The sequence below is a fragment of the Dysgonomonas sp. 520 genome (genome assembly GCF_010501095.1).
GTDB lineage: Bacteria > Bacteroidota > Bacteroidia > Bacteroidales > Dysgonomonadaceae > QVMP01.
The window spans coordinates 181899-224520 of sequence record NZ_QVMP01000011.1 but is presented as its reverse complement, the minus strand read 5'-3'; the positions used below and the strand labels follow the sequence as shown (position 1 = coordinate 224520).

General features: G+C 40.8%; 29 protein-coding genes and 2 pseudogenes (1 of these 31 running past the window's edge). 10 read left to right on the top strand and 21 right to left on the bottom strand.

Annotated features, from left to right (window positions below; all coding sequences use genetic code 11):
* The 4 genes and pseudogenes from D0T56_RS08730 to D0T56_RS08715 all read right to left on the bottom strand — a co-directional run.
* On the bottom strand, positions 1-4016 hold a 4016-nt coding region (locus tag D0T56_RS08730), incomplete at its 3' end, for a hypothetical protein (protein ID WP_163319753.1).
* A gap of 261 nt (positions 4017-4277) precedes the next feature.
* Positions 4278-4424: pseudogene (locus D0T56_RS08725) on the bottom strand (HU family DNA-binding protein); the annotation flags it as partial.
* 46 nt (positions 4425-4470) lie between these two features.
* Positions 4471-7050: an alpha-L-arabinofuranosidase C-terminal domain-containing protein gene (locus tag D0T56_RS08720; RefSeq protein WP_163319751.1), complete on the bottom strand. Its 2580-nt coding sequence runs from the start codon at positions 7048-7050 to the stop codon at positions 4471-4473.
* Between the two features lie 94 nt (positions 7051-7144).
* A complete protein-coding gene (locus D0T56_RS08715; protein ID WP_163319750.1) occupies positions 7145-7561 on the bottom strand; it encodes an alpha-L-arabinofuranosidase C-terminal domain-containing protein in 417 nt (138 codons plus the stop codon).
* Between D0T56_RS08715 and D0T56_RS16890 the strand changes: the two are divergent.
* The 6 genes and pseudogenes from D0T56_RS16890 to D0T56_RS08685 all read left to right on the top strand — a co-directional run.
* Positions 7483-8187: pseudogene (locus D0T56_RS16890) on the top strand (beta-galactosidase); the annotation flags it as partial. The gene D0T56_RS08715 and the pseudogene D0T56_RS16890 overlap by 79 nt on opposite strands.
* Positions 8173-9078, top strand: a complete 906-nt coding sequence (locus D0T56_RS16885; protein WP_370458794.1) for a beta-galactosidase trimerization domain-containing protein — start codon at positions 8173-8175, stop codon at positions 9076-9078. The pseudogene D0T56_RS16890 and the gene D0T56_RS16885, both read left to right, overlap by 15 nt.
* A gap of 175 nt (positions 9079-9253) precedes the next feature.
* Positions 9254-9808, top strand: a complete 555-nt coding sequence (locus tag D0T56_RS08700) for a DUF4468 domain-containing protein (RefSeq protein ID WP_163319747.1) — start codon at positions 9254-9256, stop codon at positions 9806-9808.
* A 323-nt stretch (positions 9809-10131) separates the two neighbouring features.
* A complete protein-coding gene (locus D0T56_RS08695) occupies positions 10132-11322 on the top strand; it encodes a glycoside hydrolase family 88 protein (RefSeq protein ID WP_163319763.1) in 1191 nt (396 codons plus the stop codon).
* A gap of 67 nt (positions 11323-11389) precedes the next feature.
* Positions 11390-12244 carry an AraC family transcriptional regulator gene (locus D0T56_RS08690; RefSeq protein WP_163319746.1) on the top strand — a complete coding sequence of 285 codons (855 nt, stop codon included), beginning with the start codon at positions 11390-11392 and terminating at the stop codon, positions 12242-12244.
* A gap of 77 nt (positions 12245-12321) precedes the next feature.
* The gene (locus tag D0T56_RS08685; RefSeq protein WP_163319745.1) at positions 12322-13521 is read left to right on the top strand and encodes a multidrug effflux MFS transporter; all 1200 of its coding nucleotides are present in this window, start codon (positions 12322-12324) and stop codon (positions 13519-13521) included.
* A gap of 74 nt (positions 13522-13595) precedes the next feature.
* On the opposite strand, the gene D0T56_RS08680 is transcribed toward D0T56_RS08685, so the two are convergent.
* A complete protein-coding gene (locus tag D0T56_RS08680; protein ID WP_163319744.1) occupies positions 13596-14345 on the bottom strand; it encodes a porin family protein in 750 nt (249 codons plus the stop codon).
* Positions 14346-14389: 44 nt separating this feature from the next.
* A complete protein-coding gene (locus tag D0T56_RS08675) occupies positions 14390-15475 on the bottom strand; it encodes a PCMD domain-containing protein (protein WP_163319743.1) in 1086 nt (361 codons plus the stop codon).
* Positions 15476-15688: 213 nt separating this feature from the next.
* Between D0T56_RS08675 and D0T56_RS08670 the strand changes: the two genes are divergently transcribed.
* A complete protein-coding gene (locus tag D0T56_RS08670) occupies positions 15689-17176 on the top strand; it encodes an acetyl-CoA hydrolase/transferase family protein (protein ID WP_163319742.1) in 1488 nt (495 codons plus the stop codon).
* Positions 17177-17351: 175 nt separating this feature from the next.
* Here D0T56_RS08670 and D0T56_RS08665 read toward each other — a convergent pair whose 3' ends face one another.
* Positions 17352-18167 carry an AraC family transcriptional regulator gene (locus D0T56_RS08665; protein ID WP_163319741.1) on the bottom strand — a complete coding sequence of 272 codons (816 nt, stop codon included), beginning with the start codon at positions 18165-18167 and terminating at the stop codon, positions 17352-17354.
* 307 nt (positions 18168-18474) lie between these two features.
* Between D0T56_RS08665 and D0T56_RS08660 the strand changes: the two genes are divergently transcribed.
* Positions 18475-19365: a hypothetical protein gene (locus tag D0T56_RS08660; RefSeq protein ID WP_163319740.1), complete on the top strand. Its 891-nt coding sequence runs from the start codon at positions 18475-18477 to the stop codon at positions 19363-19365.
* A 265-nt stretch (positions 19366-19630) separates the two neighbouring features.
* On the opposite strand, the gene D0T56_RS08655 is transcribed toward D0T56_RS08660, so the two are convergent.
* From D0T56_RS08655 to D0T56_RS08635, 5 genes are all read right to left on the bottom strand, one after another.
* Positions 19631-20800, bottom strand: coding sequence for an AIR synthase related protein (locus tag D0T56_RS08655; RefSeq protein ID WP_163319739.1), 1170 nt, complete (start codon positions 20798-20800; stop codon positions 19631-19633).
* 285 nt (positions 20801-21085) lie between these two features.
* Positions 21086-21640: a 2-oxoacid:acceptor oxidoreductase family protein gene (locus D0T56_RS08650; protein WP_163319738.1), complete on the bottom strand. Its 555-nt coding sequence runs from the start codon at positions 21638-21640 to the stop codon at positions 21086-21088.
* 129 nt (positions 21641-21769) lie between these two features.
* The gene (locus D0T56_RS08645) at positions 21770-22531 is read right to left on the bottom strand and encodes a thiamine pyrophosphate-dependent enzyme (protein WP_163319737.1); all 762 of its coding nucleotides are present in this window, start codon (positions 22529-22531) and stop codon (positions 21770-21772) included.
* A 43-nt stretch (positions 22532-22574) separates the two neighbouring features.
* A complete protein-coding gene (locus tag D0T56_RS08640) occupies positions 22575-23657 on the bottom strand; it encodes a 3-methyl-2-oxobutanoate dehydrogenase subunit VorB (RefSeq protein WP_163319736.1) in 1083 nt (360 codons plus the stop codon).
* Between the two features lie 5 nt (positions 23658-23662).
* Positions 23663-23902, bottom strand: a complete 240-nt coding sequence (locus D0T56_RS08635) for a ferredoxin family protein (protein ID WP_163319735.1) — start codon at positions 23900-23902, stop codon at positions 23663-23665.
* 316 nt (positions 23903-24218) lie between these two features.
* Between D0T56_RS08635 and D0T56_RS08630 the strand changes: the two genes are divergently transcribed.
* Together D0T56_RS08630 and D0T56_RS08625 are read left to right on the top strand one after the other, a co-directional pair.
* On the top strand, positions 24219-26639 hold the full coding sequence (locus D0T56_RS08630) for a TonB-dependent receptor (RefSeq protein WP_163319734.1): 2421 nt from the start codon (positions 24219-24221) through the stop codon (positions 26637-26639).
* Positions 26640-26796: 157 nt separating this feature from the next.
* On the top strand, positions 26797-28020 hold the full coding sequence (locus D0T56_RS08625; RefSeq protein WP_163319733.1) for an outer membrane beta-barrel protein: 1224 nt from the start codon (positions 26797-26799) through the stop codon (positions 28018-28020).
* Here D0T56_RS08625 and D0T56_RS08620 read toward each other — a convergent pair.
* The 9 genes from D0T56_RS08620 to D0T56_RS08580 all read right to left on the bottom strand — a co-directional run.
* Positions 28017-29921, bottom strand: coding sequence for an ATP-dependent DNA helicase RecQ (locus D0T56_RS08620; RefSeq protein ID WP_163319732.1), 1905 nt, complete (start codon positions 29919-29921; stop codon positions 28017-28019). The two genes, D0T56_RS08625 and D0T56_RS08620, sit on opposite strands and share 4 nt — an antisense overlap.
* Before the next feature lie 29 nt (positions 29922-29950).
* Entirely contained in the window at positions 29951-30706 is a 756-nt protein-coding gene (locus tag D0T56_RS08615; RefSeq protein WP_163319731.1) for an MBL fold metallo-hydrolase, read from the bottom strand.
* 8 nt (positions 30707-30714) lie between these two features.
* Positions 30715-32445, bottom strand: a complete 1731-nt coding sequence (gene recJ / locus D0T56_RS08610; protein WP_163319730.1) for a single-stranded-DNA-specific exonuclease RecJ — start codon at positions 32443-32445, stop codon at positions 30715-30717.
* A 573-nt stretch (positions 32446-33018) separates the two neighbouring features.
* Complete coding sequence (locus tag D0T56_RS08605; protein ID WP_163319729.1) at positions 33019-35310, bottom strand: DUF5703 domain-containing protein; 2292 nt, start codon at positions 35308-35310, stop codon at positions 33019-33021.
* Positions 35303-36721, bottom strand: coding sequence for a sialate O-acetylesterase (locus tag D0T56_RS08600; protein ID WP_163319728.1), 1419 nt, complete (start codon positions 36719-36721; stop codon positions 35303-35305). Before D0T56_RS08600 ends, D0T56_RS08605 begins: the two co-directional genes overlap by 8 nt.
* A gap of 21 nt (positions 36722-36742) precedes the next feature.
* Positions 36743-37507 (bottom strand): SDR family NAD(P)-dependent oxidoreductase, encoded by a 765-nt coding sequence (locus D0T56_RS08595; protein WP_163319727.1) that lies wholly within the window; start codon positions 37505-37507, stop codon positions 36743-36745.
* A 96-nt stretch (positions 37508-37603) separates the two neighbouring features.
* The gene (locus D0T56_RS08590) at positions 37604-38677 is read right to left on the bottom strand and encodes a mandelate racemase/muconate lactonizing enzyme family protein (protein ID WP_163319726.1); all 1074 of its coding nucleotides are present in this window, start codon (positions 38675-38677) and stop codon (positions 37604-37606) included.
* 78 nt (positions 38678-38755) lie between these two features.
* A complete protein-coding gene (locus tag D0T56_RS08585) occupies positions 38756-42037 on the bottom strand; it encodes a glycosyl hydrolase (RefSeq protein WP_163319725.1) in 3282 nt (1093 codons plus the stop codon).
* 88 nt (positions 42038-42125) lie between these two features.
* Positions 42126-42622, bottom strand: the final stretch of a protein-coding gene (locus D0T56_RS08580; RefSeq protein WP_163319724.1) for a glycoside hydrolase family 2 TIM barrel-domain containing protein. 2374 nt of this gene lie beyond the right edge of the window; only the last 497 of its 2871 coding nucleotides appear in the window; the start codon falls outside the window, past its right edge; it ends in the stop codon at positions 42126-42128.

Sequence of the window (42622 nt, the reverse complement as noted above, 5' to 3'; positions counted from 1 at the left end):
CCGATGGTTTCGTATTCGAACATCAACACATCCGAAGCCAGCTTATTAACCGCCGGAATGCCTTTTTGTATGTTGTCTATCTTTTGCTTGAAGGTAGAATATTTACTTGTCGAGAACTCATAAGCCAACAACACCTTGCCTATGTCGGTACGTGTTTGGGCGGAAGCCTGTTTTCCCTCTACACTGATGCTGCCGTCTTCCTTGTCATCCAACAACGATTGGTTTGAGGTAGCCTGTGTTTGAGCGCTTCCTGTTTTATTCAGCGACAGAATGTTAAGTTCATAATTTGTACTGTTTTGAGTAGCCGGCATGGTATATTCGATCCGTTTTTTTGCCTGATTGTAATTGATTGCTACCAGGTGTTCATTTCCTGAATTATCAACCAGTTGCAGCTTGTTTTCATACTCACTGGGGAAGAGGTAATTTTGTCCGTATTGTAATTGAATATATCCTTTGTCGGATTCACCTTTCAGGTAATATTTTTGATCGACAACAGGATATGAATAAACAATATTTCCCAAAGGTATATCTTGGGGGGCATCTGTTGTCCTGAAACTGATGGTTTTGCTTTCCACAGCTTCTTTTCCGGCTGTATAAACCGGAGTCCATTTGTTATTCTTATATTCTTCGAATACCACGTTTACCGTAGCCGTCAGGTCGGATAGGGGAGGTAACACTTCATGCGAATAGAAGGAGGCTACATCTTTTTCCGTATTCCATTTTATTTCTCCCACAATATTTTGACTACCGTCATGAATGAAGAAATCCTTTACTTTTATCTTGTACGTCTTCTCCCCGTCATCGTCCTGTACATCAAAAGGTTTTTCCACAGCCATATTAAATGTAGCCTGAGGTGCCGTGAACACGTTTACGTCATCCGATTTGTCTATGGGCGACAGGTCGTTTATCATCGCCATATCCAAAGGGCTTCCTCCCGGAATCACCAGTTCGCAGTCATCGCCTATCAGTATCTTGAAACGACAGTTGACTTTTATCAGGCCAAGTACTTTGGTATTGATGCCGATGTATGCCTTAAACGAACTGGGATTAGGTAGCTTAGCCTGCATCAGGGCAGCCACATCTGCCGTCAGTATGGGTACTTTAGCTTTGATAAACCACAGTTTAACTTTTACCCCCAATTCGCCCTGCATATAGGCATAGGCTTGCCCGTTGGCATACCAGCCGTCCATACCGATGGCTCCGCTACGCCCTTTGCATTGGGCATCGCCGTAGTCCTTCAACATAAAGTCGAAACCCAATCCTGCGGCATACCTCGCATAGAGGATAAGGAAAGTAAGATCACCTGTGTTAACACTCATGCTCGACCCAAAGGCGAAACCTTTACCGCCCTCTATCAGGTTCAGGTCTTTCATGTAGTCGATGTTCCCGTTTTTGTTGACAACACTTGCAACTTCCTTCGGCGGAGCCGGTGATGCGGGAATCTGAGTGCCGACCATCAGGTAAGATCCTGTTTCAATGTTGAGAAGTTTTCCGATACCCATTTTCAGGCCGATACGGTCTTCCGGTGTACCCATGTGTACATACCAATCCCGGGGATCGACATGGATTACAGCCCATCCTGCACGGTTGTTAGGACCTGCGCCTTTGAGAAAACCGCCTATTGCATTTACATACAGGTCGAAAGTAGCGTGAAATGCAGATTCTGAAAAATTATATTCAAGTCCCAATGCCGCCGTAAAATTGGCTTTGCCTATCCTGTCTCCATCCACATAGAGCTTGCCTGCATCATTGGGGTTATATTGTTTGGTCTTTTTCAAGGCTTCGAGGGTTCCTCCCGGAAGTTTGGCTACTGCTTTTTGTTCCAAGTCGATGATTTTCTGGTATTTTTCTCCGATTACACTTTCGATTTTATCCAGTCCGGGGATAGCCGACAAGAACTGCGTGTAGCCATAGAACCCGGCGTAGTCAAGTCCTCCCTTATCATTGAAAGCCAGTTCGAAACATGCTTCACCCTGTGCCACCTCGTCTTTGACAAAGTTGAATACTGTGGCTGCCTTGATTCCCAACGATGATTTTTCGTCCGGAACATAGGTCATGGAAGTTGCTGTCATTACCTGCCCTTTTGTCCCACGGTCTGCCCCTTGAGGTTTCATCTTATAGGCTATACCGCCTCCGAATCCCGTCAGGTTGATTCCGGGACCGATGGGGATTCCCACACCGGGAATTTTTGCAATTCCATCTACAAACCAGTATCGGAAATCCGTCTTCCCGAACATGCCGCGCATTTCTGCTTTCAATCCTTTCAATGGGCCTACACCTTTGCTGAACTCTGCCGAAATATCCCCTGCAAATCCATCCCCATAGACAGGATCATCGGTCATGATGTTCAACCCTCCTTTCAGGGTCAGCATTTCTGCAATAGTGGCTTCCAGATTGATACGGTTGACCTCTGTTTTTTCATATTTCCATCGGTGCAGCTTGCCTTCATCCATAGAACCTATAATTTCAACTTTGGTTCCGCCTTTAAAAGTGCCATCCATCAGGGTAATGTCTAGGTCTATGCCTAGAGCTGCTCGATTGCCTCTTGAGGTCAAGGCGATTTCCTTAATGGATACAGGGAAGTTCATCAGTTTGGCATCTCCCTTATAACCAAAGTATTCTGCACTGAAATAGGGTGCTTCTGTTTTCAGGTGGAGGCTTCTGAACTCAATGCCTTGAAAAGCCATCAACTGTTTTCCCGAACCGAGCGAATCTGTTGCGTTTTTACCTTGGTTGACTGCGATTTCAATTCCCATACGTCCGTGAAGCATGGCTTCGGGGCGGAATTTGCCGTCTGCCACCTTAAACTCGACATAAGAATTTGGGTCTAGTTCGGCTTTTCCCTGAAACAGGTCGAAAGAAACCTTGTCTACCGGACTGACACGCATAACGTACTTGTCGTCGGCGGATATGTATCCGTCGTATGCCAGTTGAGATACTTCGGATACAGGAAGTCCCAGTATTCCGCTGAACCGGGCTTCTTCCAATGTATTTGCCATCAGCCTCAAACTGAAATAATCGACCGAAAACGCCCAACCGCTGGCATTACCCTCGTTAAAAGACAACAAGTTTTCAGTACCAAAGTTTCCGGTTATACCGTTATCGTCTATTAACATATTTTGGGCAAAGAAACTTACACGCTTGTCTTCCCCTTTATTGAACTGAGGAGGAAGCGTAACCGACAGTTCCCTTACATAAACGCCTTTCCACCAGGCCTCATTTCCGGGGATCAGGTATTGCTCATACCCCTGAGGAAACACCAACGACTGGTCGTTCCTCGTATCACTGAAATCAAATACTGCATCCTGAATGTTCCACACAAAACCGCTTAAACCGTTTATTTCGAAGGACGGAAAGGTGATATTTGCCACAATGTCGCTCCAGTCGGACACTTGCGTACGGAATGCTCCTTTTACCTTTTCGCCTGACTTAACATTTCCATTTGCATCAATTGGAAGGCATAACTTCCTGGATAATTCTACTTCTGCCGAAACGCCCAACTCTTTAAATCCCTTACAGTCTATCGAAACGTATGTTAATCCATCGGTTTGACCTGTTTTTCCGTCATAATTACCCTTTAACCTCAGTATAACATTTTTTCCGCTAAAGGGTATTTCTATGTCACTCATAAGTGTTAATTGGGCGTCGCCGATAATGTCCCCGTCGTGAGACAGTTTGATGTTTTCTGCTCCGAACAGCAGTGCTTCTTCCCGATTGGGAACTTCCAGGCGAAGAAAGATACCCAGTGAAGTGTATTCGGGAAAAAACTCGGCGCTATGCACCGCCAGAGTAACACCCATGTTGTTGATCGTCTGACGAATACCCGAAGGAAGGATGTTCATGTCCACCCGGTTCAGATTGTCCGTATAGCTGTTTTGAGCATCCAATCGGGCAAAGCAAGCCTGTGCTTTTTTCTTGTTGGCTTCAATGTTTTCCTGAGAAAATATTAAAGAAGTATGAATTAGCAAAATAAATGCAAGCAGATTCCGCAAAAGATGCTTATGGGATTTTTGCATAGTATTTTAAATTATGAAATAAGTTTTGTATAAGTCTGTTATATTTGCAAATATAATGTTAATTTTAACAGTTGTGCTGTTATTTCATCGTAATTATTTAACACACTGAAATGTATGTTCTGTTATGTGTTGAATACTAAATATTTACGAGAGAAATAAAAAATGAGAAATGGATGTTTCGCAAATTCAAACTAGTATAAATCCCCAAAAAGCCCAATTCACTGGAATTGAGCTTCTGGTGTCCTACAAAATGCAATTGCATTATTTATCCAATCGAAAATCTTTCGAAGCCTTAAACGCCGGAGCCCGATGAGCCGGAACAATAACCTGTGTATTGGTATTGATATTACGAGCTTTCTTCTCCGCTTTATGCTTCACTACGAAATTCCCGAACCCCCGCAAATGAACATCCTCGTCATTTTAAGTTTATAAAACATTGATGAGTATATATTGATTATTCGGAAACAGCTAATTTTCGCAATCGTAAAACTGTAAGAGAATAAGCTGGAAGATGTATTTCTTTCAAGTTCTGTAAATCTATTACTGACTCAACAGGAAGTACATTTTTATCTTCCGGATTGCCCGATAGTACCGTTTTATATATTTCTTTTGTGGTCATTTTCAGGCTATCGGTATTTATAGCCGTTTTCACCTCAATCGGAAGTAGGTTTACGACTTTTATGATTACATCACCGGTTTCACTGTCACTCACAACCGAGCAGGCAACCCGCTTTGTTACAGCATCTCCTCTATTAGATAACAGCAAAGAAGTGGGTAAATATTCATCGCCGGAGTTTTGTCCGAATAGCCTCTGCACGTAATAGCCTACTGTTGGCTTGACCTCAGTATTATTAAAATAGATAAGATCAGGGTTCCATTGCGTATGACCTTCTTTTGCCAGCAAAGGGGCGTAAGATGTGAGACTCACCACGTCTCCATTTCTTTCTATATTTGTTAGGTGCAGAGCTTCGGAAAGGGCAGTCTCTATATTATTGTGCCTTCCCGGTACGTGTGCAGCATATTCGCCCAGATATACCTTTGGTTTATTGCGGTCGTAACGGTCATAATAGTCCTGATTGTGAATATACCATCCCGGAGAATTGTAATAATGCTCGTCAATGAGCGGTAGACCTATTTCTGTGGCTATGCGCCAGCCTTCCACATAGTCACTTCCTTCGTAGAAAGGTCCTGCAGTTCCAACAATTTTTATTTCGGGATATTTTTCCCTTATCGCATTACATATCATTACATACCTTTCTTCAAATACATCACCTATCAGGTCTTCGTTTCCGATGCCTATATATTTTAGGTCGAAAGGCTTTGGATGCCCCGCCTCTGCACGCATTTTTGCCCATTTGTTTTTCGAGGGATCACCGTTTGCCCACTCAATCAGATCAAGAATTTCTTGAACGTAATCTTGCATTTCATCCATAGGAATGCCGCCTTGCTGACCATGTCCACCAATACCGGAATTCTGACAGGGAACTCCTGCCGGAAGAATTGGTAGCGGTTCTGCTCCTATATCTTCGCAAAACTGAAAATATTCATAATAACCCAGTCCCATAGTTTGGTGATAACCCCAGATATTCCGTTGAGGTTTGCGTGTTTCTAACGAACCGATAGTGTTTTTCCATCGGTACATGTTATCAATTCCGTCGCCGTGAGCCACACATCCGCCGGGAAATCTTACAAATCGGGGCTTAATGTCGGCAAGGGTTTGCGCGAGGTCTTTTCTAAGTCCGTTTTTACGGTTCTTAAACGTTTCTCTTGGGAAAAGCGATATCATATCCAAACCTATCGTTCCTTCAGTTTGGGAAATGATCTCCAAACGGGCGTCTTTTACCGTTTCTTTCGAAACCAATTCTATTGAATATTTCTTCCATTCGGATGAAGTACCTTTAATTGTACCGGCTGCATATACCTCTCCATTTTTTCCCGATAGGCGTATTGATAAGGTTTTATTTTTTTTATCTATGTTTCTGGAAAAAACGGAAAAATCATATTTCTCACCTTTTTTCAAAGGAATCCCATCAAAGCCTTCATTAATCAGGCTGGCACCTGTTTTCTGAATATTAAGTACTGCGTAGTGTTTATTGTTTTCATGAACCGGATTTTCAGACTCTATTCTAAAAATTGCATTTTCTCCATTTAAATTCCACGATTTAGTATTGTTCCACAACTTGTCTTTTCCATCTTTATCGCCAGGTGTATATTCAAAGTCACGATTTTGGACCAGTTCGGCATATATACCTCCATCAGCAGCATAATTTATATCTTCGAAAAAGATACCGATAAGCATATCACTTATTGGTTTTGATTTCGAAGGGTTAATTGAAATAGTAGCTTCGAGGGGTTTCAGGTTCGCAAATCGTGTTGCATCTTCCGACATCATCTCATTGTTCAACCTTTTTTTGTACTCGGATAGTTGCCAAGTCTTAATCAAATGATCAATCTCTGCCCATGCTACTTTATGGAGTGTTCCTTTTAGCCTGTTTCCGTTAAGTGTTATTTCGGAGCGTTGGGTGACTCTCTCTGACTGAGCAATTGATTTGGCAGGAGTAAAATGTTTGAAATTTTTTGTTGTTGTGGCATAAAATCCCTTTCCGTTATCTTTGGTATTTTCCCACGAAATGGTGTATGTTTCTCCTGCTTTTATTATTTCCAGCCCTTTGATATTTCCATCTCCTATATAGGGATAAGACTGAGGTTTCCAGTCTGAAAGATTGTTTGATGTGGTGTATGCAAATGCATTTACATCATTATTTAATGTCCATAGGCAATGCCATTTTCCATCATTATCTCTCGTCAGGATGGGGGCATACATACGTTTTTGGCTTTCCCATCGTCCGAAGTCACTCTTTACGAACGGATATCCTTTTCCTATTTCAAGCCAGTTTTCTTTATCAAGGCTCCATGCAAAACGCAATCCGTTTTCTCCATATGCAAATATATAAGCAAAATCGGGCTCATTTGCATACATTTTCATTGAAGCGATTAAGACCAAAAATACAGATAAGATTAATCTTCGTCTCATATTTCATTCTGATTATTAGCTGTTCTTATTACTATATAACGAAGAGAATATCATCTGTATTCTCTTCGTTTTATGTAAGATAGATTATCCTTTTTTATTTTATTTCTAAAACAACAATTGATGCTGCCGGTAATTTCACATTCAATTTTCCCTTTGTAATTTTAGCACCTTTAAAATCGACCGGCTTCACTACATTCGGCTTCTCAAATGTATTGTGATCTGTAATTTTTTTAGAAGTCAGTATACGACCGCTCACCTGATTAATTTTTGTGTCCGATAAATCAATTTCCAGATTTCTCTCTTTTTCCAAATCTATATTTGCCATTGTCAGGCTAATAATATCATTTTTCTTTGAAGCGGAAATGTTTACCATATCAATTTGCCGTCCACGAATCTCTTTTTTATCGGCCTCGATGCTCAAAGGTAAATGAATTGCATCCTGATGTACTTTGTACATTTCAAAAACATGATAAGTCGGCTTTCGATTATAGTGAAAATGCTCAAAAATCATTCAGGAAATGGTTGGAAAAGAAATATAAAACCATTGATGCCTTAAACACAAGTTGGGGAAATGCTTTTTGGAGTCAGGCGTATAACGATTTTGAACAAATCCGTATCCCTAATCAAAAAGAATTGGTGCAACAAGCCAATCCGCATGCCATGTTGGACTTTAAACGCTTTACTGCCGACGAAGCAGCCGATTTTGTGCTGTGGCAACAGGATTTACTGAAAAAGTACATTCCTTCGAATTAATGGGTAACAACCAATTTGATGGTCGATTATTCGTCAGTTGACCCGTTGCGTTTCAAGAAAATGGATTTGGTAACTTATACCAAATATTTAGTTGCGGGTTTTGATATGGGCTATGGCGAACAAGGATTCCGTATGGGATCTTCTAATGGTATCGGTTTTGCTAACGATTGGTTCAGAAACATAAATGGAACAACAGGAGTGATGGAACTGCAACCGGGACAGGTAAACTGGGGATTGTATAACCCTCAAACCATGCCCGGAGTTGTTCGGATGTGGATTTATCATGTTTTTGCAGGCGATAACAAATTTGTTTGTAACTATCGTTTCCGTCAGCCGTTGTCGGGTGGTGAGCAATATCACTACGGAATTATGAAAACTGATGGTACAAGCGTTAGTACGTCGGGAGAAGAGTACATTCAGGCTGTGAAAGAAATAAAAGAATTGAGGAAATTGTACGATCCGAAAGCAAGTATACCCAAGGACTATGCTGCTCGAAAAACAGGTATTTTGTATAACCCCGACAACCGTTGGGAGATGGAATATCAACCTCAAACCAATCAATGGAGGTTTATGGGACATATTTATAAGTATTACCGTATACTTCAATCTTTTGTTGCGCCAGTCGATATAATTGACGAAACGCACGATTTCTCGGCTTATCCTGTTCTGATTGCTCCGGCTTATCAGTTATTAGATAAAGATTTGATTGCTCGTTGGAAAAAATATGTAGAAAACGGAGGTCACTTGGTTTTGACTTGCCGCACAGGGCAGAAAGACAGGGAAGCTCATCTATGGAAAGAAAAATTCGCAGAGCCTGTTTATGAATTGATAGGAGCGAAAGAATTATTTTTCGATGTTTTGCCCGAAACACGTATTGCCCATGTACGGATGCTTGGCTTTACTTATGACTGGAATAATTGGGCAGACGTAGTAGACCCGCTACCAAACACCGAAGTTTGGGGAGTTTATGATGACCAGTTCTACAAAGGGAAATCTGCCGTTACAAGAACTAAGCACGGAAAAGGGACTGTCACTTTTGTAGGTGCTGATACTGATAATAGTGCATTGGAAAAAGCAGCTATGACGGAGGTCTATAAACGAGCCGGAATTTCTGTCGAGAACTTGCCCAACGGAATTGTTAAAGTTTGGCGACATGGTTTTTGGATCGTCTTAAATTATTCTTCCGATAATTATGAAGCAGATATTCCTGCCGATGCTAAAATTATAATAGGGGAGAAGGTGCTGAAACCTGCTGGTGTAGTGGTATGGAGATAACATACAAGGTTTTAATGATTCCAATTTGGCATCAAAAACTTCAATTTGCTACATATTGACCTACTCAAAGACAAAATTTGACCCATACCGGTCTTTCTATCCTTGGTAAATTTGTGTTTTCGTTAATACAATATACCTTCCGGAACAGTTGAAAGTATTTTTAATTGAAAAAAATATGAAAAAAGTATTTGTATTATTGATCTCGTTTATGGTTCCTATACTTTCTTGTTATTGCCAAGAAGAAGGGAAATACCCTTTTGTAGTGGAAGATAACGGAACTGTTTATTTTACAGATACTATTCAGACTAGTTTGACAGGAGTAGAAATGCAGACTGTAATATCTGAATGGTTATCGAAAACTTATTTGCCCAAAAGAGGTATAATAAACTCTAACGACAGCACATTGGGTATTATTTCTTGTCGGGCAATAGATTATCTCGAAATAGAAAAGAGAAAATTAAGCCTTTTTGCTGTTTATATGCGCTATTCTTTAGTTTTTCAGTTGAAGGATAATCAGTGTGTGGTGCTGGTTCGCAATATAAGTTATTTAGACAAAGAAAATTTTGAAAAGGGGAATAATTCAAGTAACTATTATATATTCGGAGAGTCTGTGTTGATTGAAAAAAGTTACAAAGAGGCTTTCGTTAAAAATGCGTCAGAAAAAATAACTCGAAGTACGATGAGCAATGTTGAAAACTTGTTCGATGCAGTGCGGGATATTTTAGAATAGTCTAGGTATGAGCTTGTTTTTATCATAACTTAAGATAAGAACTATCTATAACGGATACATCAAATAAATTACTAACTCTATCATTTCAACTTTCTGAGGAGATGGCCTTTGCAGGAGGTCATCTCTTCGCTTAGGGGTTATATGTAGAACAAAAAACGGCAAGAAAATTTGAAAAGACAATTTATCCAAAAATTAAGTGTTCATCATGAACGAAAAAGAAAACACATCCCGTTCGTGGATTGATGTAGTTTGATTTAAAATAGAAAAATAAAAATATAAAAGAATATGAAAAAAAAATATTGGGAATTGCCCTCACTCTGTTAATGATTTCTTGTGCGGATAAGAATGCAAGTTTTGATGTAGATAAAAACCTCAAATACAGCCACGAGCAGATAAAAAAAACAATCAGCGAGATTGATTCGTCACAAATGCTTCCCCGTAATATTCTCAGCGATCAGAAGCATTGGAACATGGTTCCTGTGGAAATCAGTGAGTGGACAGCCGGTTTTTGGCCGGGTATACTTTGGTATGATTATGAGAACACGAAGGATGCTCATGTCTTGGATTATGCTACACATTATACCGACTTGCTACATCCTTTAACCAAATTGCCGGCTTACGATCATGACCTGGGATTTCAGATATTTTGTAGTTATGGTAACGCCTATCGTTTGACAGGAAATGAACAGTATAAGCAAATCATACTCAATGCAGCCGACACTTTGGCTACACTTTTCAATGATAAGGTGGGCACAATTCTTTCGTGGCCAAGGGAAGTAGAACCTCGCAACTGGCCTCACAATACCATCATGGATAATATGATGAATCTGGAAATGCTGTATTGGGCAGCTAAAAAAGGAGGTAATAAATCACTCGCAGACATTGCAACAAAACATGCCGAAACAACAATGAATCATCACTTCCGTGAAGATGGCGGAAATTATCATGTAGCAGTATACGATACCATAACAGGCGATTTCATCAAAGGTGTCACCCATCAGGGATATGCCGATTCTACTCTGTGGGCAAGGGGACAGGCATGGGCTATATATGGCTACACGGTAGTATATAGAGAACCCGGAGACAAAAAATTCCTGCGTTTTGCGGAGAAAGTTGCTGACCTTTATCTGTCAAGATTACCTGAAAAAGAGTATGTTCCTTTTTGGGATTTTGATGCGCCCAATATTCCGAATGAGCCGCATGATGCTTCGGCAGCAGCTATTGTAGCATCGGCACTATTAGAGTTGTCTCAATTGGAGGATAACACACAAAAAGCAGAAGAATACAAGCTAGCGTCCATTAATATGCTTACAGAACTGTCGTCTGACAAATACCAGAGCAGGGATAAGAATCCGGCCTTATTGCTTCATTCGGTAGGGCATTGGCCTAACAAGTCGGAAGTGGATGCTTCCATCAATTATGCCGATTATTACTATATCGAAGCCCTCACCCGGTGCAAGAAATTGCTGCAAGGACTTAAGGTGACGGAGAACTATAAAGATATTGAAAACTAATAATTAGCTCCTCTGTCCTGAAATGGAGTTGCCCGAAGAATGGAGCTATATCGCTTAATTGATTTTTATGTTCTACCTTTGTGTCGGGATGGATGATTTGATAGGAAATAAGAATCTGATAAGTTTAGAAAAAGGACGTTATCTCGACGTTGTTTCGTTGGAAAATGCGGATGATAATTATTGGGGTAATTATCAACGTTACGATTTCTATCAGGTGATGTGGCTGAAAGAAGCAAATAAAGATACTTCGTATTTGCTCGACTTCGAAGAGTATTGCCTGAAGGGAAACCAGGTTCTTATTATCTTTCCGGGGCAGATAGACCGAATGGATGTTGCCGGAAAGAAAGGCTATATTTATGCCATAGAAAACAACCTCTTTTTCGAGATCAACTTACGTCTTCAATCGGCTTTTCTTAACGGATATTATGGAAATGTCTTTCTTACGGTGGACGACAACACCTCGCAGATATTGGAAAACCTGACACAAATGATCGAAACCGAAATTGTCGGAGATAATCGTTTACCTCTTTTGCGAAGCTACATGGAGGCGTTTTTGTTTTATCTGGTTTCTCTCTTCGAGCAAACCGACTTGTACAAAAAGAGCGAGGATACGAAAGTAGGCGAACTGATGCGGTTGATTGATATATACTTCATTGATCATCGGGAAATGGACTTTTATGCCGACAAGATGAACCTTACCAGCAAAAAGATGAATATGATTTGTATAAAGGGAACGGGGAAAACCGTAAAGCAGCATATTCAGGAACGGGTTTTGCTGGAGGCAAAGAAAGAAATCAGATTAGGGAGAAAAAGCCTGAAAGAAATTGCCTTTGATCTGGGATTTAATGAAGCCGCCTATTTTAGCAGATTCTTTAAAAAACATACTTCATATTCGCCTCGTGAGTTTCGTTGTCTGAGGTGACTTTGTCCATGAAAAAGGCGTTTTTGTATAACTTTTGTCCTGAGATATAACCTACCTTTGCCCGAAAATTGAAAAAAATGAAAGGATTTACGTTTTCGCAATGGATGGTTATTATCATCTTATCGTTATTGACGGCGCTTGAGCCGCTAAGTATCGACCTCTACTTGCCCGGATTTATTTTGATATCAGAAACATTTTCAACAACCAATGCGGCAGTTCAGGTTTCACTATCTACATTTTTGGCAGGATTTGCCGTAGGACAATTGTTTTGGGGCCCGGTGTCGGACAGGTTTGGGCGAAAAATACCAACACTGGTTTCTTTAGCTATTTTTATTGTTGCCACTGTGGCTTGTCTATTTGTGACGAGTATAGAGCAGCTATGGGTAGCCCGTTTTATTCAGGCTCTTGGCGGCTGTGGAGGGGTGGTTATCTCCCGTGCGATAGTTACCGATTATTTCGACAAGACAAAAACACTAAAGATTTTCACAATATTGGCGTTGATTATGGGAATAGCACCTATTATGGCTCCTCTGATAGGGAATGTCGTATTGGGTTTTTCATCGTGGAGAGGTTTGTTTGGTACAATGCTGACGATGGGGGTGGTTATGATGTTCCTGACATTATTCTTCCTTCCCGAAACGCATAAATCGGTTCCGGCGAAGATAAAAAAGAATGTTTTTGCAACTTATTGGAGCATATTGAAAGTGCGCCAGTTTACCTTCTATGCCCTGATTGCAGGTTTGGCAAACGGAGCCTTGATGCTTTATGTTGGCAATGCTCCTTTTGTGATTATGGAACATGGCGGATTGTCGGGAGACGTATTCAGTATAGTTTTTGCTACTAATGCGGCGGGATTGATGATTAGTTCGTGGCTCACGGGTTATCTGCAACGTTATTTCTCAACCCGTAGAATAACACGCTATGCCATTATTTTTATGTTCGTTGCAAGTGTGATCTTGTTTCTTGTGATAAAGATGGATGCCGGTATCTATACTATTCTGGCTGTTTTGTTTTTCTATATCTTCCCGATCGGAGCCTTGTTTCCAACAACTACGGAATTGGCAATGACTCCGTTTGCAGATAACAGCGGATCGGCTTCCGCCTTGTTTGGCTCGATACAGTTGCTTGTCGCTTGCCTTTGCACGGTATGCGCCGGAGCTATTAGCGACGGGTCTATCCTTTCGGTAGGTTTATCGTTCCTGCTGTGCGGATTGCTAATGTTTAGCTTTGTCTTGAAAAGAAAAGAAGCGACGCAGCCGATTAGCTCAAATTTTTGAGGAGTCTTTCTGTTATAGCCTCACCTTTGCTTCGCCAATTCTCAATTAGATGAAACAAAGGTGAGTATTTATTCTTACAACTTATAGGCAAAGCCAAGCGTAAAATATAGGTTGTACATTTCAAAATCCATAGCTTTGAAATCTTTTTTGAACAAGGGAGTCAATCCCCAGTTTAAATTGGCAAATGCGTTGAATTTTTGATTGATTCTTCTTTCGGCTCCTAATAAAACCCCGAAGTCGAAAGATCTGATGTCGCTGCCAAAGTCGAAGGTCGCTTTACTGTCGCCTTCCAATGGGGTTATCATTCCGGTTGGGTCCGGAGCTCTTAAATAACCATCCCAAACTTTGCCCTTGAATGATGTGCTGAAAGCATAGGATGCGTATCCACCTCCACGCACATACCAATTGTCGGAAAGTTGATATCTGGCAAAAACAGGAACCGTTACGTAAGATAATTTAGCTCGTGTTTCGTTTTTACCCGAAAAATATCCGTTCAATATTTCGCCATCTTCTTCCAATCTTACCTCTATGTGCATATACTTAACCTTGTCTTTTGCACCCATGCCTTTATAATCGAGGGAGATGCCCGACCCGAAACTCCATTTCGGATCTACACTGTATAGTATACTATAACCAAACTGCGGAGTGAACTGAGGCCACCAACCTTCGATGGTTCTTACTTCACGGGGAATTGGAATCGGAAATGATGCTCCAACATTGAATCCGACTGTGATTCTATGTTCCAATTTCTCTTTGTCGAACCCGAATGAGGGTATACTGATTGAAAGAATTAATAGTATTATAATTTTTTTATATATTTTCATATTTCAAGATTTAGGATTTTTTTAGATAATATTTTATCCTTTTTTCAAAATGGTGCGAATTTCGTTATAATTTCCAGTTCGTCAACAATTAAAGTACTACCAACTGCTCCACGATAGTAGTCGCCTTCTCTACTGGATGCACATACAATTGCCAACTTATAGTCGAATTTGTTGTAGTCCGGTTCACGGTTGTAGACAAAAGGTAAAGAGAAATAAGTATAATTTTCTTTGGCACTTCTGTCGGTTAGTTCGGCTATTGCCACTGTTTTGGATGATGACAAGATATTTGTACCATCCAAAAACTCATCGGCTCCGTTTCCTTTGGTCACCTCATACAATACGGCATAGATAGAAAATTCGTCAATTTTTCCGGGAACAATCTGGTCGTCTTCGTTATAGAAAACATCGCCCGGTTTGTATTTATAGTATCCCCTGAACTCAACCGGCCTTCCCTTATCCTGAGTGTGAAATTGCCCAAACTTAGCCGATTTTACGAAATCGGCCATATTCAGGGAAAATTTACCTCTGAACAAAGAACCTGAGAATATAGGAATTAAATTCTTCCAATATACACCTCCTCTTTGGGTTTTCAGTTCGGCAGCATACTTTCCTTTATAAGCGTCGGTGGTGGGGTGGGTGGGATATTCGTCAACTGCCCCCACTTTGGCTATCGCAATACCTGAGTTTGCACTACTCCAGAAGTCGTCGGTCGGGGTTGGATATTTGAATATTTTGTTGCCACTGCCAATTTCATTTATATACCAATCCTCGAAACTATATTTGAGCACTACATTTGTGATTGACACCTTGTATGTTCTTTGCCATTGTTTGTTTTCCGAAGTTACGGTGTATTCAACCGCCTTAGAAAAATCTTGCGCAACACCCGATTCGGGCTGAATGGTAGCTCCTTCAAACACGGTGATGACAGGTGTCAGATTGGTTATATCAAGATCAGAATCGCTTATTTCAAGTTTTATAGTTCCTGTTTCCTGATTGAGATAGGGTTCTGCTTCTATTTCCATAAATTTGAAACTGGTGATGTCAGCTTCAAGGTTAAGCCCTTCTTCTTTTATACAAGATGATAGTGCGATAAAAGATAGAAAAAAGAGTAGAATTGAATTGGTTTTCATATTACTTGATTTTTATTTTTCTGTTGAAAAACATATTGCATCGACAATAAATTCTTACCTTTGTATCCGTTTTGAGAGACGGGATATCTTTTTTTGTTAAATTTTTTCACAAAGTAAAAAACAATTTGCAAAAGTACATTATAAGTTCGTTGAAAAGAATAATTAAGAATATAAAAAACAATAAAATTTAACTATCTAATTTATCTACAAAAAATGGCATTAAAATTTATGAGTGCAGATGAGGCTGCAAGCCTCATTAAAAATGGATATAACATAGGATTTAGCGGATTCACTCATGCCGGATGTCCTAAAGTTGTACCCGGAGCCATAGCCAGATTAGCTATTGCCGAACATGAGAAGGGAAATCCATTTAAAATTAACATTTTCACAGGTGCTTCAACAGGAGATAAACTTGACGGAGAACTGACAAGAGCCGACGCTATTGATTTTCGTGCTCCTTATCAGACCAACAAAAGTATGCGTGAGGCAATAAATAAAGAGCAGATCAGATTTTGCGATTTGCATCTTTCAACAATGGCACAAGACATCCGTTACGGATTCTACGGAAACATTGATGTAGCCATTATTGAAGCGTGCGATGTTACGGAAGATGGTGAAATTGTTCCTACATGTGCCGTAGGTATATCTCCAACGGTTTCTCGTTTAGCAAAAGTTGTTATTGTAGAGTTAAACAGATGGAACCCTAAAGAACTTAGAGGAATACATGATATTCCGGAACCATTAGATCCTCCATGTCGTAAAGATATACCAGTATATGAGGTTAAAGACCGTGTAGGGCGTGATTGCATTAAAGTAGATCCCGCTAAAATAGTTGTGGTTGAAACCAACGAACCGAACGAGGGAGGAAAATTCTCTCCGGTGGATGATGTTACGGCAAAAATTGGTAATAACGTTGCTAATTTCTTCATTAAAGAAATGGCAGAAGGCCGTATGCCGAAAACATTTTTGCCTGTTCAGTCGGGTGTAGGTAACATTGCTAATGCAGTGTTGGCGGCGATGGGAGACAGCAAGGAAATTCCCGATTTTGAAGTTTACACGGAAGTTATACAAGATGCCGTTATCGGTTTGATGGAGTCGGGTCGTGTAAAATTTGCAAGCGGGTGTTCATTAACTGTCAGCAACGAGTGCATCGAGCATATCTACAAGAACTTGTCTTTCTTTAAAGATAAAATAGTTTTGCGTCCGTCCGAATATTCCAATAATCCGGAAGTGGTGCGCCGTTTGGGAATCATTGCCATAAATACGGCGATAGAAGCCGATATATTCGGAAATATCAATTCGACACACATAATGGGAAGCAAAATGATGAATGGTATTGGCGGATCGGGCGATTTTACCCGTAGTGCCTATGTTTCTATCTTTGTTACGCCTTCAACGGCTAAAGACGGGAATATCAGTTCATTCGTACCTATGGTTTCTCACGAAGACCATAGCGAACACTCGGTTAAGATTATCGTGTCTGAGTATGGCGTTGCAGACCTAAGAGGTAAAGCTCCGAGGGAAAGAGCTAGAACGATTATTGAAAATTGTGCTCATCCAGATTACCGTCCTTTATTGATGGAATATCTCGATTCGTGCGAACCGGGGCATACACCTTTAAATTTGTATAGTGCATTTTCTTTCCATCAGGCATTTAAAGAAACCGGAAGCATGAAGAATGCGAAGATTGTGAAGAAGTAATTATTTCGATAAATATAAGAAGAAAGGTATTCGAAGTTTTTCGGATACCTTTTTTGCTTTCATATTAGAAATGTCTGGAAGAAGCATGTTGTATAAAATATTTTTTATACCTTTGTACACTGATAATGAGGAAGTGAAGGCCTCTGTCACTTGTAGAGTGACGGAGGTTCTTTTTTTATAGATATTGTTTAGTACTGTTTTTTCTTCTGATTTCGGACGGAGAACACCCCAGATTTTTGTGGCAAAATTCATTGAAATGAGACAAAGTGGCAAAGTTGTAATTTGTGCTTATCTCTTTCAAACTTTTATTCGTTTGACAAATATCCTGATACACCTGTTTTGCCCTCTGATCTCTCATCCAACTGTATGCCGATGTATTGAATACCCGCCTGAATCGTTTGTTAAATCCTGAATAGCTATAATTCATTCTTTCAGCCAGTTGACGTATTGATCGTACGTGCGAACTAAGCCTGCATACTTCTTCCGTAAAAAGTGAATCGTTGACAGAAAACATCTTGAAGAAATTTTGCAACTGCTCTTTTGAGTAGAAGTTTTTGAGGATATATCCAAATTCTTTTATTTTCAGTCCTTGCAGATAATCATCGTAGATACTCTTATCCTGATATTTTTTTATCGTGTCTATGTAGTTGTAAATTATCTGTTTAACAGGGAGTGTGATTGTGTTGCCCTCTTCCTGCTTCGTTGCTTCCACCGCAGTTATAGAAGATAGTATACTGCAAAGGTCCGATTCGTTTTTGAAGCGAATAAGAACTACTTCGGATTTTTCTTCAACTTTTATTTCTGCCTGTTCCAGAAATGGGTAAAACACCATGTTTGAAGATGTTACCTTCACCTTATCGTGAGTTGAAGAATTGGAATATATTTTTCCTTCCGTTACCAGAATTATTTTATTTTCTCCGGATTCCAAGGTCAATGCTTGACCTCTCTCAAGTTGTATAAAGTCTATTGAACTATCATTTTCATGTTTCATCTTTTTTTGTTGTTTAAGTATTGTATATTAGTTTGTTTAACGAATGTTTTACTAAAAAATCTCCACGCGTTGATTTCATTTTACACAAAAATCAAATTATCAGTATGTTGCGACTTACTTTCTATCCATTTTTTTTAAATGTTTTACAAGTGTTAAACTAAAAGTCTGTTTTGTAATTTTTTACTATTTGTAATTTGTTGATAATAAGTTTTATATGTGTGTTTATGCCTTGTTTCCGTCACTCTACAAGTGACAGATATTAATAACATAAGATTAAACAGATAAAAAATCACTTAATTAATGAATTATGGAAGTATTAAATCACAAACTTAAGAGCCTCTTTTTGGCTGCTATGCTATTTTCGGGAAGTGTGTATGCACAGGTAACAATCGGGTCGGATATAACTCCGCCAAAGGCGGCAATATTAAACTTGCAAAGCCAGACAGATAATCTTCCGGCAGAGGGAGGTGTAAACGCTAATGGCGGTGTTGTATTGCCTCGGGTGAAATTGTCGGAGATAAATAGTTTAAAACCATTTATCACAAGTGGTGGCACGGCTGCGGAAAAGGCTGCGCATAAAGGAATGAATGTGTATAACATTGGTGGCAATGGCATTGCTGCGGGGCAATATGTGTGGGATGGTGTAAGATGGTTGCAACTGCTTACCGGTATTCCTCCAACGCCTATAACTACATTTGGGCATTTGTATGCGAAAGAAACAATCATAAACTCTACATGGGGTGGAGCTTATAAGGATGGTCTAATTAAATGGTCTTCGAAAATGGATGCAAGTGATAGTGCTGATATTGCAATAAATGAAGATGGTAGCTATGTGTTCAATGTACGATTATTTGCCAAATTTTGTGATCCGGAGACTGGCGGAATATATGGGTTTAAAAATGAGATGAAATATTGGGGATATATTTCTCTTTACGTGAATGATGTTATGAAAGATGTTTCAATTGTTTATTGTTTAAATTCCCCCGCATCTAATTCTCCTGGTTGGGATAGTGGCTCTTCTCTGTCCATACCGTTAGCCGCTGAATGTAAAACAGGTGATAAAGTTGAACTTTATTGGAACAATCATCTTATTACAAAGGATGTAGAAAATCCAACAAAGTTGTTTGGGGTTGGTTTTGTTTCAAATCCGGGACAGAATATATCTGATATTGCTAACATGGTTTATTGGAAGCTATAATCTTTATGTCGATTATATGGGCACTGTTCATGAATTTGTGAAATGGACAGTGTCTAAAAAAGGAGGTGTGTCCCAAAAGTAAATTTCAATGTCTTCTTGTCATCCTGAACAAAGTGAAGGATCTGTTTTTAGAAAGTACAGATTCTTCGTTGCACTCAGAAACAACGTTCGAGGAGCGAAGGCGACTCAATGACAAAAATCAGTAACACTTTGATAGTGTAATCTTACTTTTGGCACACGCCCCTTCGTTTTTTCGTTTATGGTTTTATTCGTATTCGAATCTGCCAAATTCACTTTCAATGATTAATTCTTTCTTATCGGATGCTTCTACATGACCGATAATCTGAGCATCGATATTGAATTTTCTGGAAATGTCAATCACTTTTTGGGCATGCTCCTTAGGAAGATAGATTTCCATACGATGACCCATATTGAATACTTTGTACATCTCTTTCCAGTCGGTTCCCGATTGTTCTTGTATCAGTTTGAAAAGCGGAGGTAGTGGAAACATATTGTCTTTCACAATCTTTACTTTATCCACAAAGTGCAAAACTTTGGTTTGCGCTCCCCCCGAACAGTGTACCATGCCGTGTACCTCAGGACGCAGGGTATCCAATATTTCTTTAATTACCGGAGCATACGTTCTGGTAGGCGAAAGCACCAGTTTGCCTGCATCAATATCAAGACCTTCTATTTTGTCGGTAAGGTGCATTTTTCCCGAATAAATCAAATCTACGGGAATAGAGCTGTCGTAGCTTTCCGGATATTTTGTTGCCAAATAGTTTGCAAAAACATCGTGACGGGCAGATGTAAGTCCGTTACTACCCATGCCGCCGTTGTATTGACTTTCGTAGGTTGCCTGACCACTAGACGATAGTCCTACTATTACGTCTCCGGCTTGGATATTGTCGTTAGAGATCACGTCCGAGCGTTTCATGCGGCACACAACCGTACTGTCTACGATAATGGTGCGGATCAGGTCGCCAACATCGGCAGTTTCTCCACCTGTGGGATAAACGCTAATGCCGAGGCTTGTCAGTTCTTCGCAAAGCTCATTTGTTCCGTTGATGATTGCCGATATAACTTCTCCCGGGATCAGGTTTTTATTTCTCCCGATAGTGGATGATAAAAGGATGTTGTCGGTAGCTCCCACACATAGAAGGTCGTCAATATTCATTATCAGAGCATCTTGTGCAATACCTTTCCAAACGGAAATGTCGCCCGTTTCTTTCCAATACATGTAAGCTAACGACGATTTTGTTCCGGCTCCGTCCGCATGCATGATGTTGCAGTATTCGGGATCGTTGCCCAAGACATCGGGAATGATTTTGCAAAATGCTTTTGGAAAAATTCCCTTATCTATGTTTTTGATTGCATTATGAACGTCTTCTTTCGACGCCGATACACCTCGTTGATTATACCTTTGATCACTCATTGTTATTATTACTATATGTTAGCAATGTTTATTATACTGCAAAAGTAAGCATTTTTTTCGACTAATAATTCTAGTGGTTAGCTTGACTTATTTTTATATAAATATTTTTAGGCTTTGTCATGTTGAACGAAGTGAAACATCTGGAAAAACAGATCCTTCGTTTCACTCAGGATGACAAATATCTGCTCTTACAATTAAAACAAACCAAAGCCCTCAATAGATTTAAATATTAAGGGCTTTTACTTTATTTTATAAGTAGTTACGAGTTGCCTCGACAGCCGGTAGCTATGCAGGAACTTGCTCTTCCTTTATAATTTCCATTCCTTTCAAAATGGCTTGTTCGTTCATCGGCAAAAGTTTATGATGCCTTTCGGGAAGAGATTTCTTCAAACCTAGCATCACATGCTCCAAGTCAACCATCGGGCTAACTTTCAGCAAACCACCCAAAACGATCATATTGAACGCTTTTTGGTTTTGCATTTCAGTGGCTGCATCAACTGCGGCAACGGAATATACGTGAATATCTTTGCGTTGGGGCGGACGATGTATACCATTAGGGTCGTAGATAAGTATTCCTCCGGGTTTTACGGTCGGCTCAAATTTTTCCAGCGATGGTTGGTTAAGGATGATTGCGATATCAAACTCGTTCACAACCGGAGAACTGATCTCGTTGTCGCTCAGTATGACTGTGACATTGGCCGTACCTCCTCGTTGCTCAGGCCCATACGATGGAAACCAAGATACTTCTTTGTTTTCCATCAGTCCCGAATATGCAAGGATTTTACCCATCGACAAAACTCCTTGTCCTCCAAATCCTGCTATTATTATTTCTTGTATCATCTTAAATAATTGATAGTATTTAACGATATATTTTATTTATGTCCTTCGGACAGTTACGAGTAAATAAGCCGCATACACATCACGGAACTTGTCTACTTGCAACTCGTAACATTTAAAGGTCTGTGACTCTTAAATGTTTTTTAAATCACCGATAGGGTAGGCTTCAAACATGTTTTCCACCATCCAGTCGTTTGCTTGGGCAGGTGTCATTTTCCAGCCGGAACTGCATGTAGACACTATTTCTACAATAGAGGTTCCTTTGTTTTCCATAGAATTTTCGAAAGCCTTACGGATCATTTTTTTCGCTTTTTTCACGGCTGCGGCTGTATGCACGCTCTGACGTGTAGCCAGACAAACACCTTGAAGTTGAGCCAATAGATCAGTTATCTTTAAAGGATAACCGTTCTCGTAAACATCCCTGCCGTTAGGGGTTGTCGATGTTTTCATGTTCAACAATGTAGTAGGAGCCATCTGCCCTCCGGTCATACCATATATGGCATTATTGATAAATATAATGACTATATTTTCGCCACGATTGGCGGCATGAATTGTTTCCGCTGTTCCTATGGCAGCCAAGTCTCCGTCTCCCTGATAGGTGAATACCATTCTGTCAGGATTCAGCCTTTTCACGGCAGTTGCCAAAGCCGGCGCACGTCCGTGAGCAGCTTCTTGCCAGTCTATGTCCAGATAGTTGTATGCGAATACGGCACATCCAACGGGTGCTATTCCAATCGTTTTTTCACGCAGACCCATTTCGTCGATCACTTCAGCCACTAATTTATGAACCACCCCATGAGAACAACCGGGACAGTAGTGCATGTCGGCATCGTTCATCAGTTCGGGTTTGGCATATACCAAGTTGGCAGGATCTATAATATTATTTGTACTCATTTTTGTTTTCTAATTATAGTTTTTGATTCAATCAAGACCCGAATTAGAGGTCAAATTTTGATTTTAATGCTACCAATACTTCGCTCGGAGTAGGTACGATACCGCCTAAGCGGCCGAAATGTTCGACTTTTGTTTTACCTTCCACAGCAAGGCGAACATCTTCAATCATTTGTCCGGCATTCATTTCCACGGTGAGCATGCCCGCAACCTTGCTTGCATATTTACTGATAACTTCGGTAGGGAAAGGCCAAAGCGTGATGGGGCGTATAAGGCCTACTTTTATGCCGGCCTCACGAGCCAGTTCCATTGTTTTCTGGCAGATACGAGCCATAGAGCCAAATGCAACCAGTATATACTCGGCATCTTCGCAGTTTTTTTCTTCGAACAAAACAAATTCTTCTTCAATTTGCTTGTATTTTGCCTGGAACTTTTCGTTGTTGATTTCCATTTTATATGGATCGAGCTCCAAAGACGTGATAACGTTGGGTTTCTTGTTTGCAGGTTTACCCAGAGTTGCCCAAGGGCATTGCTCACGAATTTCGTCGTCGGTTCTTCTGCGTTTAAATTCGGGCAGAGTTACTTTTTCCATCATTTGCCCGATAACCCCATCAGTCAAGATTACGGCGGGATTATTGTATTTGAACGACATATCGAAGCCTAAAGCAACAAAGTCCACCATTTCCTGAACGGAAGCCGGTGCTAGTGTTATCAGTTTATAGTCTCCATGTCCGCCACCTTTCACAGTTTGAAAATAGTCGGCTTGCGATGGTTGTATTGTTCCCAGACCGGGACCTCCACGCATTACGTTTACGAGCAAACAAGGGAGTTCTGCTCCGGCAAGATAGGATATGCCTTCTTGCATCAAACTCATACCGGGACTGGATGATGATGTCATAACAGCCTTACCGCAGCCTGCACCACCATATACCATATTAATGGATGCCGTTTCACTTTCGGCCTGAAGCACTACCATACCTGTAGTTTTCCATGGTGTTTCGGCCATAAGGGTTTCCATAATTTCCGATTGTGGTGTAATCGGGTATCCGAAGTATCCATCTGCCCCATAGCGTATTGCGGCGTGAGCGATGGCTTCGTTTCCTTTCATCAAGAATATTTCTTCTGACATAATGATTATTGTGCTTTTGTTACTTTTTGCTTATAAACAGTTATACATGCGTCGGGGCACACATAGCCGCAATTGGCGCAGCCAATACATTCTTCGGGGTTTTTCATGTATGCGTAATGATAGCCCTTGTTGTTGACTTCTTTGGGTTGAAGTTCCAATACATCGCAGGGGCAAGCAACTACGCAAAGGTCGCAGCCTTTGCATCGTTCGATGTTAACCACAATGGTTCCTTTTACTTTTGCCATTCTTAATGTGATAGTTATTTTAGAGTTTAAATTAGTTTTGAGTTATAAGTCATAAGTTTCAATTTTTTTTTGTAGACCGTCTAACTGCTAATTGTTGACTGATTTTAAATTGTCACTACAAATTTATTTTTTTTATTTCAGAAAAGTGAAATTTTTCTCTATAAAGTTGTTAATACATGACAATTGTCTACTTTATTGCCCGATGAACAGGGCTTGAGATATGTATTTTCACTCGAAATGCAAAATATATCTGTATATTTGCCGTTATCTATTTTGAGTTGTCCGTTTTTTTCGGAAAAGTTTCAAAAATTTATTTATGCCAAAGAGATTTTATACAATCATATTTTTCTCGCTTCTTTGTTTGAGCAACGCCATTGCTCAGGTTGTAACTATATCGGGTACAATTACAGACTTCGACGGGAAGCCTATGGATGGAGTGGTGGTTGGCGTTCAGAATTCGTCCAATTCTACGTTTTCAAATTCGAAAGGACAATACGGCTTGCGCATAACTCCGTCCGATTCTATAAGGCTTGTTTTCAATTATATGGGATATTTGCCCTACGAAACAGTGCTGAATGGCGTAAAGGCTGACAGAAAACTGGACGTGATGATGCGGGAGCGGTCTTCCGATACGCAATTGGGTGAGGTTGTGGTAAAAGGAATTAGAAGCCAGACAGATATGGTCGATAAAATTGATGTCTCTACCTTAAAGGCTATAACCAGTCCGTCGGGAGGGGTTGAGTCTATCATAGCAACAGGGGCAGGCGTCAGCACCACAAACGAAATGAGTAGCCAATACTCCGTAAGGGGGGGGAGTTACGATGAAAATATTGTATATGTAAATGGTATCGAAATATATCGTCCTTTGCTTATCAGGGCAGGACAGCAGGAAGGGTTGAGTTTTCTTAACCCTGATATGGTGGGGTCTATCGGATTTTCGACGGGAGGATATGATGCCCATTACGGGGATAAAATGTCGTCGGTACTGGATATTACTTACCGGAAACCTGTTGGTTTTGAGGCTTCTGCCACGGCAAGTATGATGGGGGCGAGTGCCTATGTGGGAACGGGAATCAAGCGCTTTACCCAAATAACGGGAATCAGGTATAAGACAACAAAGATGCTTCTGGGAACACAGGATACGGATGCGGAATACGAACCGTCATTTCTTGACCTGCAAACATATATGACCTATGCTTTAAGTGGAAATTGGGAGGTGAGTTTCCTCGGAAACTATTCACGGAATCAGTATAAGTTTACGCCAAAAACGAGGGAAACCACATACGGAACGCTGGAGAACACGAAAAACTTTAAAGTTTGGTTTGATGGATGGGAAGATGATATATTTCTCACTTACTTCGGGGCAGCTTCGATAAAAGGTAAAATATCGGACAAATTGGAAGTCGGATTAACGGCATCTGCTTTTTCTTCCGACGAAAGGGAGCGTTACGATATTAATGGAGAATACCAATTGACAGATGACAATCTGAATGCCGGCGGAGGTCAGGGCGAAACCGGTACCCTTGTTGGTGTGGGTACTTATTTTGAGCATGCCCGCAACAATCTGAAAGTGAATGTGATGAATATCGGTCATACGGGTTCGCTCGATCTGACAAACCATAAAGTTAAATGGGGGTTCACCTTTCAGAAAGAAGATATAGACGATTTGATAAAAGAATTTGAATTGCGTGACTCGGCAGGCTATTCATTGCCTTATGATGGGAAAATTGTGAATGTTTTTTCGGGATTGATGTCAGATAATAAAACCAGTACTACCCGCACATCGGGTTATTTGATGGATACTTATCGGTTTAATGCCTTGAACGGGCGTGTCACCTTAACCGCAGGCGTAAGGGGAAGTTATTGGTCTTTCAATAAAGAATTTATATTTAGTCCCAGAGCATCAATTGCTTATGTGCCTTTGGAAGATAGTAGGTACACACTGCGTTTTGCGACAGGGGTGTATTATCAGGCGCCTTTCTATAAAGAATTTCAAAAAGTGGTGGAGGATGAAGACGGAAATTCCGTGATTGAACTCAACAAAGATATAAAATCGCAAAAGTCGGTTCATTTTGTTTTGGGTGGCGACTATAACTTCAAGGCGGCAGAACGTCCATTTAAATTTACGACGGAATTGTATTACAAGAAGTTATCGGATCTGATACCTTATACGGTCGACAATGTGAAAATCCGTTATGCAGGAAGAAATATGGCATCGGGTTATGCGATGGGCGTCGATATGAAACTGTTTGGTGAGTTTGTGAAAGGGACAGACAATTGGGTCAGTTTGTCGTTTATGAAGACCAACCAGAAGATTAACGGTACGAATGTACCCTTGCCAACCGATCAGCTTTACAATTTGTCCTTGTTCTTTCAAGACTACTTCATGGGTCACGACCGCTTGAAAGCGAATATACAAGGTCATTTATCTCAGGGATTGCCAACGCGTGCTCCACAGAAGAGTTACGACAGTGGATTTTTCAGAACTCCTGCCTATCGTCGTCTCGATATTGGTTTTTCGTGGCAACTTTTGGGCGAAAATTTCGATGTCCGTCACCGGAGTGCTTTTGCCGGAGCTTTCAAAAATGTGTGGATCGGACTTGATGTATTCAACCTTTTCGATATAAAAAATACCAATTCATATTATTGGGTTACAGATATTTTCAACCAGCAATACTCCGTGCCTAACTACTTGACGGGACGACAACTCAATTTCAGAATAATAGCCGATTTTTAGAGGATGAGGTGTCCATATTTTGGAATTTTTTATAACAAAAAGAGGAGAGGGTTAGGGGGGCTCTACTCGGAAGAAACTGTAACAAATTTGGAGAAGGTTTTGAAAAAGTAATTTTTTTAACTTTCTTTGCACATCCTCATATTTTAAATCTAACTTTATGAAAAAACTGCTATTCACTCTTTTTTGTGTTCTGTCTATCAGTAGTATATATTCACAAAACTATAGACAAGGCTATTATATCACCAACGAGAACGATACTGTTCGAGGTTTGATAGATTTCAGGTATGATGCGGCTAACGCTAAAGAATGTAGATTCAAAAAAACAGAAAATTCTGACATACAAACATTTTCACCGAAAGAAATTGCAGCATACAGATTTGTTGACGGATTTTTCTATGTGGCAAAAGACATAGATACCGAGAGCGGATCTAAAAAAGTATTTTTGCAATTTTTGGTACAAGGAACAATGAATTTATATTACTATGTAGATGATAAAAATTATTCCTTCTATTATTTCGAAAACGAAAAAGGTGAAGTTGTTTCAATAACAAAAGGTGATGATAAAATAAGGAACAGGCTTGTTGCCGAAGATAATAAATATAAAGGTATTCTAAAATATACATTTCGTGATTATCAATCTATTACAAAAAATATTGATAAGCTAAAGTTTGAGCAGAAAGAGATGGTTGGTATTGTAAAGAAATATCATAACGAAACCTGTTCCACCGGTGAAGACTGTATTGTTTTTTTAGAGAATAAGCCCAATAATAGTGGATTAAAGGTACAATTTTCGGTGTATGCAGGACTGTCATTTGCCAACTATAAGTTCCATTATCAGGATGGTTTGGGTGTTCATAAATCATCTTTAGACGACTATTCGCCCATGATTGGACTTCAAGCTGAGTTGTCTATGCCCAGGCTGATAAGACCGTTAAGTCTTCAGGTTGACTTCTCGGCTTTAGATTTCAGAAATAAGAAAAAAGTAAAGAATAGAAACAATCCGGATGTGCCAACGTCTTTAGACTACAAAGCTGTTGTTCTTACCGGAAGGCTCGGTCCAAAATACACCTTCTTTTACGACAAGCGATTCCGTCCTTCTGTTGGGGTCGGTATATTTTACTCTGGCCTCGTAAATAGTTCGTGCACAAGATCAACACAATATCTAAATAGTCCTGATCAACCCGTAATAGAAACTGAATACAAGCTACGAAACAAGATGTTCGGATTATATGGTTCTATTGGACTGGACTACATCGTTAAGAACAAATCCTATCTGTTTTTGCGATTTGTATATGAAAACTGCTCGTCTGAAGATAGGGCAACAAACCAAGGAAAAGACAAATTTAATACATCACATATTAAGGTTGGATATACATTTTAGGTGTTACTGAGTTTCACCTCATCCATTTCAATAACAAATATTCCTCTTTCGGACTGAAAACGTATTACGGAAATAACATCATTTGTGTCATAATCCTTCAAATGCTCTGTTATTTCCCTGATAGAAGCCGACTTTTTTTCCAGAAGAGAGGTTACTTTCCCGGCTATTTCTTCAAAATCATAGTTGGATAAGCCTTTCCGTTTCCTTTCTCTGCAAACGTCGCAATGTCCACAATCCTTTATATTTATCTCATCAAAATACGAGAGCAGTATTCGGCTGCGGCAAATATCCTGTCGGTCGACATAGTTCACCATACCTTTTATTCGCCTCTCGAAACGATCTTTGCGCACTTCGTAAACAGTTTGAGGGATGGAAAGATATTTTATGTCGATACGAGGCTGAGTATAAATAACAAAGGGTGTTTTCTTGTGCGGAATATAATCCAATATTCCTCTTTTAGATAAACCAATCAGGGTATCATATACCTGCTGCCTGTTCAAACCGGTTTTGATACTAAGCGTTCCTTCGTCAATATAAACATAGTCGGCGAACAAGCCTGTGTAAAGGCGCAGAATCATCTGTACCAGAGTGTCTTGACCGGGGTCGAAGTCGAATTTATACAATTCGTCGCGATAAACGCTAAACATCAGACGCGAACGATTGTCCGACTCGTCAGTATATTCAATATACCCGGACAGCTCCAATATTTTGAGGGCATTGTGAGCCTGAGTAACAGGTAGTTTATATACCGAACAAAAATGAAACAGATTGAAGTCGAAAACCATTTCACGTCCATACCCTTCCGCAACTTGAAAAAAATACGCCAATTGCTGATACACGGTTTTTATAAAATCCCTGTCGGGAAATTCATCCGACACTCGTTTTTTTAGCATCGATGTATCCCTCTTGTTGTACAAAAGAACAGCAAAAGCCCTTTGTTCGTCACGTCCTGCTCTGCCTGCTTCCTGATAATATTCTTCCAACGAATTGGGCAAATCGATATGAACAACCAAACGTACATCGGCTTTGTCAATGCCCATTCCGAAAGCATTTGTAGAAACAATTACACGACATTCGTCGTTTTTCCACGCATTTTGTTTGCGGGTTTTCTCATCGCTGCTCAATCCGGCATGGTAAAAATCGGCTGAAATGCCATTTTTTACCAAAACCTCGGCTATTTCCTTCGTTTTTTGCCGACTCCTTACATAAATTATAGAGGTTCCTTTTACCCTTTCAAGAATCCTGACAAGCTCGCTGATCTTGTCATCCGACTGTTTTACTATGTATGAAATATTTTTCCGCTCGAAACTTTTCCTGAAAACATTTTCCTTGCCAAATTTCAGGCTGTGCTGTATATCTTTCACCACTTCTTCGGTGGCTGTCGCGGTCAATGCCAATACAGGCACGTCAGGAAAAAAGTCTCGTACCTTGGCAATGTTCATATACGACGGACGGAAATCATAACCCCATTGCGATATACAATGCGATTCGTCTACCACCAGCATACAAATATTCATGTGCGATAATTTGTTCTGGAAAAGGTCGGTGCCCAACCTCTCGGGCGAAACGTAGAGAAATTTATAATCGCCCAGCACTGCGTTGTCCAACGTCACCAGTATTTCCTGATGCGTCATCCCCGAATATACGGCCAAAGCCTTGATTCCCCTTTGGCGAAGATTGTCTACCTGATCTTTCATCAGGGCAATGAGCGGGGTGACAACAAGACAAAGACCCTCCATTGCCATGACAGGCACCTGAAAGGTCAGAGATTTACCTCCACCGGTAGGCATCAGACCCAGCGTGTCTTTACCGTTATAAACCGAATGGATTATATTTTCCTGTAAGGGACGAAACGATGTATATCCCCAATAGTGTTTTAGAATTTTATGAAAGACATCCATCTTTTATGGAATCATTCTATAATTACCTGTTATTTATTTGTCATCGGGCGAACCAGGATTTTTATTCCCCGTCCATCCAACTCTTTAGTGATTTTATCCTCGTCAAATTCAGAAAAATGATATGGGTAAAGGTATCGGGGTGATATTCTCTTTGCCGCATCCACAAACATTTCGTCCGTCATTGTGTACGGAAAGTTCTTTGGCAGGAAAGCAATGTCGATCGTGCCTCTCAATCGGCTCATTTCCGCAATATTTTCCGTATTGCCGGCCACATACACCTTCAAGTTGCCAAAGGTCAGCACATAGCCGTTACCCCTGCCACGAGGATGATAAAATTCTCTGTCGGGACGTTTACTGATTATGTTATAGGCGGGAACAGCCTCTATTTCGATGTTGTCGAATAGGGTTGTATCGCCGTTTCCGAGCAATTCTCCATAACCTAGTATGTCAAAACAGGTTTTATTTACCACAAAGCGAGTAGGTGCCTTACGTATCTGCTCAATAGCCTCTTTGTCTAAATGGTCGGCATGTTCGTGCGTGAGGAGAATCAGGTCTGCTTTTTCCAACTTGGAATAATCAGCCACCTTGGAATAAGGGTCTACATAAATCACTTTTCCGTCAATCACAAATCTTAATGATCCATGTCCGATAAGGCTCACTTTCAAGTCTCCAAGCGATGTTTTATATATATCTTCCTCGATAGTCTCTGTGTTGGCTGCATTAACATTACCGCCTGCAAAAATCGAACTTATAAATAAAAACAAACTAAAAAAGACTTTATTCATAATCTTTGTTATTTATCAATCTGACCTCTATCTATATCTTTCACATACAGTTGCACATTTTTTTTACCCCGGTGAATATTCTCTTCCAACGTATAGCAAATATCAAAAGGTTGACCACCCTTCACCATATTGATGGCTTTCTTTTGCCTGAATGCAATGCCATGATAAGAGTGCGTTGACGTATTGTCTCTTACCTCCACTTTTATGTGCATCAAATCGCGGCCAACAAGCCTGCTTCCGCCGTTATCATTCACATTACAAGAGATAAATATAGGATTCAGGTTGTCGGGGCCAAATGGCGCAAACCTACTCAAATCTACTATAAACCTGTTGTCTATCTCGCCCAGTTTCAGTTTTGCATCGATAGATATCTGAGGTTTCATCATATCGGGAACCATCATTTCCACCGACAATTCCTCGAACCGGCGTTTAAATTCGGGCAAATTTTCTTCCCTCAACGATAATCCGGCAGCATAGGTGTGCCCTCCGAAATTTTCGAGCAAATTTTTACATTCTTCAATTGCCTTATAAATATCAAAGCCCATCACCGAACGTGCTGAGCCTGTTATTAAATCATTCGATTTGGTTAGGATAATGGTTGGTCTTAAATATTTTTCTGTCAGACGAGAGGCAACGATACCGATAACCCCTTTGTGCCAGTCTTCATTGTAAATCACAATACTGTTTTCATGCTCAATATCCACATGTTCTTCAATGTATGCGATAGCCTCGTCGGTGATTCGTTTGTCCAACTCGCGCCTGTCTTCATTGTATTGGTCTATATGACGGCTTTTTTCGTCTGCATCTTCCATCGTATTTGCCAACAACAGGTCTACGGCTTCCTTCCCGTTCATCATTCGTCCTGAGGCATTGATACGAGGCCCTATTTTGAAGACAATATCGCTCACCGTAATGTTGTGTCCGGCAAGTCCGCAGATATCGATAATGCCTTTCAATCCGATGCTCGGGCTGGAATTGAGCTGTCTCAGTCCAAAATGAGCTAATATGCGGTTTTCTCCGGTGATGGGAACAATATCGGAGGCTATACTCACAGCCACCAGGTCGAGCAGGTCGGTCAACTCCGAAAAGTCGATTTTGTTGTTCTGTGCAATGGCCTGCACCAACTTGAATCCGACTCCACATCCCGAAAGATGCTCGTAAGGGTAGGTTGAATCTGTACGTTTTGCATCAACAACCGCCACCGCATCGGGCAAGGTTTCATCGGGCATGTGATGATCGCATATAATAAAATCTATGCCTTTTTCCTTTGCATAGGCTACTTTTTCTATCGCCTTTATGCCGCAATCGAGTGCGATGATCAACTTTACGTTAGTCTCAGAGGCATAGTCGATACCTTGCGACGAGATTCCATACCCTTCGTCATACCTGTCGGGGATATAGTAATCCAGATTGGTTGTAAAACGTCTTAAGAACTTGAAAACAAGAGCTACAGCCGTTGTTCCGTCCACGTCATAATCTCCATAAACCAAAATACGTTCTTTTTGACCTAAAGCCTTTTCGATACGTTGAATTGCCTTGTCCATATCGGGCAATAGAAACGGATCGTGTAGATACTTCAAGCTTGGATAAAAGAACTTTTGCGCTTCTTCGACAGAAGCAATACCCCTTTGTATCAACAATCGACACAAAACAGGGCTGATACCTAACTGTTGGGCTAGCTTATCACATTTTTCTGTATCTTCTGGTTTTAAGGGTTCGTAGTTCCATTTGTAAATCATTATATATATTGTTTTTCTTTTCTTTCTCTCTCAGGAAGGAACATGGTGTCCTACACCATATTACAACAATATATGCCGCTTTTTAGTTTAATTTAGGGAGATTTTATCTACCTGACGTTTGCAACATAAATCTCGTAAAGATAATATTTATAAATGAAAGGGGGATATAGATAACTGCTTTTATTTGAAACAAAAAAAGTGAAAATAATTTAACATTCTGGACTGCAAGATGTAAGATAGAAGCAATATTGTTTAAATGAAAATTTAAGACTGAAAAGTGAAAAATAAGGACATTATAAGAACAGTAACTAGTTACTAGTTACTAGTTACCAGTTACCAGTTATCAGTTACCAGTTACTAGTTACCAGTTACCAGTTACTAGTTACCAGTTACCAGTTACTAGTTACCAGTTATCAGTTACCAGTTACTAGTTACCAGTTACTAGTTACCAACCTGGTATTTTCAAAACAGATCTTACGTTTCACTCAAAAACATCGTTCGAGGAAACGTATGTGAATCAATGTTATTTCTATTCTATCCGAAAAACATCGAATAAAATCCAACGTTTTTCAACTATTGACTCGTAAATTTTATCACATCTTTTCGCCTGCTTTCCGGTAATACTTTTAAGAGGGTAATCTTTCCGTTTTCCAGTTTGCACTCCACAGTTGTGTTGTAGGGTGCATGCAGCTTGAAATGTACATTCCACGATTTATCCCAGCATGGAAGCAACAGAATTTTCTTGCCATCGGTTTGGAGGAGCATTTCCTGCAATCCTATCATGCCGCTACCTCCCCAATTATGATCGGGAGTCCAGTCATATCCCGGTCCCCAAAATGTAGGGAAACGGGTGCTTGCACTTTCCAACTTCTTGATAAGAAGTTCTTTGCCTTCGTCAACCAGACCCAGGCGAGCTGCCCATATAACATCTTGTTTCCAGCCTATGTGACTGCGAAATTTTGTCACATCCTTGTCGTGCTTCCAAGTGTTCAGAGCAACGTCCAAATCGGGTTTTGACAGTCCATAAATACCCCAGGGGAAAACGGGGTACAGTTGAGGAGTTTCTACATTGTTCACCCGTTCCCACAGCCATGCCGGAGCAATCGTTCGGTGTCCGTCAATTTCCCTTGTGCGGATTTCAGGCAGACGGTTTAGAAACTCAGTGTAATATCTGTTTTTAGCGGTATCGGTTTGTATTTCGGTTGTTTCCAATAGTCTGGAACTGACTGTTTGCAGTGCCGCTACTGTGGATGCGGCATTGTATGCCATTTTATATGTCTCGCAGGCTGAACCGGGGTAGAGGACTAACTTTCCGTTTTCGTCAAAAGTTTTACGTCCCCGTTGTTTAGCAAGATATTGGTAATGTTCATCAAAAAATCGTAGTGTGCTTTCTATCAATGGCAGATATTTGGAAATATCTTTGCCTGTATATCTTTCATTTTCCAGAATCATGAAACAAAATTCGAGAGCAGTATCCCATTGATATTCAAGCCATGCGTTATATTCCATTCCCTTATCGAACGATTCGGGGCGTTTCCATCCGTATTCGCTGGGATTTGGCAGTCCGAAATTTTCTATCTGTTCGGTGAAGCATGCACCTCCATGCCCCCAATAGATTTTGCTGCGCAATTCGGCAGTAGGCAAGATGCGGTTGTAAAACTCGAACTGAGAAACCATCATATCCGTATCGCCACTTCTTAACATCGGAAAATAGACTAACCGTTGATTTTGAGCAGTGTGCGTGCCTCCTCCCCATTTGCGGAAATCGGGTGTGAAATTGAAGGTACTATCTACGTGTACAGGATCATAAGTAAATAATCCTCCGTTGAATTTTGTAGGATATTCTCCGTAGGCATTACAGCCTAGCATATAGCGGAATAGCTGATAGTTTCGGGCAATTTCAAAACCTTTACTGTTTTTGTTTTGAGGCTGAATATGTACGAAACTCCTGTCCCAAAATTCGTTCCACCAAGCGATGTTCTTTTTCAGATCCGATTGAACGGGTTTGTAAAGAGCCTCTTTCCATTCTTGCAGACCATTAGATTGAGCGGTATGTAATTGTATCTTGACGGAGTAATTTTTCTGAGGTTTTTCACTTTCCAGTTTCCAAGCCACAAAATCGGTGTTGGCATATATTCCCGAAGATGTGTTGGTGGCTTTCATGCCCTTCGCTTCTACGAATCCTCCGAAAGTGAGGTCTTGTAAAGGGTTGAATATTTGAGATTTAATGTCTTCCAATCCTTGTTGTGCGACGGTTGCATCAAAAACTGTTTCACCTGAGTTTCTGTGATAGAATAATATTCTATTTCCATCGAATGAGACTTCATCTTTCTTGGTTACCAAGTTTTTTGGAGCAGCCCATTTGTATGAATTTTGGTTGCTTTCGTTTTTTCTTAGAAATCTGTCTTCGTGTCGCCAGTTTTCGTAAAAAACTTCCGCTTTCAAGCTCTTGTTGTTGGCTATATCTACATTGATGACAGGGTTGAAAACATCTGCCCAGATGCGGACGTCGGAAGATATGTCTTTGTCTTTTCCTTTTATTACGATGTGTCCGTTTTCAAGTTTCAGTTCTTGACGAAAATATTCTCCATCGAAAGGGTTGGGAGTCAGTTTTATGCGTATTCGTCCCAATTTCAGGAGCGTGTTGTTTTCGTCAAAAGTCCCGCTTCGGGAGAAATAGAACAATATGTCTCCATCTTCCACCCAAACATTCATGCCTATATCACCGCCTCCGCAGGGCATGCTTTCGCCCGAATTCTTACTTTGGCTATTCCATACAATGTTGTAATCGGAAATGCTTTGAGCTGCAGCCTGTACAGTCAAAAGAAATATTAGCGATAATGATATTAAGATATTCCTATTCATCCCAATTGTCTGTTCTGAAAGAAGATAGAGGTAATCCTTCGGTACTGAATAAATCTGCTTTTACATAATCCTTGAATCCGTAACGCACGGCAACGGGTTGCGCAACCTTGTCCGAATACACTTCAACTTTGCTTCTCTTTATCTCTGCTTTTGCAGGATAAAAGACCTTGTCTTGGCCGGCTATCTCAAAATTCGTCAATTCTTCCCCGAATGACGTCAGCCACATCGGTGCATTGTCGAAAGAGAGGATTGCTTTGCCGTCTTCCACTGTCATTTCTTTATATATCGGACTTTCGTAGGCAAAGCCTGTCATGCCGTATGTTTTTGCCAGAGCCATCGTGGCAAGGCGTTCGCCTCCAATTTTTTTGTTTCGTGGGTGTATACATTTTTCTTCGCCAATATCCATAAGTGTCACCATGCCCGAATTAGGTATAGTTTGAGACGATTTTAATTGAGCTTCACGCAAGAAGGCGGCATTGTATTTTTTTCCATTCTCAGGCGGATTGTTGTAAGGCGCTATCTGGCAATAGAAAAATGGAAATTCGCCTTGATTCCATAGTTTGCGCCATTCGTCGACCATTGTCTGAAACAATTGGGGGTATTGTGCAGCCCTGTCGTAGTTCGATTCTCCCTGATACCAAATGCAGCCTTTTATTGTGTATCCGGCAATGGGACTGATCATTCCATTGAAAAGGGTAGTAGGGGTGCGGTTTTTCTCTTTTATGTCTTCTTCTGTTTCAGGTAGTTTCACTTCTCTGAATGAGGACAGCATTTCCGTGCTCATCCACGACTCTATCCACGAACCGCCCCAAGATGACAGGATCAACCCGACAGGAACATCCAGCATTTCGTTCAAAAGCCTGCCGTAATAGTAGCCTGTTGCACTAAATTCTTTCACCGATTCCGGACATGCTTCTTTCCATTCGCCGATAAAATCGTCGAGAGGTGTCAATGAAGATGACCGTTTGACCGTAATCAGGCGGATATTTTTATTCTTTGATTTCAATATAGCTTCATTGCTACCTGCAACCGGTTGATTTTTAAAACCTTTCATAGGCATTTCCATATTCGATTGTCCGGAACAGAGCCAGACTTCACCAATCAGGATGTTGTTGAATGTAAGCTTGTCTTTTCCGTCCGTTACGCTCATCGTATATGTGCTGTAACCCGCTGTTGGGGTGGATATTTTGGCAGTCCACTTGCCATTGTTGTCAGCTTTTACGGTATGCTTTTTGTCTGACCATGACGGGGCGATTGTTACTGTTTTTCCTTTATCTGCCCAACCCCAGAGTTTTACTTCCGTGTTTTGTTGAAGCATCATATTATCGCCAAATATTGCAGGCATTTTTAATTCGGCTTTAATTGAAAAAGTGAAAATAATCAATAGTAACGAAAGTGCTATTTTTTTCATGATTGTCTGTTTTTTTTATTCTTAAAATCCAAATGCTAATGCTCCTCCGTCTACACTGAAATCTTGCCCCGTGATATATGTTGCGGCGGGCGATGCCAGAAAACAGATTATTGGAGATAATTCTTCGGGGCGACCAAAGCGATGCAGAGGCATACGGTTCAGTATCTTCGATTTACGGTCTTCGTCCATCACTTGCTGGCTCATTTCGGATGGAAACCATCCGGGCGATACGGAATTGACCAGAATGTTGTCCCGACTCCATTCAATGGCTAATCCTCTGGTTATTCCCATTACGGCCGACTTGCTTGAACAATAGGGTGTTACTTCCGAAAAACCCAAATAAGAAGCCATAGATGATATATTGATTATCCGTCCGATATACTCAGATTTTTTCAGATATGGATAGGCATGTTTACAACAATTGAACACCGCCGTCACATTTACATCGTGTATCGAATTCCAATCTTCTTGTGGCATATCTTCAGCTCTCACGCGTTTGGTTATCCCTGCATTGTTTACAAGAATATCTATGCCGTGAGTTTTTCCGATTTCGTCGAAAACTTTTTTAATATCCTCTTCAATACTAACATTTAAAGTCTGAAATGTGATGTTAGACGGCAATTCACGGTCTATTTCTACTTTCACTTTTCCCGAACGGCTCAATGCGAATACTTTTGCCCCACATTCGGCAAGCATAATAGCCTGATTCAGACCTAGTCCACTGGATGCACCCGTAACAATGGCTGTCCGTCCTTTCAGAGAATATAGTTCTTCTATCTTATTCATATTATTTTAGTAGTTTTGTCATTCTGAGTGAAACGAAGAATCATTTTTACTGAATCACAGATTCTTCACTATGTTCAGAATGACAAACATTAAAAATTATATCTCGTTTAGAGCAGAATCTTTAAACATAAATCCCCATCCTGCTTTGTCGTGAGGCGTAGCCAATCCGTTTTCTATTTTGAGAGGAGAGTCAATCAACGGGTCAATCCAGTCGAACGACTCTGCTCCCGCGCCGTTTGGAATTGTGCAAAGCAGAGGAATATCATAATCTTTATAGTAATGAGGCAACACAGGAATGTTGAACGATTTAGCCAATGCCGCACTATCTCGCCACGCTTCCACACCGCCTAAACGCAAAATATCGGGTTGCCATATATCAAGAGCATTCCGCAAGGCAAGTTCACGTAAGGGCAGGGTAGAGTATTCCCTCTCGCCCATGGCAAGAGAAATTCCCGCCTGATTTCTTAACAATTGATATCCTTGAAAATCGCTGTGATCTATCGGTTCTTCAAACCAGTGAATACCCAATTCTTTGGCACTCTTTGCCAAAGCAAGGGCAGAGGCGACGTCCATTCCCTGATTGGCGTCCATCATGATGTTCACATCGTTTCCGACAGCTTCCCTCACAAGGCGGAGTCGTTCCAAGTCTTCTTTCCAATCGGGTTTGCCGACTTTTATTTTTACGGCTTTAAATCCTCTCGATTTGTAGTCGCTTACTTCTGCAATCAGTTCGTCTACGCTGTACGAAATCCAGCCGCCACTTCCATAAATAGGTATTTTGGTAGTGTAAGTACCCAGTACTTTCCAGATAGGCTGACCTAACGTTTTGCACCACGCATCCCACATCGCAATGTTGTAAGCTGCTTGTGCCCAACGGTTAATACCTTCTAGTCCGAAATATTCGTTGGCGTGGTTTATCCTGTCAAATACTTTTACGGTGTTGTTGACTTCTTCGCCCAAAACCATTTCGCCAACATCTTTCAATGCTCCTGCAATGGCCTGCGGACTGTATTGGAAACTAAGAAGATAAGATTCGCCTACAATGCCGCTCTTGAGTTGAAGCCGTAGTACGATGAACGAAATTTCGGTCAAAGTATGTGTTGCATCCGAGATATTTTTGTCTAAACGGCTTTTGGCCGTATAAATCGAATAATTTTTTATTGTATTCATAATTGTTTGTTTAGTTACAAGTTACAAGTTACAAGTTACGAGTTACGAGTATTTTTCACTTTTCGTTTTTCACTTACATCAATTTTTTACGATTTCAACTTTTCCGATAAGTCCGCTTTTTACGAGTTTTTTCTCTTTCATCCGGTGATATTTACCGTTTGTCCAGGTCTTTTTGCTGTCGTCTTTTTCAGCGCCAAAATCTTCATCACCCATAATGCGGTTTGCCCATGTATTGGTAACCTCAATTTCGATGGTGTTTTCACCGTCTTTCACGGCATTTGTTATATCAAGTTTATAAGGTTTAGTCCATAGTGTACCACACGATTTTCCATTGATTTTTACTTCGGCAAGATTGGCAATTTCATCCAGTTGGATGTAAAAATCAGTTCCTTTTTTTACCTCGATATTGAATGTGTTTTTATAAATGGCTGTGCCTGAGTAATATTTGATGCTATCATTATCATGCAGACTCCAATCTGTCAGAGAATTGAAAATAACCGCATCTTTAGGACCTCTCATTTCATTATCGAACTGAACTGTCCAAGGAGTATTAATTGTGATTGAAGTGGGTGCAGGTTTCAATTCGTCTTGACTCCACATTTCAATTTCCTTTTCAAAAACAACAAATACCGATTGATTGGCATCTAAAGTCAGGCTTATTTCCGTTTTGTTTCCGAGGCTTTGTGAATAGATATACTCCTTTATTTTTCCACTTACAGGGTCCCATATTTCAGCGGATTTTCCCGAAATTCTGAATGTGAACTTCAAATTTCTCAATTCATCTTTTTGGTTGGAAATAAAGTAAATATCAGCCTCATTGCCTTTGCGATGGGCAAATGCTATATCTTTTGCATAAGTTGATGCGTTTTTATCATATACAATCAAATCTCTTTCAACACCTAGTTTATCCAGATTTTCTTCTTTGTAAGGCAATTGATTGCCATACAGAATTATAGCCCCTTGACTTCTCAGTTCCTCTATTTTTTGTTTCACTTCGTTCGACATACACTCAGGATTTGGTTGCATCGGATGTTTGCCCGGAACAACCAAAACACTGTAACTCATGCCGTCAGGCAGTACGATGCACCCGTCTTTCACCTTTGCCAGATTGAGCAGTGCATCGGCATTGAAACTGTCGTAGTGATATCCTCTCAGGCAATTCACCCAATCTTCTGCACCTGTTATATTTGCAGAGTGATTCACTCCGACCGGCATAACTTTGGTCGGTTCGCCGACATTTGCCAGACGAGTTTTTTCCCATTCCAACTTTTCTTCACCGAAGAGTCCCGGCAAAAAAGGCACAAGCCTGTCAGGTAGCATCGAACGGCGTGGAAACTCTTCGCCCGTAAATACGGCAATGTCAATCACAGGCTTACCATATTGCAACAAAGCCTGACAACGTTGTGCATAATCTACCCAAGCCTTGCCCGATTTCCACCAAGTTTGATCACGTTGAAAATAAAGTCCTATACCATCCAAAGTCATTCCCGGCTTACGGTCGAGCCACGGATTCAGGGCATTTACATGATAGCTCAGGCGGTTGATGCCCAAAGCATATTGTCTGTCTTGCAAAGTTTTCAACATGGCAGGATGTTCGTCAAACATCAATCTTAGTTGAGTGAATGCTTCTGCCTGAATGATATTTTTCCCGTAGACGTGTGCTCCTGAAATTGCATCAAGAACATCATTCGGCTTGTCATGAGTCGGGCTTTGAAGCCAATACTCGTTCATCGGGATATCTACGTTTTTATAGTGCAACATGCCGTCGCTCATCATGGTAGGAGCAACACTCTCTGCGCTGAATTGGCATCCTTTGGCATGCGCTTCTTCCTCAAGAACGGCATAGAATTTATCGGCAACCAGTTCTGAGATTGTCTTGCGTACATCATATAATATCTGTTCCGATTTTTCAACGCTTTCTATCGGAATGCCTGCCATAACGGGCAAGTAATCGTAAATATCGTACCCTCTCCGGTTCTTAAATTCTTCCCTGAAAGTAATTGACCAATTTTGGCTTCCACATTCCCAACTGTCTATGTGAAAAACTTTCAGCACCCGTGATGCAATATCTTTTCCTGCCAGTTCATAAGCCTTTCCAAACCATGAATTGAATTGCAGTCGGATGGCTTCGGGGTTGAACTTGTCGCACTCCAATCCCGTACCGCCGCCGCCTGTGGCGTTAGTATGCCCTGTGGATGTATGCCCCATGCGGATTATCGTCCAATTCCCTCTGGGAGCCATCCAATTTAGCACTCCGTTGTCATCCATATATTTGGTCACATCTATCAGCTTTTTGGGGTCGATACATAATTTTTGAGGAATCTGCTCGATTGTTGTTCTCGGACTGATTCTCCACATAGAACCGTTCTTTCCTTCGTATTGGTGTATCCGAGCCTCGGAGGATAGCCAAATACCTTTTATTTTCAGGTTTTGTTTCCATTTGGCTGCATCCAGATCTTCGGCTCCCGGTTCAGTTCCCGATTTGTTGTAAAGAAAACGGAAATATTTGGCTGTTGTTGGAGGGATACTGCTTGTCATCCGTTGGTCTTCATTTTGCCATCCCTGACGGGGAGGTTCGATCTGTACTATTTTCCGAAAATTTGTGCCATCCTGACTGGCTTCTATTGTCAGGCGTTGACCCTGAAAACTTCTGGGGGGCATTTGCACCTGTATCGTGCGGCAAGTGAAAGGCTTTTCAAATTCGTATTGTATCCAGCAAGGATCTTCGCTACGGAATATTTCGTCGCTGTTTTTGTCGGCAAGAAATTGAGCGTCAATACCTAAACTGTTCGTTATTTTTGGTTTTACGTTTTCCGTTGATATTCCCTGTCCGTCGGGGGTGGGGTAAGCAAAAACCGCAATATCTTTATAATAGTATCGGTAACTTTCTGGCTTAGATAGTTCTTCTTTTATGGCTTTGCCTCCTTTTACGTTTGTTTGAGTCCATACTACTTTTTGCATCGACAATTCGGGTGTAATCCACGGACCTCCTGCAAGGGCAAAGCCGTCGCAAATGTGGAAGCCTATTTTTACTCCCACCCGGTCGGCTTCTTTGAAAGCAAAATCTACCATTTCCCACCAAAGCGGACTTAGTTGCTCCACAACAGGGGTCAGGAAAGGCTTTTCTGGTACTCCTCGTATGGTCATCAGGTATGCTCCGCCAATACCGGCTTCGCTCATGGCTTCCAAGTCGGCGGTGATGCCCTCTTTTGTTATAGCGCCGTGCATCCAGTACCATATCACCCACGATTTACTTTCTTCGGGTGGTGATTCCCATAGTTGCCGTAAATTTTGGCTATAACCTGATTGCATAGCCAGAATGAATAGTATAAATATGGAGAATATTTTTTTCATGATCATTATAGTTACAAGTTACTTCGCCTTTCAGGCAGTTACGAGTTACGAGTTGTCGAGCTGTAACTAGTAACTCGTCTACTAGTAACTGTTTTTACTTTGCTTTAAATTTCAGATAGATGCTTCCTTTTTGCAGGCCTGAAACCCATTTTGCCCATGATGACGGACCAACAAGATCGGTCGAATTTACTTTGTTACGAACGGCAGGAATTACTTTAAGCACAGAAATTCCGCTTTCGGGTATCGTGTAAAGCAATTTATCACGTCCGTCGCGAGGGGTATAGATGCCTAAATGGCTTTCGTCGTCGCCGTTGCTCAAATTGATAACGCCCTCTGTTGTGTTCAGATTCACCCATCGCCAGTTGTGGAAATAACCTTTAAATTCAGGGTACAGGAACGATTCGCCGGGGATGGGGTCGTTATAATCATTTTCCCAAATGCCGAAATTTGTTCCGTGTATACGGTTTTGCCATACACGGTAAGGTCCACCTCCCAACCATCGTTTCGATTTCACCTGATCTTCGGGATAATCGAACTTGATGCCAAAAAGTTCTACGGTTCCATCGTATTGATAAGCATAATCCAAGCGAA

Excerpts from the sequence above, each read along its gene's own strand:
- D0T56_RS08715 (WP_163319750.1), bottom strand. The coding sequence starts at position 7,561 with ATGATTTTTGAGCATTTTCACTATAATCGAAAGCCGACTTATCATGTT.
- D0T56_RS08630 (WP_163319734.1), top strand. The coding sequence starts at position 24,219 with ATGCCAAAGAGATTTTATACAATCATATTTTTCTCGCTTCTTTGTTTG.
- D0T56_RS08700 (WP_163319747.1), top strand. The coding sequence starts at position 9,254 with ATGAAAAAAGTATTTGTATTATTGATCTCGTTTATGGTTCCTATACTT.
- D0T56_RS08690 (WP_163319746.1), top strand. The coding sequence starts at position 11,390 with ATGTTCTACCTTTGTGTCGGGATGGATGATTTGATAGGAAATAAGAAT.
- D0T56_RS08675 (WP_163319743.1), bottom strand. The coding sequence starts at position 15,475 with ATGAAAACCAATTCAATTCTACTCTTTTTTCTATCTTTTATCGCACTA.
- D0T56_RS08620 (WP_163319732.1), bottom strand. The coding sequence starts at position 29,921 with ATGGATGTCTTTCATAAAATTCTAAAACACTATTGGGGATATACATCG.
- D0T56_RS08595 (WP_163319727.1), bottom strand. The coding sequence starts at position 37,507 with ATGAATAAGATAGAAGAACTATATTCTCTGAAAGGACGGACAGCCATT.
- D0T56_RS08600 (WP_163319728.1), bottom strand. The coding sequence starts at position 36,721 with ATGAAAAAAATAGCACTTTCGTTACTATTGATTATTTTCACTTTTTCA.
- D0T56_RS08650 (WP_163319738.1), bottom strand. The coding sequence starts at position 21,640 with ATGATACAAGAAATAATAATAGCAGGATTTGGAGGACAAGGAGTTTTG.
- D0T56_RS08655 (WP_163319739.1), bottom strand. The coding sequence starts at position 20,800 with ATGAGTGATCAAAGGTATAATCAACGAGGTGTATCGGCGTCGAAAGAA.
- D0T56_RS08695 (WP_163319763.1), top strand. The coding sequence starts at position 10,132 with ATGATTTCTTGTGCGGATAAGAATGCAAGTTTTGATGTAGATAAAAAC.
- D0T56_RS08720 (WP_163319751.1), bottom strand. The coding sequence starts at position 7,050 with ATGAGACGAAGATTAATCTTATCTGTATTTTTGGTCTTAATCGCTTCA.
- D0T56_RS08680 (WP_163319744.1), bottom strand. The coding sequence starts at position 14,345 with ATGAAAATATATAAAAAAATTATAATACTATTAATTCTTTCAATCAGT.
- D0T56_RS08640 (WP_163319736.1), bottom strand. The coding sequence starts at position 23,657 with ATGTCAGAAGAAATATTCTTGATGAAAGGAAACGAAGCCATCGCTCAC.
- D0T56_RS08605 (WP_163319729.1), bottom strand. The coding sequence starts at position 35,310 with ATGAATAGGAATATCTTAATATCATTATCGCTAATATTTCTTTTGACT.
- D0T56_RS08660 (WP_163319740.1), top strand. The coding sequence starts at position 18,475 with ATGGAAGTATTAAATCACAAACTTAAGAGCCTCTTTTTGGCTGCTATG.
- D0T56_RS08645 (WP_163319737.1), bottom strand. The coding sequence starts at position 22,531 with ATGAGTACAAATAATATTATAGATCCTGCCAACTTGGTATATGCCAAA.
- D0T56_RS08635 (WP_163319735.1), bottom strand. The coding sequence starts at position 23,902 with ATGGCAAAAGTAAAAGGAACCATTGTGGTTAACATCGAACGATGCAAA.
- D0T56_RS08615 (WP_163319731.1), bottom strand. The coding sequence starts at position 30,706 with ATGAATAAAGTCTTTTTTAGTTTGTTTTTATTTATAAGTTCGATTTTT.
- D0T56_RS08665 (WP_163319741.1), bottom strand. The coding sequence starts at position 18,167 with ATGAAACATGAAAATGATAGTTCAATAGACTTTATACAACTTGAGAGA.
- recJ (WP_163319730.1), bottom strand. The coding sequence starts at position 32,445 with ATGATTTACAAATGGAACTACGAACCCTTAAAACCAGAAGATACAGAA.
- D0T56_RS08585 (WP_163319725.1), bottom strand. The coding sequence starts at position 42,037 with ATGATCATGAAAAAAATATTCTCCATATTTATACTATTCATTCTGGCT.
- D0T56_RS08685 (WP_163319745.1), top strand. The coding sequence starts at position 12,322 with ATGAAAGGATTTACGTTTTCGCAATGGATGGTTATTATCATCTTATCG.
- D0T56_RS16885 (WP_370458794.1), top strand. The coding sequence starts at position 8,173 with ATGAAAACTGATGGTACAAGCGTTAGTACGTCGGGAGAAGAGTACATT.
- D0T56_RS08590 (WP_163319726.1), bottom strand. The coding sequence starts at position 38,677 with ATGAATACAATAAAAAATTATTCGATTTATACGGCCAAAAGCCGTTTA.
- D0T56_RS08625 (WP_163319733.1), top strand. The coding sequence starts at position 26,797 with ATGAAAAAACTGCTATTCACTCTTTTTTGTGTTCTGTCTATCAGTAGT.
- D0T56_RS08670 (WP_163319742.1), top strand. The coding sequence starts at position 15,689 with ATGGCATTAAAATTTATGAGTGCAGATGAGGCTGCAAGCCTCATTAAA.